The sequence below is a fragment of the Mesorhizobium sp. Arg314 genome (assembly GCF_053714275.1).
In genome coordinates this window covers 53764-103614 of record NZ_JBSKBP010000018.1, presented here as the reverse complement: position 1 = coordinate 103614, position 49851 = coordinate 53764, and the positions used below count along the sequence as shown (strand labels likewise).

Here is a 49851-nt window from a genome sequence, read left to right as displayed (position 1 = left end):
ATCAACCCGCCGCATGCGACGATCCTGGCGGTCGGCGCCGGCGAGCAGCGCGCGGTGGTCAAGAACGGCGAGATCAAAATTGCCAACGTGATGTCGGTGACGCTCTCGACCGATCACCGGGCCGTCGACGGCGCGCTCGGCGCGGAATTGCTCGGTGCCTTCAAACGCATGATCGAGAACCCAATGGGCATGCTGGTGTAAGCCAACCCCTGCAGGGCCTTGATGCGCTTGCTCGTCTCCGATCACCGACTTGTCAGGCCGGCAGCTCGCGCGAATCCCGGCCCGGTGCTTGAAGCCGCCGTCATTTCGTTCCACATCGGGCGCAATGAAGGGCAAGATGCGGGAATGGTTTCGGAATTGGCGGTGGGCCTTGGCCGCATCGCTATTCCTGCATGCCCTGATCGCGGCGTTCCTGTTCTTTGGCTTGCCGAGACCCGAGCAACAGCCGGATCAGCAGGAACAGCCGGTCAACGTCGCGATCGTGCCGCCACCCGATCAGCCCAAGCCAAAGCCCGCTCCAAAGCCGCCGGAGCCGACGCCTGAAAAGAAGGCTGAAAAGCCACCTGAGCAGGCCGTGCAAAAGCCACCGCCTCCGCAGCCGCCGAAACCGCAGGACATCCCGGTTCTGAAGCGTGTTTTCCAGTATGGCGAGAAGGATACCGGCCCGGAGAAATCTCTCGACGGCGGCAACGCTCCAGCCAACGCGCCGTCCCCCGCCCGGGATGAGGCCGCGAAGCAGCCTGTCAACCCGAAGCCCACGCCCAACCAGCCCGCTCCGCCTGCAACGCCCGAGCAGCAGGCGGACACCAACAAGGCTCAAGAAAAGCCGGTAACCGCCGCGCCGGACGAAAAACCCGCGCAAAGCGAGGAGAAGCAGACGACCGAGGGCACTGACAAACAGCAGCCGGAAAAGCAAGAGGCAGCTCCCCAAACCGCCGAAAAGCAAGCGGCCGAAACGCCAAAGCCGTTGGCGGCCGAAGCCGGCGACAAGCCTGCGCCGGCCGAAAAGGCAAAGCCTAAACCTTCCAAGGCGACGAAGTTTAAATCCGCAAGAGCTTTGAGAGCGCCAAGCGGGAACCCGGGAAGGTCAAACCCTGCCGACAGCGAGGTCGCGGGATCGCCGATCTATTCCGGCCTGCCGGGCGTCAGAAAGCTTTACTCGCCGGGTGCAACCGGCAACGCGCTGGCCACAAGCTCAATGGAAAACGTGCCGAGGGGACAGCGCGTAGCCAACCTTTGCGGCAACGTTCTGAGCCAAGAATTGCAAAGCGCCGACTATTCGATCAAATGGGTGCCCACTATTCCGCTGGACAAAGGCAATGTGCTCAGTCCTGCCCAGTCCGCCTTCAGCACGAGGACCCAGTGGTACGATCTAACCTTCCGGTGTGAGGTTGACGCTGATGCGACGAGGGTCCTGTCTTTCAATTTCCGTGTTGGGCCGTTGATTCCGCCTGGCGAATGGGCGCAGCGAGGATTTACCAAGTATCCGCTAAATTAGGCCAGCACTCCGATCTCCGCCAACTGCCGGGCAACTTCATGCCAGTCGGCGCAGATGAAATCGGCTCCGGCAGCCTCCAGCCGCGCGCCATGTTCGGGATAGGTGTGGCCGCCGCCGGTATAGCCGATCGCTATCATGCCGGCCGCAACCGCGCCCTGGACGCCGAACGGCGAATCCTCGACCACGATGCAGTCGACCGGCTTGGCGCCCATCTTCTCGGCGGCGTAAAGGAAGATGTCGGGCGCCGGCTTGCCGTTCTTCACCATCGAGGAGGAGAAGATCGCCTCGCCGAAGAAGCGCGACAGGCCGGTCACCGACAGGCTGTGGTTGATGCGTTCGACCGAGGATGACGAGGCAACGCAGCGGTCGCCGGCAAGCGCGCTCAAGAACGGCACAGAGCCCGGCGTCGGCTTCAACTCTTCGGAAAAGAGCAGCTTGGTCTCGGCCCAGATGTCGCCGTCGGCGGCGGGCGGGAACTGATGGCCGGTCAGCTCCTTGATTTTGAGGATGATGTCCGACTGCTTCATGCCGATGCATTGCGCGATGACGCCGCCATGAACGCCGGGCATGCCGTGCTTCTCATAGACTCGCTCATAGGCTTTGGCGGCCAGCGGCTCGCTGTCGATGAGAACGCCGTCGCAGTCGAAAATCATCAGTCTGGATCGCGCCACGCGCCTCTCCCGGCTTCGATATCAATGTTGCACATCGCTATCGGTAAAAAGTCAGATGTTCAATAGTAAGGCGGCCCGGCGTATCAAAGCTGGCGCAGCGCGTCGCTGACCGGCGAGGACCCAAGCGCGCGCTGCATGGCTTGGCGCGACTGCGCGCGGTCGGGCGTGATCCAGTTGGGTTCGGCGCCGAGGAAGCGGTCGAGAAAGGCGACAGCGTAGGCGGGCATTTCCGTCGCGTTCTCGCGATAGGACCACCAGGTGCGCAGGTCGTCGGCGCATTTGTCGATGCTCGGCGCTGTGCCGAACTCCTGCTCGTGCACGGCCAGGATCGCCGACACGCAGTAGTTGGTATAGAGAAATCCCTCCGGCCAGAAGCGCACGATTTCCGCCGTGCCGGCATTGGCCTCGGTCTCGATCATTGCGGTGAGGCCGGAGATCTCGCGCGCAGGCGCCTGCCGGATCAACTCGCGCAGCACCAGCCCGGCGGCGAAGACGATGAAGTCCGCACGGTCTATCGCCGCGAATCGCTTCTGCGCTTCCATCACCTCGATCCAGTCGAGAAAGGCGCGCGTCAGCTTGGCCTCGTCGATTTCGAAGCGCACGCCGAATGTTTCCGACACCACCTTCGCGCTGCTGCGGAAAGTGGCGCGAAACCAGCGCAACTGCCGCAGTCGGTGGCGGAGGTCCGGCATAAGCGCCAGTTCGTGCCTGAAGGGCAGATCCATGTCTCACATCCCATTTGAAGACAGGCTAGCACAGGCGCCGCCGATGCCGAAATCGGCCAGTCGCCTGTGGAGCGTTATGGCGACTAATATAATACATGTTGACATTCTTGGAAACAAATGTTCTCACTTTCGGGTCATCTCGCCTCCGTTCAATATGCGCCGGAGAATGAGACTCGGGAGGAAACCGAAATGGCGATCTGGCAGTGGGCACTGCTTCTGCTGTTTGTTGTCTGGGCGCTGCAATCGCTCGGCGTCTGGCTGCAGATGCGGCACTATTCGGACGTCTTCAAAGGCGTCACCAATCAGTACGAGGACGGCTTCGTCGGCGCCGGCAATTTCCGCGGCCGGCTGGCCAAGGGCACCATCGCGCTCATCGTCGTGACGCCGGACCTCATCGTGCGCCGCATGATGGTCATGAGCGGCCGTTCGGTGCTGACCAAATTCAAGCGACATGAAGAGTTCGAGGGCATCCCCCTCGATCGACTCCGGTCCAACCCTGCGATCATCGGGGAGGGGGAACCCGGTGTGGCCGAGGCCGTGAAACGGGCGATCGAGCAGATCGACCGCGCGCGGTCGGAGCCGGGGAAGAAGCCGGGCCTGTCCGGCTTGAACGTAGCAAGGGCTTAAACGACACCGGCGGCCGGCTGGGAATGACCGGCAGGGGTCATAAGGAGGAGAAATGTCTGTAATTTCGTTATTGGCGCAGCATGCCGACCTGGCGGTGCATAACCTGCATGTGGCAGGCACCATGGTCTCGGATGCTGCCTGGCACGGCAAGCTCGGCGTCGAGCATGCCACCGATCATCTCGTGGTCCTGGCGCAGGCGCAGACCGACAGCGCGCCGGTCACCGCCGATCAGCTGAAGGAACAGCTGAAGAACGTGCAGCAGGAAGAGCAGCTCGGCTGGCTGACCGCGATCGGCAAATACTTCATCGGCATCTTCCAGAAGGGCGGCGAAGTGTTCGCCGGCTTCGTCACCGGGATCATCCCGACGCTGGTCGTGCTGATGACGGCCTTCTACGCCGTCACCGAACTGGTCGGCGAAGAGCGCGTCCACGGCCTGGCGCGAGGCGCCGGCCGCATCGCGCTGACCCGCTATACCGTGCTGCCGGTCCTGTCGGTGTTCTTCCTCACCAACCCGATGGCCTACACCTTCGGCTCTTTCCTGGAAGAAAAGCACAAGCCTGCCTTCTACGACGCGGCAGTGTCCTACGTGCATCCGCCGCTCGGCCTCTTCCCGCATATCAACCCCGGTGAATATTTCGTCTGGGGCGGCATGCTCGTCGCGTTGCTCGACCTCGAGAAGCGAGGCGTCATCGCCAGCGGCTATCACGTCAAGGTGGCCATCTGGTACGCCCTTGTCGGCCTCGTCGTCATCCTGCTGAAGGGCATCCTGACCGAGCGCATCACGGCCATCATGGCGCGTCGCCAGGGCGTAGAGCTCTAAGGGGGGAGGACACCATGGCCAAGACATACAAGGCAGTAAAGATCTCGAGGGGTTCCACCGGTTGGGGTGGCCCGCTGGTCATCGAGCCGACCGAGCAGCGCAGCAAGGTCGTGTCGGTAACCGGCGGCGGCATTCATCCGGTGGCGCGGCTCATCGCCGACATGACCGGCGCCGAGGCCGTAGACGGCTTCAAGGCGCCGCCGATCGAAAGCGAGATGGCGGTCGTCGTCGTCGATTGCGGCGGCACCGCGCGCTGCGGCGTCTACCCGCGCAAGCGTATCCCGACCGTCAATCTGACGCCGGTCGGCCAGGCGGGTCCGCTCGCCCAGTTCATCACGGAAGACATCTACGTTTCGGGCGTCAAGCCGGCCAACGTCACAATGGCGGACGGATCCGAGGCGGTTACCACCGCGGGGGGAGCAGCATCGATGAGTTCAAGCAACAAAACTGCGGCCGCGGCGCCACAGCCGCTGCCGAGCGAAGGCGGGATGATCGGCCTGATCAGCTCGATCGGCCGCGTCATGGGCCGCGTCGTCGGCATCTTCTTCAACGCCGGCCGCCGTACCATCGATCAGGTCATCCGCAATGTGCTGCCCTTCATGGCCTTCGTGACCATGCTGATCGGCCTGATCCTCTACACCGGCATCGGCGACGTGCTGGCGCAGCCGATGGGTCCGCTGGCCAACAACATCGTCGGCCTGCTGGTCATCTCGGCCATCTGCGGCCTGCCGTTCCTGTCGCCCATCCTGGGGCCGGGCGCGGTTATCGCGCAGGTCATCGGCGTCGCCATCATCGGCCCGCAGATCGCCAACGGCACCATCTCGCCCGCAATGGCTCTGCCGGCGCTGTTTGCCTACAACACCCAGGTGGGCTGCGACTTCGTTCCCGTCGGCCTGGCGCTCGGTGAGGCCAAGCCGAAGACGATCGAAATCGGCGTGCCGGCGGTGCTCATCAGCCGCCAGATCATGGGGCCGGTCTCTGTGCTGATCGCATGGGTCGTCTCCCTGATCGTTTTCTAGAGCAATTCCAGGAAAAGTGCGCAGCGGTTTTCCGTTCGGAATTGCGTGACAAACAATCGGAGCAGGTTAGCGGAACGCTGAGCTGCTCCAAGACATCAACAATATCGAGGTTCGCCACATGTCGGTTCTTCTCAAGACACGGGTCACGGCAATTGGACCCGAAGTGGCGGACCTCGCCGAGGGCGGCGTGGTCATCCTGTTCGCGGATGGCTCGCCTCCCGAACTGGCCGAGGTTTCCGTGCTGCACAGCACGGAGCAGGGACCCAGTGACGACGCGCCGCAAAAGGGCGCCTCGATCACGCTCGGACCGGTGTCGGCGACGATAACGGCGGTTGGTTCCACCGCATGGAGCAAGGTCCGGGAGATGGGCCACGTCGTCATCTCCTTCAATGGAGCGACCGAGGCCGAACGACCGGGCGAAGTCTGCGCATCCGAGGTCGATACCGGAGCGCTCGTGGCGGCGCTTACGCCGGGCACTGTCATCACCATCGCCGCCTGATAGGATCGCGCCGTCGGGAAGATGGCGCCGCAAGCTAGAGCAATTCCAGGAAAAATGTGAAGCGGTTTTCCGTCAGGAATTGCGTCAAAACAAAGAGTCTTTGCCATGGAACGCTCGACCATCGTCAGAGTGCATGAAGGTTTGCACGCCCGTCCCGCCACGCGGTTCGTGAAGCTCGCCAAGGGTTTCGAATCCGATGTCGAGCTGGTCAAGGACGGCAAGGCGGTCAGCGCCAAGAGCTCGGTCAAGCTCATGCTGCTGGCGGTCAAGGAAAACCAGGAAGTCACCGTACGCGCCAACGGCGCCGACGCGATCGAAGCGATCGAGGCGCTGATCGGTTATCTGGAGAACCCGCGCGCTGGCCTCGACGACGAGGGCGAGGCGGTCGAAGCCGCCTCCGCAGCCGCTCCCGAGGCAGCACCACCGGCTGCCGCACCGGCGGATGGATCACCGAAACTGCAGGGCGTCGCCGCCAGCGAAGGGGTGGCCATAGGGCCGGCCTTTGCCCATTTTCCGGCCGAGATCGAAGGACCTGGCCGGCGCCTGCAGGCTGGCGAGATCGATGGCGAGGTCGAACGGTTCCGTGGCGCCGTGTCGATGGTCCAGGCGCGGATGGATCGTACGCTTGCCGAAGACAATCTCTCGGCCGGTGACCGTGGCATCGTCGCGGCTCTGCGCGACATCGCCGCCGACGACAGCCTGACCGGCGAGGTCGAAAGGCTGATCCAGGGCGGCGACGATGCGGTTTCGGCGGTCATTGCCGCCGCGGCCAGCATCGCCGCCGATTTCAGCGCGGTCGACGACCACTATCTCAACGCCCGGGCCGACGACGTCCATGCCGTCGGCCGGCAGATCTGCCTGGTGCTGCTCGGCCAGGACGAGGTCAGCCTGGAGACTATTCCGCAGGGCGCGATCCTGATTGCCGACGACATCGGCGCCTGGGATCTGGCGCGCGCGCCGCTGAAGCGCATCGGCGGCGTGGTCTGCGGCCATGGCGGCGCCACCTCGCACATCGCCATCATCGCGCGCTCGCACGGCATCCCGGCGGTGCTGGGTCTTGGCGACAAGGTCAACGAGTTGCGCACCGCCAGGCAGGTGGCGATCGACGGCAATGCCGGGCATGTGATCGTCGATCCGAACGAGGCGGCGCGTGCCGATTTCGCCCGGCGTGTCGAGGCGGCGGCACAGGAGCGCGCGGGCCTCAAGGTATTCAAGGGCGTGACGCCTACCCGCGCCGACGGCACGGTGATCGAGGTCGCGGCCAATATCGGTTCGCTCGAGGAGATCGAGGCGGCGCAGGAAGCCGGCGCCATGGGCGTCGGGCTGTTCCGCACCGAGCTGCTCTTCATGCGCCACATGCATTTGCCGTCGGAAGACATGCAGGCCGAGACCTACAGCGCTTTGGCCAAGGCGTTTGCGCCGCATTCTGTCATCGTGCGCACGCTCGACATCGGCGGCGACAAACCGATCGCCGGCATCGAATTTCCCGACGAGGAAAATCCCTTCCTCGGCTGGCGCGGCATCCGCATGTGTCTCGACCGGCCCGATATCTTCAAGCGTCAATTGCGGGCGCTGCTGCGCGCCGCCGTCCAAGGCAACATCAAGGTGATGCTGCCGATGGTTTCGGAGATTGCGGAGGTGACGCGCACCCGCGCGCTGGTCGAGGAATGCGGCGCCGAGCTGAAGGCCGAAGGCGTGCCGCATGCGGGCTTCGATCTCGGCGTGATGATCGAGACGCCGGCCGCCGTGCTGATTGCGCCGGCGCTGGCAAAAGAGGTCGCGTTCTTCTCGATCGGCACCAACGATCTCACCCAGTACATCATGGCGGCCGACCGCCTCAATCCGACGGTCGCCAAGCTCAATGACGTCACCAATCCGGCGGTGATGTCGGCGATCGAGCTGACGGCCAGGGCAGGTGTCGCCGCCGGCATCATGGTGGGCATGTGCGGCGAGGCCGCCGGCCGTCCGGATCTGATCCCGGCCTTCATCAAGATGGGCCTTACCGAGCTCAGCATGAGCCCGGCCTCGATCCAGCGCGCCAAGAAGACCATCGCGGCCATGGCGGCCGAAAGATAGCGGATCCTCGCGGCGGTTACGTCAGATGCGCAAGCAGGGTGCCGAGAACCGGTATCAGTTCCTGCGCCGCATTCGCCTGGGCGCAGGCCTGCCGGATGCGATCCTCCCGCACCTCGGCCGCCAGCACCGCGATCTCGAGAATGTCGGGCTCCGGCATGCCGTCGTCCGCCTTCGTCGCCAGTCCGCAGGCAAGAACAACAGGCGCAAGGCATTTGATGTCGAGAGACCGGTCGCCGGCGATCGCCGGGCCCGTTCCGATCTCGCCCGGCTGAACCGGACGGTGGTTGAGGCATTCGACGAGCAGGGCGGCGCAGGCGGCCGCGACCTGATCCGTGGATGCCGCGTCCGCCGTCGCGCCAGCCAGAAGATCGGCGTGGCTCTTGCGCATCGCGGCGTGCACGGCGGAAAAACTCGCCTCGTGAACGCGCGGATTGTCGACGCCGTAGCCGGCGAGAACCGCTCGCGTCAGATAATACATGTCGCGCCTGAACTGACGTTCGCCGCTGATCTGCCGGTCTTCATTACCTCCCGGGAAATAGGCCCGAAGGCTTTTGACGGTCGTGCCGTCGACCTTGAGCGGCCGGGAATGCGGAACGAAGGATTCGGCGATCGTCAGCGCCTCGTCGACAGCGCTCGCGGCATGGCCAAGCAGGCTACGGCCCGGAAAGGGCGGCAAATTGCTTGCGATATCGTGCGAGGTCTCGCCGGCACTGTCGTGCCGGCTCTGGCGGATGGCATCGCGCAGTTCCCGAAGCCGATCCTTCAGGTTGACGCGGACATCTTCGGAAATTTGTCGCAGCATCGCCAATCGCCTCGAAATGCTGAAGCCGACCATGGCTTCGGAGTGCCAGTCGCCCTCTCTAGATTGTTCGTATCGATTGGTAGATCAATAGGCGATATTTAACCAGCACGCAGAATCGGCGACGGCAGTTGTATCGCGGAGGGGAACTTGGGCAGGCGACGGCAGGACGAATCCGTAAACGGCAAGGCGACAGCGGAAGCGGCCGAGCAGATCGTCACTGAGAGCCGGACCGACCGCCTCAGGATTCGCGCCGCCTGGATGTATTTCGTCGAGCAGATGACGCAGAACGAGATCGCCGACGTGCTCGGCGTCGGCCGCGTCACCATCGTGCGCATGCTGGCGGAAGCGAGGGCGCGCAACGAGGTCAAGATCACCATCGAGAGCGAGCTCTCCGAGATCGTGCGGCTGGAGCGGGCGCTGGAAAAGACCTTCGGCCTGCAGCAGGCCCTGGTCGCGCCGCTCACCGACCCTAATGCCGATCCGATCCCGGCAATCGCCGCCAAGACCGGCATGTTCCTGTCCGACGCGATGAAATCGGGCATGCAGGTCGGTGTCGGCTGGGGCGTGACGCTGTTCAACTCCTTGCCGTTCATCAGCGCCAAGTCGCTGACCGATTTCAAGGTGATTTCGCTGCTCGGCGGTGTTGGCATCGCGCGCCGGGTCAACCCGGCCGAGTTCGCCTGGCGCTTCGCCCAGATATTTCAGGGCGACGGCTATCTGATGCCGACGCCGGCCGTCGTCGACAGCGTCGAGACCAAGATCGCGCTGGTCGAGCGCTGCGGCCTGCAGGAGGTTTTTGAAATGGCCGACGCGCTCGATGCCGTTCTGCTGAGCGTCGGGGGCATCGCTTCGGCCACCACCTTCTCGCGCGGCGGCTTCCTCAAGGAAGCGGATCGCGAGGCCCTGCTGGCGCGAGGCGCGGTCGGCGACCTTCTGTTCCATTTCTACGACCGCAATGGCGATCTGGTCGACCATCCCGTCAACAGCCATGTGATGTCGGTGGATGTCGACCGCCTGCGCAAGGCCCCGATCCGCATCCTCACCTCCGGCGGCGCGGAGAAGACCGAGGCGCTGCTCGGCGCCATGAACCTGATCGCGCCGACCATCCTGATCACCGACGAGCAAAGCGCTCGCCGCATGCTCGCGGCGCATACGGCTTGAATTATGCGGCGGAAGGGCTCGACCGCTTCGGAGCCGAACCGCGGAGGAGCTTGCGGGCGGGTTCCTCGATCAGAATGAAGACGACGACCGAAACAATGATCAGCAAGGGCAGATACAAAAGGCGTCCGACCCAATTCCATTCTCCGGTGAATATCACCAGAGTCCACCCCCGAACCGGGATTTGAAGGAGGTAGAGGGCATAGCTGGCATTGCCCAGCAGCAAGAGCGGCCTGTAAGACAGCGCGCGTTGAACGATGCCGTCATTCACGGCGCAAGTCGCAATCAGGGCAACGAAGCCTATTGCCGCGAAACATCCTGTCGTCTCCGTGCTTGTCGCGATAAGCGTGGCTACCGTGAACGCCATGGCCAGAATGGCGGCTAAGTCGTTGCGAAAACGATCGAGCGCGCCGGCCCGAAACAGCAAGGCGCAAATCATGCCGGTCATGAATTCGGGCAGCCTCAGAAGCGGGAGAGGCACCAGCTCCATCCAGCCGAACGCAAGGTAACCCGTCGGTCCGAGGCCCGGCAGGCACATAACGGCGAAGATCAGCACCGTAACTGCCAAGCTCACCCACAGGGCTGCATTCGTAAGTCTTGAAAGGAGGGCAAGCAGCAACGGGAACATAAGGTAGAAAAAGAATTCGATCGAAAGCGTCCAGCCCGGAGGATTCCAGAAGAATCCAAGCTCCGACGTTGGTGCACCCCAGGTTTGAATGAGGCCAAGTGTCGCCAGTGATGCAAGCGGATAATCGAAAGGCAGGGTTAACAGCGGCAGAGCCACGACAAGGGCAAGGAGATAGACCGGATAAATTCTGGCAAATCTCGCTATGGCGAACTGTCGAACGTCGTCCCAATCGGACATCTTGTCGAAGTAGGAATGGGTGAGGATGAAGCCTGATAGCAGGAAGAAAAACGAGACGCCGAGATAACCGTTCTTCACGAAACTGGCCGTCGCTCCGCTGATGTCGGCCGAATGGAACACAAGCACATAGAAAGCGGCAAAAAACCGCAAGCTTGTCAGCTGTGTCAGGTTCGTTCGAGTTGGAAGAGGCTTCGGCTTCATACAGAGTGCCCGGCTGTGAGAGCGAAGCGGTGCTCAGAACTCTCGATGCTGCCCGGGAAAACCTATACTTCGAGACGCATTAACAAACTCGTTAGCACGCCGCGCTGGTGGCAGCGCTCCGAAGGCGCGGCTGCTCCCGTATCGCCCAAGGCCCGACGGGGACTGTCGCAACGTCCGCTTCCGGCAGCGGGAATATACGATGTAATTTTGTCCGATTTGGCCTTGCGCCGGCTCCCTTGAGAATATAGGGCTTTGCGCGGTCCGGAGTGTAGCGCAGCCCGGTAGCGCACTTGACTGGGGGTCAAGGGGTCGTCGGTTCGAATCCGGCCACTCCGACCATTTTCAACCTGAGACTTGCCCCCGGAATTTCGTTGGTCGAGAGCGACAGCCTTGCGGCGGATTGTTTCTGGTCCGCCAGCCGCAATTGCCGCTGATGCCGATATTCCAGCGCGATGGCGCCCCACACCAATCCCATCAGCAGATAAAGATGGCGCCAGTGGTCGATGTCGATGAAGGTGCCGAGCCCGATATTGCCGAGATAGGCGACATACGCGCAAAGCAGATAGGGCTGCCAGGGCCGGTCGCGCAAAAGGATGCGGAAGCCGGCGCCGATCGTCCATAGCGTCAGCGTCAGGAACGACACAAAGCCCAGCCAGCCATAGTCCATCAGCGCCTTGAGCCAGATGTCGTGCGTGTCCTCGCCATAGATCGTGCCGAAGACCAGCGGGCCGATGCCGAACGGATGCTCCATCGCCAGCTGGAAGCCGATCGCATAGCGGGCGAAGCGGCCAAGCCGCGCCGAGTCGTAGCTCTGCTCGAGCTGCGCGCGCTGGGTGAACATGTCCGATACGCCGGGCAGTTGCAGGATGACCAGGATGGCGATGACGAGCAGCGCCACGGCCGCGATCGTCATCACCACCACCCGCAGCCGGAACATGCCGCTGGCGCTCTGCAGGAACAGGCAAGCGGTGAGCAGCACCGCCGACACTGCGAACATGCCCCAGGCGCCGCGCGAGAAGGAGAAGAAGATGCCGGCGGAGATGATGAGCAGCGGCACCGCCAAAAGCGGCATGCGGGATACCGGACCGGTCAAGAGCAAATAGAGCAGATAGGTTCCGGGCAGCACCAGGAACGGCCCGAACACATTCGGGTCCTGGAAGGCGCCGGCGGCGCGGTCGTATTTGGTGAACATTTCCGCGCCCGGAAAGGCATGGAAGTAACCGGCGATGCCGAGCAGCGACGTCGCCACGGCCGACACGACGTAAGCGATGAAGATCAGCCGGTAGAGGCTGGGTTGGACAGACGTCACCGAAGCGAAGAACACCGCGCTGAAGGCGAGAAACAGTGAGACGGCGAGATAGAGCGGCGTGTTGGCGAGATCCGCCATCTGCGTCATCGCGATCATGCCGCCGATATTCATCGCCACCAGAAGCACCAGCAACGGCACGATGGCGCGCGAGATCCTGAGGCCGAACAGCGCCCAGACGGCGATCAGCCCGGCCATGTAGATTTCGTAAGGCGCGGGCTCGCTGATGACGAAGCCGGAGAGCAGGATGCCGACGCCGATCGCCGCCGACGCAATCAGCGAAATCAGCTTGGCGTTGACCGCCGGAGGCGGCAACCTGTTGACCGCCGGCAACCTGTTGAGCGCCGACGCCGGCAATTCATGGGCGATGGCGCTCAATAGGCGTTTTCCGTGTTGAGCAGGCGGATCGGCGTCAGGAACAGGATGCGCAGGTCGAACAGCATCGACCAGTTCTCGATGTAGTAGAGGTCGTATTCGGTGCGCACGCGGATCTTTTCGTTGGTGTCCATCTCGCCGCGCCAGCCATTGATTTGCGCCCAGCCGGTGACGCCGGGCTTGACCTTGTGGCGGGCGAAGTAGCCGTCGACCACTTCGTTGTAGAGCAGATTGTGCGACTGCGCGGCGATGGCATGCGGGCGCGGCCCGACCAGCGACAGCGAGCCGAACAGCGAGTTGAAGAACTGCGGCAGTTCGTCGATCGAGGTCCTGCGGATGAAGCGGCCGACGCGGGTGACGCGCGGATCGTTCCTGGTCACAGTCTGCTTGGCGGTCGGGTCGGACCGCTCGGTAAACATCGAGCGGAACTTGTAGACCTCGATGATCTCGTTGTTGAAGCCGTGCCGCTTTTGCTTGAACAGCACCGGCCCCTTGCTGTCGAGCTTGATGGCGATCGCGGTGGCGAGCATCACCGGCGAGAAGACGATGATGCCGATCAGCGAGAAGACGATGTCGAAGGCGCGCTTGGCAACCGAATCCCAGTCGTTGATCGGCTTGTCGAAGATGTCGAGCATCGGCACCGAGCCGATGTAGGAATAGGCGCGCGGCCGGAACTGCAGCGCGTTCGAATGCGCCGAGAGCCGGATATCGACCGGCAGCACCCAGAGTTTCTTCAAAAGCTGCAAGACGCGCGATTCGGCGGTCAGCGGCAGCGATACGATCAGCATGTCGATGCGCGCGATGCGGGCGAATTCGATCAGCTCCGAGATCGTGCCGAGCTTCGGATAGCCGGCGACGATCGGCGGCGAGCGCTTGTCGTTGCGGTCGTCGAAGATGCCGCAGATGCGGATATCGTTGTAGGGCTGCTTCTCGACCGAGCGGATGAGCTGTTCGGCAGCCTTGCCGCCGCCGACGATAAGCGCACGGCGCTCCATGCGGCCGTCGCGCGCCCAGCGCCGGATGAGACTGGACATCACCAGCCTGAGGCCGAAGATCAGCACAAAGCCGGCCACGAACCAGGTGCCGAACAACAGGCGCGAAAAGTCTTCCGAAGCCTTCATGGCGAAGGCGGTGAGCGCCATCAGCGCGAAGCTGCCGGCCCAGACGAGCAGCACGCGGCCGAAATTGGCCAGCGGGCGCATCAGCGCCGCGATCTGGTAGCAGTCGGTCACGTCGAACAGCACCACGGCCAGGAACGACGTCGCGGCGATCGCCAGCGGATATTGCCAGGCCAGATAGGTGAAGAAGCCGACATAACAGAAATAGACGCCGAGCCCCGACAGGAACAGCAGTGCGAACTCGACTATGCGCAGCACGCCGCTGACCATGATCGGCGACATGGTATCGCGCCGGTATTGCGAGGCGACCTGACGCGCGACATCGTTGATGCCGCCAGGTTTTTCGCTCCCGGCGGGAGCGTCGTAGTTGCGCACCGCATCGATGGAAAAGCGGTGCGCGGGGTCGATCTCATTCATGGGAACTGTCCGCGAGCTTCGCGGAACTGCATAGCAAAAGAGAGCTAAGAAAGCCTTGAAACAACCAGTGGTTTTGGAGTTGTTGTGCGGGCAAAGGCCTAGTTGTTCAGCGCCGCGAAATAGGCCTTCTCGATCTCGTCCGCCATCACATCGGCTCCGAATCGGGCCTTGAGCTCGTCGGTCTGCGGCATCACCTTCCGGTAAGCATCGCGGTCGCCGAACGCCGTGCCCATCTTGCCGGCAAGCTCGCCGGGATCCGGCCGGATCAGGGCAGGGGAGCCCTCGCCGAAGATTTCCGGAATGCCGCCGACCGCGGTCGCGATCATCGGCATGCCGGCGGCGAGAGCCTCCAGCACGATATAGGGCATCGCCTCCGCGCGGGAGGGCACGACGATCTGATCCGCCAGTGCAAAGGCCTGCCGCGCCGGCATAGGCGGCAGGAAACGGACATGGCCCTTGAGGCCGAGCCGTTCGACCTGTGCGTGGTAGCGCGGCAGGTCGTCGCCGTCGCCGACCATCACGGCGCTCAGCGGACGGCCCAACGCGCTGCCGGCCGAAGCCAGCGCATCGATGAAGATATCCGGGCCTTTCAGGTCGCGCATCATGCCGATGTATAAGAAATCGGCGGCGTTTGCCGCCGTCCCCACCGGCTCGAACTCGGTGGCGCGCAGACCGTTATAGACAAGCCGGTTGGGTATGGGCGGTTCGCCGACTTTGCGGCGATAGGTTTTCCGCTCGTAGTCGGAAACGAACAGCAGGCAGTCGGTGAAGCGCGCCATGAAGCGCTCCAGGCCGAAGAACAGTTTTCCGGTCGCCGTCGTTTCGTCATAGTGGAGGGAGCCGCCATGCGGCGAATAAAGGCGGGCAACGCGAAACCTTGATACCCGCAACAGTGAGCCGAACAGCCGAGCATAGGCGCCACCCTTGGCGCCGTGCCCGTGCAGCACGTCCGGCCGCAATTCCTGGATGATTCGGTAGGTGCGCCAGGCCGAGGCGAGGTCGCCCGGCCCGACATGGCGCTGCATCGGCGTGCGATGGATGCCGAGCGCCAGGCTGTCTTTCATCGCGCCGAACAAGCGCTCTTCATAGTCACCGCCGGTGGTCGAGTCGCAAACGATGCCGACCGAATGGCCGGCGGCGACCTGTGCCTCGGTCAGGTCGCGTACATGCCGGAAGATTCCTCCGACAGGTGAGCGAAAGCAGTGGACGATCCTGAGGGTCACCGCCACGACGGTTTTTCAGAACAGGCGTTCGCGGACGTAGACGGTATCGCCGGGCAGCAGCGGGTCGGATGTCACCACCCGCCCGGTCATCACCTTGCCATTGATGTCCCGGGTGATGTCTACGCTCTCCTGATTGGCGCGCGGCGAGAAGCCGCCGGCGATGGCGACGGCTTTCTGGACGGTGAGGCCCGGCACGTAGGAATACTGGCCGGCGGCACCGACTTCGCCCATGACGAAGATCGGCCGATAGCGGTCGATCTCGACGGAAACGTCGGGATCGCGCAAATATCCCTGGCGCAATTTGCCGGCGATTTCTTTTTCCAGCTGCTGTGCGGTGTGGCCGCGCGCCGGCACCGCGCCGACCAGCGGAAAGGAGAGATAGCCGGACTGGTCCACGCTGTAGGTGTTGGTCAATCCGTCCTGCTCGAAGACCGTGACCCGGACGCGGTCGCCGGCGCCGAGTCGGTAGGGCTGATCGAGCACTTCATGGAAGGCGGCCGGTGTCGGTCGGTAGCTGGAGCAGCCGGTGAGCAGCGACAGGGCAAGCAAAGCGCGAAGGAGGGAAGCTGTGCTTTTCATGACCGGCCAGGAACCTTCATCGCTCTTGCCGCAAGCCGCGGCCAACCCCAGGAAAGTGCGTCCGTTATCATCCTGTTAGGGTTAATGGGCGGTAAAGGAGTGCGGTTCGGGACAGCGCAGATCGGCAAAAAGCTCAATTGTTCTATTGCTTTCGCCCGATCTTCTTTGAGTGCCCTCTAATAAGCCCGCATTCTGATCTTAACGGGTGAGTTACCATAGTTGTTTACGGTCCATGCTCGACTCAAAGTTCGGAGCAGGATGCATGTCCGTTCAGTCCGCGGCCGCAGACGTCGACGTCGACCTGAGGCAGCTTTTCGCCAGTCTGGGGCGGAACTGGCTGCGCATTGTTTTTATCACGCTTCTGGTCACCGGGATGGCCTTTGCTTTCGCCTGGCTCGCGACGCCATATTATAAGGCGACGGCCAAGTTGGAGATCGGCTCGCGCGAATCGGAGTTTACCCGGCCGCCGGGCACCAACGACGACGACAAGCCTATTCTCGACGAGCAGGGCGTGGCCACCCAGGTTCAGATCATTTCCTCGCCCGACATTCTCAAGCAGGTGGCGACCAGGCTCAACCTGGACAAGTTGCCGGAGTTCGACGAAACGCTGAAGATGTCGGCGCTCGGGCGCATGCTTGTTCTCGTCGGCTTGAAGAGCGATCCCTTTGACATCCCGCCGGACGAGCGCGTGTTGAATGCAATGCACGACAAGCTCAATGTCTACGCCGTTGAAAAGACCCGCGCGATTGCGATCGAGTTCGCCTCGAAGGACCCCGGGCTTGCCGCTGAGATCGCGAACGGCATTGCCGACGCCTACATCGCCTCGAAGAGTGATGCCAAGCTCGAATCGAACGCCGCCGCCACCGACTTTCTCGCGCCGGAAATCGCCGACCTGCAGAATCGCGTGAGGGACGCCGAGGCGAAGGTCGCGGCCTTCCGCGCCCAGTCGGACCTTCTGATGGGCGGCAACAATTCGGTGCTTCCGACGCAGCAACTCTCTGAACTGTCGAGTGAATTGTCGCGAGTGCGCGCCGGTCGCGCCGCCGCCGAGGCGAGCGCCGAGAGCGTGCGCCGGGCGCTGCAGAACGGCGCTTCGCTGGACAGCGTGCCGGAAGTCCTGTCTTCGGACCTGATCCAGCGCCTGCGCGAGCGCCAGGTGGAGCTCAGGGCCAACATTGCCGATCTTTCCACGACCCTGCTGGACAACCATCCGCGCATTCGGGCGCTGAAGTCGCAGCTTGCCGACCTCGACGGCCAGATTCGCAATGAGGCTCAAAAGATTATTCGGGGGCTGTCGGCCCAGGCCCAGACGGCCAAGGCCCGCGAGGATCAGCTGGTTGCGGACGTCAACACCCTGAAGGCCGCCTCGGCGCGCGCCGGCGGGCAGCAGGTGCAACTGGACGCCTTGCAGCGCGATGCGAACGTTCAGCGCCAACAGCTTGAATCCTATATGGCAAGCTACAACGCGGCGGCATCTCGCAAGGACCGCAAATACCTGCCAGTCGCGGCGAGCCTGATCGCGAAGGCCCAGGTGCCGTCGCAGCCCTATTTCCCGAAGATCGGGCCGATCACCGGGGCCGCCGCCGCCGCTTCGCTGCTGTTGATGGCGATCGGCACGCTGCTTGGCGAACTGTTCTCCGGCCGCGCAATGCGTCCGGCCCCGGGTGCCCGCTTCGAGAATATAGAGCAGGTGGCGATGCCTGCTGCACGTGCCGAACCGGTGGTCGGCGAAGTCGAAGACGATGACAGTCCTTTCGCTCCCTATGAGGCGGCTGTCGCCAGCGAACGATTGCCGGAGAGGCTGCCTCGGATACCGGAGAGCCAGGCGATCGAGCCAGGCTCCGTCGAGGCAAGGCAATCAATGCCTGAGCCGAAACCCGAACCGCTTCCATCCAGGCTCGGCGAGATCGATGTCGACAAGGCGGCCGAGAAGCTGATCGCTTCCGGCGCGGCGCGCGCGATCTTCGTTTCGCCCGAAGGCGACGAGGCGGCCGCGTCCGCCGTGCTGGTGGCGCGCGAAGTTTCGGACGCCGGCCTGCGCGTGCTGTTGCTCGATCTCACCGCATCGGGTGCGGCGTCGCGGCCGATGCTGGACTCAAGCCTCTTCCCCGGCATCACCAACCTTCTGGCCTCTGAGGCGCAGTTCAGCGACGTCATCCATCCCGATCTATATTCGGATGCGCATGTCGTCCCTGTCGGCACCGCCGATCCGATGCGCGCCATGCGCGCCGCCGATCGGTTGCCGATCATCATGCAGTCGCTGACCACGGCCTACGACCTCGTCGTGGTCGAATGCGGTCCGGCCGACGCGCAAGGCATCGGCCGCCTGGTCGGCGACGGCACCGAGGTCTTTCTGTCGATGCTGGAGGCCGACGATCAGGTGACGCAGGCCGCGGTCAAGCTGATCGAGAACGGCTATCCCAATCTCACGCTGGTGACGCCGGTCGGCCATGAGCCGCCGGGAACGCCTGTGCCGGGTCGCCGCTCGGCGGCCTGAAGGTGGCGCGAAGAACGCGGCGGTGCTGAAGGAACTCTGCCGACTGTTTAGGGATGACGATCAGTTATCATCCTCGGCTGGAGCGGGCGCAGCCTGACCCGCCGCCTTGCGGCGCAGCATCTTGGTCAGTTTCCAGGCCGTCGGGTTGTTCTTGATGAAGGCCTTGGCGCGCGCGCCTTGCCGCATCGCCGTCGCCAGTGCGCGGCCCTTCAGAGTCAGCGGCGCAAGCACCTCGAAATGCTGGATCTCGATATCGCACCAGAGCCGTTTGTAAGGCTCGTCGCCGACCGAGAAGTCGTAGACATCGAAGCCGAGATCGGAGGCTTCCTGGATATTGTCGAAGAACAGGAAATCGCCGGGGCTGGTGAAGGCGAGATCATCCTCGGCGATGGCCCCGAACTCGCAGATCAGTCGCTTGCCCGAACGGCTGGAGCCGGTCACCGCGCGCAGCTTTCCCGCCACGTCCAGGCCGTGCAGCAGGAAGGACGGGTTTTCCTCCGTCAGAGCATCGGCAAACAGCGCTCGGAAGAAGTCGCGTACTTGCTTGTCGCCGAACACATTGGCGATGCCCACCTTGGCGAAACGCGCTTCCTTCATATCGAGAAAGGCATCGAGCAGCCTGTCGACCTCCTCGCGGGTGCGCGCCTCGATGCGGCGGAAGGTGCCGACCGCCTCGAACTTGCGCGTTTGCGAGCGGTGCTTCTTACGCTTGCGCTTGCCGCTGGCGCGCGACAGCAGCGCGTCGAACCCGCCGTCGAGGTCGACCGCGAGCGCGAGGTTCGGACTTGGGAAGCCGGGCAGCGCGGCGAGCGGGTTGGCGACGCCGTCGAGGTCGGGCAGCAGCCTTTCCAGCGAGATCAGATCGATGTCCGGCCGCGCCCTGGCGATCGCCTTGAACATCGAGCGGATCGCCGGGCCGTCGATGGCAGGCAGGAAGCGCTGATCAGTCGCCGTGAAATTGCCATTGGCGTGGCGACCGCCGGTGAAACGGGCAAGCTTGAACGGGCCGCGCCGCACGACTTCCAGCACCAGCGAAAGTGCCGGACGGCCATCGCAGGATAGCGTCGCCACAACGATGTCGGCGCCGGTCGCGGTCGCCCAGTTGCTCACCCAGGATGCGCTTTGTGCCGGCGCAAACAGCGCCGAGGCGCAAAATTGAACGTAGTCGGCCAGGCCGGTACCGTCGCTTGCGCTCGCAACCCACCGGCCCCGATCGGCTCGCATGGATCGCGCGGAAGCCTGGTTGGCCGCGACCCGGTTGCCGTCAAATGACGCGGCGGCGTCAACCATACCTCAATCCTTAAGACGTATTGGTTCCGACTTGGGGTTCGCATAGGCGCAATTCGTGCTTGGATAAGCCTAGGCGCAAAAGGTGAAGGAATGATCGACGGGGGCGAGGCAATCCGGAAACTGGCGCTGAACCTTGCCCGCTACTCCGGTCTTGCGCCCTTGGCGCGGCCGTTTGTCGGCGGCATCGGCGCCATCCTGATGCTGCACCGCGTCACCGCGACACCTGAGAAGCCGAACAGCGTCAATCGGCATCTGAACATCGCTCCCGCCTTCCTCGACAGGCTGATCGCCGACATGAAGGGAAGGGGCTATGCCTTTGTCTCCCTTGATGAAGCGATCGAGCGCATCAAGATCGGCGGCAAGGGCGGGCAGTTCGCCACGATCACCGCCGACGACGCCTATCGCGACAACATGACCGAGGCGCTTCCGGTGCTGGAAAAGCACGGCGCGCCGATCACCATCTACGTCGCCCCCGGCTTAATCGACGGCGCCGCCGACCTCTGGTGGGACGTGATCGAGGACATCGTCGACACCAGTTCGCGCCTGACGCTGAACACGGTGGGTGGGTCGACAATCATCGATTGCTCGACATCAGGCCGGAAGATCCAGGCCGTCGCGCGGCTGAACGCCTGGCTGACCGTGGAAGTCCCCGAGGCGGAGCAGGGCGCGGCACTGCGCGAACTGGCTCGTTCGAATGGTTACAGATTCGGCTCGGGCCGCCCATGCACGTTGATGAACTGGGACGAGCTTCGCACCATGGCGGCGCACCCGCTGGTCACCATCGGCGCGCATACCGTCAACCATCGCAACTTGAAGCGGCTCTCCGAAGCCGATGCGCGCCGCGAGATCGGCGACGCCCGCCGCATCCTCGCGCAAAGGCTCGGCGAGGAGCCGCGCCATCTGGCCTATCCTTACGGCTATGCCAGCGCCGTCGGCTGCCGTGAGGTGGGCTTTGCCCGCGACGCGGGCTATGCCTCGGCGGTGACCACACGGCACGGTGTGCTGCGCGCCGAGCATGCCGGCTTCCTGCATGCGCTGCCGCGCATCTCCGTCAATGGCCGCTACCAGAGCGTGGCCCATATCCGCACGATGCTGTCCGGCATCACGACGCCGCTCGCCAATGCCGGCAAGATGGTCGTTACGATCTAAGGCGGGTCAGTGCTTCGGAGGCGGTTCGAGGATCAGCCATTTGATGATACCCATCGCCGGCAGCACCCAGAGCAGGCCGCTGAGCAGGAAGAACAGCAAATGCGCGGTGGGCCCATATTCGGCGAGCCTGGTGACCGCGACGGCGGAGGCGATCAGCGCGTAGATGATGACCAGCGCCACCAGCAGGATGGTTCCGATCAGCTTTTTCAGGCGAATGGGCATATCGCGGTCTCGTTGACCGGCCCCGCTTAGGCCGATTGGAGCTCGCGCGCAACCGTCGCTGCCCGGCGCGACGGCGTGCCGCGCCATCCAGCCTTGCCACGGCGCAAGCCTTGGTCCACCAATCGCGCGTTTCAACCGCCGGGAATGCGAAATGGCCGCCATCACCGCCACGGCTCCTTATGCCGCACGCGACCGCGACCTCACCAACCGCGCCTTGGTGCGCGGCTGGCTGTACGTAGTGGTGCTTGTGCTGTTCGCGCTGGTGCTGGTCGGCGGCGCGACGCGGCTGACCGAGTCCGGTCTGTCGATCACCGAATGGCAGCCGATCCATGGTGTGATCCCGCCGCTGAACGCCGCCGAATGGCAGGAAGAATTCCAGCGCTACCAGCAGATCCCGCAATATACCGAGCTCAACAAGGGCATGAGCATCGAGGCGTTCAAGTCGATCTACTGGTGGGAATGGGCGCATCGCATCCTTGCCCGCAGCGTCGGCGTCGTCTTTGCTTTGCCGCTCCTGTTCTTCTGGGCGACGCGGCGTATCGAACGCGGCCTTGGGCTCAAGCTTGTCGGCATACTGGCGCTCGGTGGGATGCAGGGCGCCATCGGCTGGTGGATGGTGGCATCGGGCTTGGTCGACCGTGTCTCGGTCAGCCAGTACCGGCTGGCTACGCACCTCACGCTTGCCGCACTGATCTTCACCGCGACCATGGTGGTCGCGCGAGGGCTGGCGCCGCATTCGGAGCCGGCCGCGGACCGTTCGACGCAGCGGCTCGCTGGCTTCATCGTGCTCCTGGCGCTGATCCAGATCTACCTTGGAGGATTGGTCGCCGGCCTCGATGCCGGCATGTCCTACAACACCTGGCCGCTGATGGACGGCAAGCTGATCCCGTCCGATCTCTTGCTGCTCGAACCCGCCTGGCGCAACTTCTTCGAGAACCCGAAGACGGTGCAGTTCGTACATCGCATCGGCGCCTACACGGTGGTCCTCGTGGCGCTATGGCAGATGATCGCCACCTGGCGGCGTTTGCCGGGCACCACACATGCGCGCCGCGCCACGTTGTTGTTTCTGCTTGTCGCGGTGCAGGCTTCGATCGGCATCGGCACGCTGCTGATGCAAGTGCCGCTGCATTTGGCGCTCACCCATCAGGGCTTTGCAATGGTCTTGCTCGGCTTCGCCGCCGCACATTGGCGGGGAACCAAGGGCGCCTATCCGCTGCCGACCGAGGTCAAGGTCGCAAGCTGAGACACCTTTAGGATGGCCTCGGCGACCGACTGCTCGCGCTTTATTGCTCAGTGCTTGATGCCGAGCATGAGGTCGAGGTTCTGCACCGCGGCGCCCGACGCCCCCTTGCCGAGATTGTCGTAGACGGCCATCAGCAGCGCCTGGGCCCGCTCGTCATTGGCGAACACATAGACCTTCATCCGGTTGGTGCCGTTATAGACCTCCGGGTCGATCTCCGGCATGCGCTCCATATGCGTATAGGGAGCTACCTCGACCACGCCGCCCTTGATGGACGCAAAGTGATCCGCGATCGCTGCGTGGAGTTCGGCGCCCGTCGGCACGCGGTCGAGGCCACCGAGCTGCAGCGGCACCACCGTGATCATGCCTTGCGCGAAATTGCCGACCGCCGGCTGCATGATCGGGTCGTGCGAGAGCTTCGCATAGGCCCTCAGCTCCGGCACGTGCTTGTGCTGCAGCGTCAGCCCGTAGGGCAGGAACTCGGGCGCGTCCTCGCCTTTGCCGACATAGTCCTCGATCATTGGCCGGCCACCGCCGGAATAGCCGGAAATGCCGTTGACGGTGACCGGGAAGTCGGCGGGCAGCAGGCCGGCCAAAACCAGCGGCCGCAGCGTCGCGATCGGCCCCTGCGGCCAGCAGCCGGGATTGGCGATCCGTTTCGCGCTGGCGATCTTTTTCGCCTGGTCCTTGTCCATTTCGGCGAAGCCATATTCCCAGCCCTCGGCGACGCGGTGCGCGGTCGAGGCGTCGATAACCTTGGTCGTGTCGTTCGTAATCAGCGACACGCTTTCCTTGGCCGCCGCATCCGGCAGGCAAAGAATCGCGACATCGGCCGCGTTGAGGAATTCGGCGCGCGCCGCGGCTTCCTTGCGGCGCTCCGTCGGGATGGAGATGATCTCCAGGTCGCCGCGGTCGGCCAGCAGTGCCCTGATCTGCAGGCCCGTCGTGCCATGTTCGCCGTCAATGAAGATTTTCGGTTTCATCGCTTGCCAAATTCCTTGCGATTCCAGTGTTATATGCCGTGAGCGTAATTTACTGCGGCATGATTGCCGTTGCTCAGTTCGTCGAGCCGTGCCTTTCGCTCCGCCAACAGGCCGAGATAGTGCATGGCGATGATCGATCCGGCGATCGCCGTTATATCGGCATGATCATAGGCCGGCGCAACCTCGACGATGTCGGCGCCGACGATATCGATCTGGCCGAGCTGGCGCAGCGTCGACAGCATCTTTGCCGAGGAGGGGCCGCCAGCCACCGGCGTGCCGGTGCCGGGCGCGAAGGCGGGATCCAGGCAGTCGATGTCGAAGGTCAGATAGGTCTTCTTGCCGCCGGTGCGCTCGACGATCGCATAGGCGATGTCGGAGGCGCGCATTTCCTCGACCTCGTGGCCGTAGAGGATCTTGATGCCGAAGGTGTCGGGCGCGTGGGTGCGGATGCCGATCTGGATCGAGCGGTCCGGATCGATGATGCCTTCATTGGCGGCACGGGCGACGAAGGAGCCGTGGTCGATACGTTTGCCGTCATCCGGCCAGGTGTCCTGATGCGCGTCGAACTGCACCAGCGCCAGCGGCCCGTGGATCGCGGCATGTGCCTTGAGCAGCGGCCAGGTGACGAAATGGTCGCCGCCGAGTGTCATCAGGAACGCGCCTGATTTCAGGATCTTGGCCGCTTCGCGCTCGATCGTGCCGGGTGTCTTCTGGTGATTGCCGCTGTCGAGCAGGCAATCGCCATAGTCGACCACCGAAAGGTGCTCGAACAGGTCGCGCGAGAACGGGTATTGCGGATCGTTGTCGAGGATCGCCGAGGCGCGGCGGATCGCCTGCGGCCCAAAGCGCGCGCCCGGCCGATTGGTGACGGCGGCGTCGAAAGGAATGCCCCACACGACAGCGTCCGCACCCTTCACGTCCTTCGTGTATTTGCGCCGCATGAACGACAGCGCGCCGGCATAGGTCGGCTCGAATGACGCGCCCGTCTTGGAGCGGGCGGTGAAGGCGTGGTCGATCTCATTGTTCGCCATTAGGGATCCTCGGTTTTCATCGGGGCAGCCACAACTACAGAACCGGCACGCAACATGCCAGTCACAGCTTGCGGAAACGGAGCGGCGCTCGGCGAGTGCCATGGCAACACAGGATCTGTATCATTATGGCTGAGACCGCCTTGCTCAACCTTGCGTCCGCGCCCGTGGCGACCCGTGTCGGCACGGCGGCCGGCCAGCGCTTCCTGGTGCTGGATTCCTGGCGCGGCATCTGCGCGCTGCTGGTGGCGCTGTTCCACTTCCCGACCACCTCGACAGTGTCGCAGAGCGCCTTTATCGGCGGCTCCTATCTGTTCGTCGATTTCTTCTTCGTGCTCTCCGGTTTCGTCATCGCCAGCGCCTATGGCAGCCGGCTGAACGAGCAGGACGACCTTGCCCGGTTCGCGCTGGTGCGCTTCGGCCGCATCTATCCGCTGCATGTCCTGATGCTTGCCGCTTTCGCCGCCTTCGAGGCGCTGCGGCTCTTTCTGCCGGCCCTGCACGGAACCGGCGCCGCGCCCTTCACCGGCGGTTTCGACCTGAAAAGCCTCGTCGCTAACCTCCTCCTTCTGCAGGGCATGGGCGTTGAGGATCATCTGAGCTGGAACGCGCCGAGCTGGAGCATTTCGGCCGAGTTCTTCACCTATCTGCTCTTTGCCGCCGTCGTCTTCGCCGCCGGCCAGCGCGCCTGGATATGGTTCGTCGCCGCCGCCGTGACGGCGCCCCTCTTCCTGCTTGCGTTGTCGACGCGTCATATGGACGTGTCCTTCGATTTCGGCTTCATCCGCTGCCTTTACGGCTTCTCGCTCGGCGCTTTGCTTGCCTGGTTTCAGCACGATTCCATTGCAGAGGCGCGACAGGCACTTAGCGGCGGGGCAGGGCGCCTCGCCTGGACGCTGGCCGAGCTTGCGATGATCGCGGTGATCGCGCTGTTCGTCTCGGTGGCGGGAACGAATGACGCCGGCATCGCGGCGCCGGTCGTCTTCGCGCTGGCGCTTTATCTTTTTGCCCATGAGGGCGGCTGGGTCAGCTTGGCTCTGCGCAGCCGGCCGATGCTGCTGCTCGGCTCGCTCTCCTATTCGATCTACATGGTCCACATCTTCGTCCAGGCCCGCATGATCAATGTCGGCGGCCTCGTCGAACGCAAGCTCGGCCTCGGCTTCGTCGGCGACCTGACGCTGCGCGGCGACCATGCGACCGGCTTCGGCACCGGCTCGCCTTGGATCGGTTTCGCGGCTCTGATCGCCATGCTGATCGCCGTCGTCGTCGCGTCCTGGTTCACCTGGCGCTTCGTCGAAATGCCGGCTCTGGCCTGGTTCCGCCGCCTTGCCAAGCTGATCTGACGGACTTGATGCAAAACAACTAGCTGGCTTTGTTCACTGCCCTGTCATGGGCATCGCCTAACCGGGTCACGACCCGGAACGGAGCGATTCCCCGATGCGAACACTCTGGCTGAGCCTTCTTCTGTCTGCCGCGCTTGCCGCAATTTGTGGCCAAAGCTTAGCCGGCGAGACACGTGCCGCCCAAATCCTCGACCGGTTCGAACATGCCAATCAGTGGCGCGATCACGTGATGATCGCGGCGCACCGCGCCGGCAGCATGCAGGCCCGCAAGACGCTTTACGCCGAGAATTCGCTCGCCGCGGTGGAAGGCTCGATCGCGATCGGCGCCGAGATCGTCGAGGTCGACGTCCGGCGCGCGAAAGACGGCGAGTTCGTCATCATGCATGACAGCTGGCTCGACCGCACCACGACCTGCAAAGGCGAGGTCGTGAAATACACGCTGGCGGAGCTGAAGAAGTGCCGGCTGGTGATCGAGGGCACGGGCGCCGTCACCAATGAGGTGGTCTCGACACTGCGCGAAATGCTGCTCGCGACCAGGGACAGGATCCTGATCAACCTCGACAACAAGCTGGAGGTGACCGACCTGCCGGGCATGATCGCGGTGGCGCGCAATCTCGGCATGGCCGACCAGGTGATCGTCAAGGAGAACCTATGGAACCGCCAGCGCATCGATGCCGCCCGGACCGCGCTTGCCCAGGCCGGCGGCGGTTTTGAGTTCATGCCGATCCTTGCAGACGATGCCGTGCATGATGCCGCCTTCGCGGGCGAGGTCGACAAGGCGTTTGCGCCGCGCGCCATCGAACTGATCAACTGGCGCAACGGCGCCGAGACGCTGACGGCGACCGGCGGCCCACTGTTCAGTATCAGCATGCGGGCGGAAGCGGCGCGGGGCGACTGGCATCTCTGGGCTGACACCTACGCCATCGTCAACAAGCCCGGCGGCTTCCTCGCCGGCGGCCGCGGCGACGAGCTTGCCGTCGCCGCCAGCCTGCCGCGCGAAGCCTGGGGTTTCTGGGTCGACCGCGGCGCAACGATCATCCAGACCGATGAGCCGAAAGCGGCGATCGAATGGCTGACGGCCAACGGCTATCGCGTGCCTTATACGAGGGACATCAAGCCGGCTGAGCCGGCACATACGGCGAGTATAAACTAGCAGGCGTCAGCGCTGGAACTGCCAATCTCCCCCCAAGAGCGGGAGATGCCCGGCAGGGCAGAGGGGGCGCTGTCCCGCCGGCCTCTTCAGCGTGGAGGTCAATCGCAGCTGCATTTCGGGGTATTCGCTCACCTTGGCCTTCGAGGTTGGCGTTCCTTCGCGCCCCCCTCTGGCCTGCCGGCCATCTCCCCCGCAAGGGCCCGCAAGGGGGAGATCAGCTAATCGCGCCTCAGGCGGCTTCCGCCACGCCATCCAGTTCGCGCAGCACATCCCCCGACAGCTCCCGCTCCGCCGCCGCAAGATTCTCCCGCAGATGCCCGACAGACGACGTGCCCGGGATCAGCAGGATGTTTGGCGAACGCTGCAACAGCCACGCCAGAGCCACCTGCATCGGCGTCCTGCCAAGCCGTTCCGCCACGACCGACAGCGTCGAGGATTGCAACGGGCTGAACCCGCCGAGCGGGAAGAAAGGCACATAGGCGATGCCGGCGCGCGCCAGTTCGTCGATCAGCGCGTCGTCGTCGCGATGCACCAGATTGTACTGGTTCTGCACGCAGACGATGTCGCAGATCCGGCGGCCTTCCGCGATTTGCGCGCGAGTGACGTTGCTCAAGCCGATATGGCGCACGAGACCCTTGCGCTGCAGTTCGGCAAGCGCGGTCAACGGCGCCTCGATGGAGCCCTCCGCTGGACCATGCACCCCGAACATGATGCGCAGATTGACGACGTCCATCACCTCGAGGCCAAGGTTGCGAAGATTGTCGTGCACGGCCCGCTCAAGCTCCTCGGGCGCAAGGGCCGGCAGCCATGACGCATCGCTGCCGCGACGGGCGCCGATCTTGGTGACGATAGTGAGGTCGTCGGGATAGGGCGCCAGCGCATCGCGGATCAGCTTGTTGGTCACATGCGGGCCGTAATAATCGCTGGTGTCGATATGGTTCACGCCTTGCGCCACCGCCTCGAGCAGCACGGCGATGGCCGCGTCATGATCTTTCGGCGGACCGAACACGCCTTTACCCGCAAGCTGCATGGCGCCGTAGCCCAGGCGGTGGACCGAGCGGTCACCGAGTTTGTAAGTGCCGGATTTGTCTACGCTGGACATCGTGGTTCTCCTTCGCTGTCGAGGAGGGAGATAGGGCATGGGTGTTGTCCTGATAACCGGATATAGTCGGTACAACTTGTGCGGATTAGAGAACAATGGCGGCTGAGCTCAACGATCTCCAGGCATTTATGGCGGTGGCGCGCGCCGGCGGTTTTCGCGAAGGAGCCCGTGCGACGGCCGGCAGCGCATCAGCGCTCAGTGAAGCCATCCGCCGACTGGAAACTCAGCTCGGTGTGCGGCTCTTCAACCGCACCACGCGCAGCGTCGCTCTGACCGAGGCTGGGGCAAGCCTGCTGGCGCGGCTTGGCCCGGCGCTTGGCGAGGTCGAGGCAGCGCTCGATGTGGTGAACGGCTTTCGCGATCGGCCGGCTGGCACCTTGCGCCTCAACGTGCCGATAAGCGCCTCGCGGCTGGTGTTGCCAGGAATCGTTCCGGGATTTCTGGCTGCCTATCCCGCCATTCACCTGGAGGTGAGAGCCGAAGAGAGCTTCGTCGACCTGCTGGCCGCCGGCTGCGATGCCGGCATCCGCTACGACGAGCGGCTGGAACAGGACATGATCGCCGTGCCGATCGGGCCGCGCACGCAGCGCTTCACCACCTCCGCCGCGCCGGCCTACCTTGACCGGCACGGTCGGCCGCAACACCCGCGCGACCTGCTTGGCCATGCATGTCTGCGCGGCCGCTTCCCGAGCGGCGTCATGACGCCCTGGGAATTCGAGCGCGACGGCGAGGTGGTAAGGGTCGATCCTACGGGACCATTGACCGTCGGCATCGGCGGCGGCGTCGATCTCGCCGTCGATGCGGCGATCGCCGGCGTTGGCATTCTTTGGCTCTTCGAGGATTGGGTGCGCCCGTATTTCGAGACCGGCGTTCTGGAACCCGTGCTGGAGCCTTGGTGGCAAAGCTTCTCCGGACCGTTTCTGTATTACCCCGGCCGCCGCCTGGTGCCAGCGCCGCTGCGCGCTTTCATCGACTACATCAGAACGCCGGCCGGACACTGGTAGCAGAAACAAAAAGGCCGCCCGGAGGCGGCCTTTTCGAATACTTGGACTTTGCAGCGCTTAGCGCTTCGAGAACTGGAAGCTGCGGCGGGCCTTCGCCTTGCCGTACTTCTTGCGCTCGACCACGCGGCTGTCGCGGGTCAGGAAGCCGCCCTTCTTGAGCACCGAGCGCAGGCCCGGCTCGTAGTAGGTCAGCGCCTTGGAGATGCCGTGACGCACCGCACCGGCCTGGCCGGAGAGGCCGCCGCCGATGACCGTGGCGACGATGTCGTACTGGCCGGCGCGGTTGGCCGCGACGATCGGCTGGTTGAGGATCATCTGCAGCACCGGACGCGCGAAATAGGCCGCGAATTCCTTGTCGTTGACAGTGATCTTGCCGGAGCCCGGCTTCACCCAGACGCGCGCGATGGCGTTCTTGCGCTTGCCGGTGGCATAGGCGCGGCCCGACTTGTCGAGCTTCTGGACATGCACGGGCGCGGCCGGCTGCGCGGCGACAGTGCCGAGTTCTGCGAGCGAGGAAAGCTCAGCCATTACGAAGCCCTCTTGTTCTTGGAGTTCAGCTTGGCCACGTCGAGCGCGACGGGCTGCTGGGCGGTGTGCGGATGCTCGGCGCCTGCATAGACGCGGAGATTCTTCATCTGGCGGCGGCCAAGCGGGCCGCGCGGGATCATGCGCTCGACGGCCTTCTCGACGACGCGCTCGGGGAAGCGGCCCTCGAGCAGCTGGCGCGCGGTGCGCTCCTTGATGCCGCCGGGATGGCCGGTGTGCCAGTAATAGACCTTGTCGGTGAACTTCTTGCCGGTGAACACCACCTTGTCGGCGTTGATGACGATGACGTTGTCGCCATCATCGACATGCGGGGTGAAGGTGGGCTTGTGCTTGCCGCGCAGATGGTTGGCGATGACAGTGGCCAGACGACCGACGACGAGACCCTCGGCGTCGATCAGCACCCACTTCTTCACCACATCCGCAGGCTTCTGCGAAAAGGTAGCCATGGTTTTGCTCTCAGGTTGACCTTTCCCGTCCTTGAGGGGCAGGAAAAGGCGTTTCTTGTTGCTTGGATTGACGGGAGAGCCGGAGCCACCCGCCAATAACAAAACGGCGGCCGTTTCGGGCCGCTGCTTCGAGAGGGCTTATAGGCGAGGGTGCCGGACGGGTCAAGGCAATCGAAAACGAGCTTGGCGAATAAAATAAAGCAAAAACAATATCTTGATAGGGTGGTATTATTTTACCGCATCATTGCCGCGTTTCCTCGGGATCGAGTAGGTGCCGGTGGCATGCGCGACGGTGTGTCCGTCCGGGCCCGCCACGATGTCTATGTCGAACACCATCAGGCTCTTGCCGAGCTTCAGGATCCGGCAATGGCCGTCGATCGGCCCGGCTCCGGCCTTGCGCATGAAGTTGATGTCGAGGTTGACCGTCACCGAAAGCGCGTCCGGTCCGGCGTGGCTGAGCACGCAGACATAACCGCCGATGTCGGCCAGCGTGAACAGCGAGGGCCCCGAGACCGTGCCGCCGGGGCGCAGATGCCGCTCATCGGCATTGAGCCGCACCGTGCAGCCGCCCGGAAACACGTCGATCGCCTCGTAGGAGGTGACATTGTCGTTGAGCTGCGGATAGACGCTCGCCATCAGCGCATTGACTTCGGCCGCGTTGAGCATCGGCTTCAAATTGCTTTGGGCGGGCATGGGCGGCGTCCTATATGAAATGGCAAGCTCCGGGCGATATGCCTGGACCAAACGGTGCGACGGAGAAAACACGCCTCACGGCTGTTCTTCAACCGGCAGCGTGCTAGTTCTGTTGCTCCATGCGCCGCGAGCGCCTGACCCGAGAGGTTTGGAAAGTGGCTGAAGTCGTTGCCATCAAGCCCGCCGTCGCCGACGGTCCCGTTCTTGTCAGCCAGGACAAAGGTGTTTTGCGCCTGACGCTCGCCAGTCCGCCGGCCAATGCGCTGTCGCTGGCGACGATGGCAGCGCTTCAGGCGGAATTCGATCGCGTGAAGACCGACAAATCCGTGCGCGTGATCATCCTGGCGGCATCAGGAAAAGTGTTCTGCGCCGGCCATGACCTCAAGGAGATGACCGCGCACCGCGCTGAGCAGGATCGCGGCAAGGCCTTTTTCGCCAAGACTTTCGCTGCTTGCGCTGCGTTGATGCAAACGATCGTTCGTCATCCCAAACCGGTTATCGCCGAGGTCGATGGCCTTGCCACCGCCGCCGGCCTGCAATTGGTCGCAAGCTGCGACCTTGCCATCGCCTCGCACGAAGCAACCTTCTGCACGCCGGGCGTCAACATCGGCCTGTTCTGCTCGACGCCCATGGTGGCGCTGTCGCGCAACGTCTCGCGCAAGCAGGCGATGGAAATGCTGCTCACCGGCGAGACGATCGACGCTGCGACGGCCAAGGAGTTCGGCCTCATCAACCGCATCGTGCCACGCGAATATCTGAATCAAGTCGTCAACAAATATGCGCAAACCATTGCTTCCAAATCATCTTTGGTCGTCAGGACCGGCAAGGAAGCGTTTTACGCCCAGGCCGAAATGGGGCTTGCCGACGCTTATGCCTATACCGGGCGCGTAATGGCGGAAAATATGCTGGCGCGCGACGCCGAGGAAGGCATCGGCGCCTTCATCGGCAAGCGCAAGCCGGAATGGAACGACGAGTAGCCGACTTGAATGGAGCCGCGCCATTCCATCGCTGAAGGCTCGACATGGCTGCCCGCAAGCAATTGACGCGGCTGAAAGCGCCCTATCTCAAGCGCATCCTGCTTGAGCCGTCGCGCGTCGCGGACTGGGACCAATATCCCCGGAGCCTACCGATCTTCCACACCCGCGAATTCGAGTTTGAATTCACGAGCGCCATCACCATTATCGTCGGCGAGAACGGCACCGGCAAATCGACGCTGCTCGAAGCCATCGGTGCGCTGGCCGGCTATGATGAGGCCGGCGGCGGCAAGGGCTATATGCCGGTCGATCATTCCATCGCGATCGACAAGAGCGGTGCGGCGCTCGCCGGCACGCTTCGCGGCCATTGGCTGCCGAAGGTGACCGCTGGCTGGTTCTTTCGAGCCGAATCCTTCTATTCCGTCGCACGCTATCTCGACAAGGCGGCACTTGAGGATCCATTTAAGCCGCCGCCACCCGATTTCCTGTCATGGTCGCATGGCGAGGGTTTTATCCGCTTTTTCGAGGAGCGTTGCCGCAGGCAAGGCATCTACATCCTCGACGAGCCTGAAAGCGCGCTGTCACCGACGCGCCAGATCGAGCTTTTGAAACTGCTCCGGCGCATCGAGCAGTCCGGCACCGCGCAGGTGATCATGGCCACGCACTCGCCGCTGCTGATGGCTTGTCCCAATGCCCGGCTCTTCCGCATCAGCCGCTTCGGCCTCGACCTTATCGATTTTCAGGACACCGATCATTTTCGCATGATGCGCGACTTCTGCAGCGATCCGGCTGCCTTTCTCGCCGAAGCGCTGTATGAGGACGAGGCATGAATCACGATACCTACGACAACAGCTACATCGCCGGCATCCTCAACTCGGTGAAGACGGTCGCCATGGTCGGAGCCTCGCCCAACGATGTGCGGCCGAGCTACTTCGTGCTGAAATATCTTTTGGCCAAGGGCTTTTCGGTGATCCCGATCAATCCCGGCCATGCCGGCAAGGAGATCCTTGGCCGCACGGTCTATGCCAGCCTGGCCGACTTGCCGCAACCGGTCGACATGGTCGATATTTTTCGCGCCTCCTCGGCCGTGCCGGGGATCGTCGATCAGGTGCTGAAGCTCGATCCGTTGCCCAAGGTCGTCTGGATGCAGCTTGGCGTGCGCCACGACGAGGCTGCCGCCCGCGCCGAGGCGGCCGGCATCAAGGTGGTGATGAACCGCTGCCCCAAGATCGAATATGGCAAGCTGTCCGGCGAGATCGGCTGGACCGGCGTCAATTCCGGCGTGCTGTCCTCGAAGAAACCCTTGATGCGCCCGGGTTTTCAGAGCTTCGGCGTGCGGCAGAAATAAGCAAGCGCAGCTCGCGCAAAATTATTCCGGGAAGAAATGCATTTTCTCGGGCGTTCGCCCAAGGTCGCACCCCGAAAGGTATTTTGTTCTTTGCATTCCCGGCCGGGCTTCGCCAAGAATGCCCGGCGATTTTCGAAGATTAGGAGAGGGAGATTTCGATGACCCGTACGCCCGGTTTCAACACTTTAGCCGTTCATGCCGGCGCAAAGCCGGATCCGGCGACCGGCGCCCGCGCCACACCGATCTACCAGACCACCTCCTTTGTCTTCGACGATGCCGACCATGCCGCGTCGCTGTTCGGGCTGAAGGCCTTCGGCAACATCTACACCCGCATCATGAATCCGACGCAGGCGGTGCTCGAGGAGCGCCTTGCCGCGCTGGAAGGAGGCACCGCGGCACTTGCCGTCGCTTCCGGCCACGCCGCGCAGGTGCTGGTCTTCCACAATCTGATGCAGCCCGGCGACAACTTCATCGCCGCCAACAAGCTTTATGGCGGCTCGATCAACCAGTTCGGCCATGCGTTCAAGAACTTCGGCTGGGAAGTTCGCTGGGCCGAAGCGAATGATCCGGCGACCTTCGAAAGCCAGATCGACGACAAGACCAAGGCGATCTTCATCGAAAGTCTTGCCAATCCCGGCGGCATCTTCGTCGACATCGAGAAGATCGGCGACATCGCCCGCAAGCACGGCCTGCCGCTGATCGTCGACAATACGCTGGCCTCGCCCTATCTGGTACGGCCGATCGAGCACGGCGCCGATATCGTCGTGCATTCGCTGACCAAGTTCATCGGCGGCCACGGCAATTCGATCGGCGGCGCCATAATCGACGGCGGCACGTTCGACTGGTCGAAGTCGGGCAAATATCCGATGCTGTCGGAGCCGCGTCCCGAATATGGCGGCCTTGTGCTGCACGAGACCTTCGGCAATTTTGCATTCGCCATCGCCGCGCGCGTGCTTGGCCTGCGCGACATCGGCCCGGCGATCTCGCCCTTCAACGCCTTCCTGATCCTGACCGGCCTTGAAACACTGCCGCTGCGCATGCAGCGCCATTGCGACAACGCGGCGAGTGTCGCCGGCTGGCTCTCCAACCATCCCAAGGTTGCCTGGGTGAACTATCCCGGACTGCCAAGCGACAAGAACAATGCGCTGCAGAAGAAATATTCGCCGCAGGGCGCAGGCGCCGTGTTCACCTTCGGCCTCAAGGGCGGCTATGCGGCCGGCGTCAAGTTCGTCGAGGCGCTTGAACTGTTCTCGCATCTCGCCAATGTCGGCGACACCAAGTCGCTGGTCATCCATCCGGCCTCGACCACGCATCGCCAGCTTTCCGACGAGCAGAAGGTCAAGGCCGGTGCCGGGCCCGACACGGTGCGTTTGTCGATCGGCATCGAGGACGTCAACGACATCGTCGCCGACCTCGAGCAGGCGCTCGGCAAGGTCTGATATGTCGGCCTTTCTTGCGGTCAATGTCGACAGCGTCGAACCGGAGGCCGGCGCGCCGGCCCTGGACCGGGTGATCTCGGGCGATCCGAAATTCCGCACCTGGAATGTCGAGGAGCGCGATGGCAGCCTCTATGCCGGCATCTGGGAAGCGACGCCGGGCAAATGGCGCATCGCCTATGAGGAATGGGAATTCTGCCACATCCTGTCCGGCGTCTCGGTGATCGCCGAGGACGGTGGCGAGGCGCGCACCGTGCGCGCCGGCGACAGTTTCGTGCTGAGGCCAGGCTTCAAGGGCACGTGGGAAGTGCTCGAGACGACGCGCAAGGAATATGTGATCCGGCTCTGAGTGCTTCGCAGCATTCAGAGCAGCCGGTCGACATCGCTGTCGGAAAAGCCATGTTGGCCCATCATCTCCCGGTGCCAAGGGCTTCCGAGAAGATCACCGAGGCATTGATCGACGCGCCGGCGCAGCGCGTCGCTGCCCTTGGCGAGAGCGAAAGCGCCAGCGGCGGGCTGCCGTTCAGAGGCCGGCACATCGATCACATCGAGCAACGCGCCCGGCCGTGCATTGACGTAGCCGCGATGCGCCATGGCGACGCTGGCATAGGCGTTGGCGCGGCCTGTCGCGACGGCTTCGGCGGCTTCGGCCTGCGTGGAGAAAATCCTAACCCGCTGCGGCGGCACGCCGTTCCGCAGCGCGGTCTGGTGCTGGATCTGGCCCGATATCACTGCGAGCACGGCGGAGGAGTGCCGGGCGATGGACGCATAGCCGCTCAACTCCAGCGGGTTGGCCCTGGCGACCATCAGCCCGTCAGACAGGGACCAGATCGGCTGTGTAAAGTCCACGAGCTTGCTTCGTTCCTCGGAGATGAACAGACCCGTCGTCATCTCCCAACGGCCCTCAACCAGTCCGGGAAGCAGTTCGGCGAACTCCGTCTCGATCGATGAAAAATGTTCCAGCTCGAGCACCTGGCAAATCTTCTCGGCGAGCATTGCGTCGCAACCGCCGAGCTTGCCGGCCGCGTCGGTGAAGCAAAAGGGCGGCTCCTGCAGATAGGCGAATTTCATGTCTAGCCTTCCGAACGACGATTTCAGCTGCTCGAGATGGATCCGTTCGCCGGTCAAAAGGCCACGGCAACCCGTTCCAGCCCATGGAAATGGTAAGTGTCGCGAAAGCGCGGCTCCTCGGCCAAACGCAGCTTCGGCAACCGGTCGAACAGCGTCTTCAGCGAGACCTGCAGCTCCAGCCTGGCCAACGGCGCGCCGATGCAGAAATGAATGCCGGCGCCGAAGGAGACGTTCTTCTGGTCCGTGCGGGCCGGGTTGAAAGTATCGGGTTCGGCAAAGGCCAGGGGATCGTGATTGGCCATGCCGAGCAGCAGCGCCACCATCTCGCCGGGCCTGACCAAAATGCCCGGCGAAACCTCGATCTCCTCATAGGCGTAGCGCAGGAACATGTGCAGCGGCGCGTCGTAGCGCAGGCATTCCTCGACCGCCGCAGCGTTTCTCTCCGGCGTTTCGAAGAAGCGGCGCGGATCGCCGCCTTGCGCCAGGATCGAGCGCACCGCATTGCCGGTCTGGTGCACGGTCGCTTCATGGCCGGCATTGAGGAGCAGGATGGCCGAGGACACCAGCTCGTCTTCCGAAAGCCTCTGACCGTTGTCCCGGGCTTCGATCAGCAGCGAAAGCAGGTCGTCGCCCGGCTTCTTGCGCCGCTCGCCGACATAGCCGCGCAGGAAGTCGGAAAAATCGCGCGCGGCGCGGTTGGCCGTGTCCTCGGTCTCGCGCGTGCGGCCATGCATATACATGGCGACCATCCTGTGCGACCAATCGAGCAGTTGCGGCCCCATCTCGACCGGAACGCCAAGCATCTCGGCGATAATGGTGATCGGCAAGGGCGAGGCGTAGGCGGGCAGAAGGTCGACGCCGTATGGCTCGAAGCGGTCGATCAGCTCGTCGGCTAGAGCCTCGACGCGTGGCCTGAGCCGCTCGACCTGGCGCGAGACGAAGGCGCGATTGACCAGCGTGCGCAGCCGCGTATGCACCGGCGGCTCCAGTTCCAGCATGGAATTGGCCTCGATCGCATCGAAAGCCACAAGGTGCAAGCGATCATCGCCCACGCCGCGGCTGTCGGGAATGCCGGCCGGGTTCTGGCGGCCGAAGCGTCGGTCGCGCAGCAAGCGGTTGACATCGTCGAAGCCGCCGAAACACCAGAAACCATAGTCTTCCCAGAAGAAGGCGTTGGCAGTGCCATGCAGGAAGGCGTAGGCCTCATAAGGGTTCTGCACGAAGGCCGGCTCGTGCGGGTCGAGACGCAGGCGGCGGCTCAAGGTGTCGAAGTCGAGATAGGCTGGCATCATCGTTGATCATTAGCGCGCCTTGTCAGCCCGATGCCAGACCGTATCTTGGCGCCCGTGAAGCCGAAGCGTTGAGCCAGGCGAGCCGGGAAGGGTGTTTTGATGAATGTGATCGTCGTCGGCGCGGGCATCGCGGGACTGTCTACGGCCTGGTCGCTGGTCAAGGCCGGCCATAATGTCTCGATCGTCGAGCAAGGGCCTATCCCCAACCCGCTCGCCGCCTCCGGCGATCATCATCGCATCATCCGCCGCGCCTACCGCGCCGGCACCGGCTATGGTCAGCTGATCAGCGAGGCCTATGATGCCTGGGACGAGCTCTGGGTCGATCTCGGCGAAAACCACCTCGATCCGCGCGGTTTCCTCTGCGTCTCGCGCGAGCCGGGCGACGAGGCAGAGGAATACCGCGAGGGATTGGAGGAGGGGAATTTCCCCTTCGAATTGCTCGATCCGGCGGCAGCTGTCGCGCGCTGGCCGTTCCTGGAACCGGGCACCTTCCGCTATGCCTATTTCTCTACCGAAGGCGGCGCGTTGCATTGCAAGAAAATCGCCGCCGCCCTGGCAAAATGGCTGCGCGCCCATGGCGCCAACGTCTATGAGAACAGCAAGGTGGTCGAGGTCGACGCCGATGGCGGCCGCATCGTGCTGGAAAGCGGCGAGACGATGCAGGCCGATCGCATCGTGGTGGCCGCCGGTGCCTGGGTGCTGAAACTGTTTCCGGAGCTCGGCGGCGAGCTGAAGACGTTTCGCACCGCGCTCGCCTATGTCGAGCCCCCGGCGGATCTCAAATCCGCCTGGGAAGTGGCGCCCGTCATCCTCGATGTCGGCGGCCTCACCGACGGCTATATGATCCCGATCACGCGCGGCGCCGGCATGAAGTTCGGCTCCGGCCTGCATAAAGTGCCGACCAGCGACGCCGACTGGAACCGCCAGCCGGTGCCGGGCGAGGGCGAGGTGATCCGCAACCTTTTCTCGCCGCCGATCGCCCGCATCTCCGAATACAAGGTGACCGAGGTCGTCACCTGCGCCTACACCTTTACCGCCGACGAGAAATTCCTCGCGCATGAGAAAGGCAAATGCCTGGTCGTCTCGGCCTGTTCAGGCCACGGCTACAAATTCGGCGCAAGTGTCGGGCGACGTGTCGCAAAAGCCATCGGAGACGGCGACATTGTCGGCTTGAAACGCTGGTTGCGCGCCGAAATGATCTAGTTGGATTGCCGGCTAATTTATCGACGTGATTTCAGTGCACCGTCTTCAGGATACCTGCCACCTTGGCGGCGATGGCCGCGTCAAGCGCCGGCCAGTTGGCGAGAAGCTCGCGGGGAAAACGGTAGGTGAGGCTGAGATCGTCGCCGACCTGGATGTCGCGTTCGCAGGGCGCCAGCGATTCTTCCGCGCTTGGCCCGCTCAGGCAGCGGGCGACGAATGGATCCTTGCCGGGACGTTCGGCGACGGCCAGCACCTCGTTCAGATAGCCTGATTTTTCAGCGAAGGCGTAAACCGTCGTGCCGCCAGGACCGGGCGTGCCCGGCTTTTCGATCAGGGCGCTGTAGATCGGCGCAAAGCGGCCGCTCATATCGCGCGACATCATCCGCGGCTCGAACGACAGGAAAACGATCTTCCTGGTCGTCGCGTGGTTGAAGTCGTCGCGCGCGGCCGTGCTGTAGCCGTCCATCTCGGGGTAGCGCAGATAGAGATCGAGCCGCGAGGCGATGCCGTCGCGCCTCGCCTGGTCGAAGCGGATGAAGTTTGCCGGCACGCTGATCAAATTGTTGCCCATGACGATCTTGCGCACCGTCGTGTCATCCGAATAACCGGCCATGGCGATTGACCGGCCGAGCCATTTGCCGCCCACGCTGATGGCCACCGAAAGCAGCGCCAGCGCCGCGAACGTACAGAAGACCCGCTTCATCAAGGTCGAGTCGACGACCTCGATGTCCGGGCTCTCGGCGACGCTTGCCTCTTTCATTCGCTCTTCCCCGATCCGCGCACCTGTCCTGCGGCGGCACAGTCTCGCGCGGCACGGCTCTTGCAGCGCGTTGGCACGACTGTGCGTTTTCATGGTAAACGGCTGGTAAACATGGATCCCGTTGTGCCTGTTCTTTACGCTTTTGCGGTTGGTCTCACGGCTTGCGGGCTGGTCGGATCGGCCATGGAACTGCTGTCCGGCCGCCGCCTGGCCTTTGCCGAACCCTATGTCTCGCCCGTCCATATCCTGCGTTCGCTGGCGGCAACGGCTTGCGCCGGGCCGTTCATGCTCACCAACGAGGCTTTGGCGGCCCGGCGCGAGGGCCGAATCGGCACGATGGCGCTGTTGTCCTGCGGTTGCACGGCCATTGCCTGGGCGCTGGCGCTCGGCGTCGTGGTGATCGCCATTGCTTCCTGGGCGACCGTCAACTTAGGGTCTTTCGAATTCTCTGGTTGAGACGATTCGGAGACGAAAATGCCGGTCTATGCGATCGATGGGAAAGCGCCCCGGTTCGAGGACGCCGACACGAACTGGATTGCGCCGGACGCGACGCTGATCGGCGATATCAGGATCGGCCGCCACGCCGGCTTTTGGTTCGGTGTCGTCATCCGCGGAGACAATGAGCCGATCGCGATCGGCGCGGACACCAATGTGCAGGAACATACGGTCATGCACACCGATCCGGGCTTTCCGCTGACGATCGGCGAAGGCTGCACGATCGGCCACAGGGCGCTGTTGCATGGCTGCACGATCGGCGACAACAGCCTGATCGGCATGGGCGCCATCGTGCTGAACGGCGCCAGGATCGGCGACAACTCGCTGGTGGGCGCCGGCGCCCTGGTGACGGAGAACAAGGTTTTTCCGGACAATTCGCTGATCGTCGGCTCGCCCGCCAAGGTGATAAGGACGCTGGACGCAGCGGCGATCGAGCGCCTGCGCGTCTCGGCCGCCCACTATGTGGCCAACGCCAAACGATTCAAAGCCAAACTGAAGACAGTTTGACAGCGACGAGCTGCTTCGCGCACCATCACGCGCGGCGGCTGTCCATCGCTTCACGCAGCAGGGAAGCGCCGGCGTCGAAGCCGGCCTGCTCCGCGCCTTCCAGCGCCGTTTCATAGTCGTCGATGCGGGTCCTCAGCGACGGGTCCGCGCCTGAGAGGAGCAGCACGCGGATCGCGTCAGTGTCACGCCGGGACACCGCATAGTGCAGCGGCGTCCAATCGTTCACGCCACGCATATCGGGGTCGGCGCCATGCTCGAGCAGGATACGAATGACGTCCAGCCGGTCCGGCCGTTCCGTCGACAACGCGGCAATGATCGAGGGAAATCCGGCAGGATCCTGATAATTCGGGTTCGAGCCGGCATCGAGCAAGGCGGTGATGAACGGGGCCGGGCTCCAGTAGATCGCATATTCCAGCGGATGGCCAAGGCCGAGCTCGAACGGCATCCTCTCGTCGAACCAGCGCACTGAACCGCCGAGCAACCTGCCAAGGCCGTCGAAGTCGCCCGCCTTGAAGGCGTCGTCTATGGCTTTGAACAACAAGTGGCGGGCACCGCGATCCTCAGGGACTTCCAGCATGGCCTTCATCCGCAACGAACGGGCCATACTGCTCCCATCCGCCCCGGTTCGGAAGGCCTGCGGGCCGATCGCGCCTCAGCAGGACGGAGCCGATCCGTTGACCCTCGACAGGCTCGGCCAGAAATAGCGGAGCCGGCCCCGGGGACAGGGGCCGGCTCCTAAAACCCGGTCGTTGGGGACGGGGAGGGTGGGGACTCGACCGGGCTTTCTCCCTAAGCGCGCCGCATCAATGCGGCGCGCTTGACCGCTTCATGCATGCCTCTGCCCTAAACCGCCATGCGCTGAAGGGCGACATGCTCTCGCGTCCTAGCGGACGCTGGCGACGGCGTCGTCGCGGCCGTCGTTGATGGTGACCCAAACGCCCGAATTCTCACTCGATTGACGCTTGAGATAGGTGTAGACCGTATCGTTCCAGGCGAGCACTTTCGGCTCGAGATTGTCGAGGATGAATTCGCCGAGGCTGGTGCGCACGGTCAGCACGGCATGGCCGTCGCCGTTCGGCTGGCGCACCACCGTCATCAACAAATTGCCGGCCGGGACGCCGGCCGCCATCAGCTCGCGGCGCTTCTCCAGCGCGTAGTCCTCGCAGTCGCCAACGCCCTTATCGGGATAGGCCCAGTATTCCTCGACACCGTAGATCTCCATGTCGGTGCGCGGCTTGACACGGGTGTTGACCGAATTGTTGACGTTGACGATCGTCGCCCACAGTTTGCGCGTCAGCTCGACAGGAGTTCCCCTCGGTGTCCGCTCGTTGCATTCGACCGGGATGCGCTGACAGAAATCGTAGTGACCGACTGGCTGGGTGGTGCGGCCACCCGTATGCATGAAAGCCGGTGCTGCGCTTGCCGTTCCCCACGCGGAAAGCTGCATCGCCATTGCCAAGAGCAACAGCTTGCCCCTCGTCATTTTCATTGTGGTAGTCTCCCCGTTTGAGAAGACTGTGCCACGTTGGGATTTATTTGACGCAAAAACCCGAAGTAGACATTGAGTAAAACGCCAATAGAATAAACATAAAAGTTGAACTATCGCGATCCCGGATTATTCAGTTTTTACGCGGCTCGCATGAGGTCCTGATGGCGCGCCTGCGGTCTGCGTCCGGTCCGCCAAAAGCCAGGCAACAAAAAACCGGCCGTTAACGGCCGGTTTGCTTCGCGCCTGCGGTGCGGTCGTGTCAGGACCGCGGCGCGTTGAATTCCTGATCCAGGGTTTCCGGCCGCTGGATGACGGCGAACTCTATGGCGACGCCATCTTCGAAATGGCGCACCACCTGGCCGCGCATCGTTCCGAGCATGACCTGGATGCCGATCGCCGGCTTGACGTCGATCTCGATCGCTGCGCCGGAAAGCGACAGGTCGATGATGCGGCACTGATACTGGCGCCCGTCGGTGAGCTGCAGGACGCTCATCGGATTGCGTGGCGCCACGCGCTCGTGGCGACGATCTTCGGGCAGGTCGAGTTCATGCTTGTTGGCAAGCCAGGTGAGCTGCGCGGCAAGCTTGTCCTTCTTGCGATCGGAGGCGATGACGGTCATGGCGAAACCGTCCTGCGACGTGCGCGTCACGACGCCTTCGACGCGACCGATATGATCGATATAGGCGATGACCTTCTCGCCCGGCATGCCGATGCGATCAGTACGCAGCGCAACATTGCCGGGTGACATATCGATCACCTGGCATGGATGCTCGGTGCGGTCTTCCAGCATGAAACGCCCGTAAATCTTGACCCGGACACGCTGAAAGTTACGCCGCTCAGCTCGTGACGGCGCATATTCTACCGCCGCTGACCTCATGACTGCCTACACCCCGTTGGCATTCCCCGCGACGATGCGAGGAATTTCACCCAAAAACTACAGCGAAGCAGGTTAACAAACGGGAAAAGTCGGCCACGAAAGCCTAAGCCGGGAGGCTGGTAAAAGGGGGAAAAACCAGCCGCGAGCGAGGCAAAAGCCGCGCGCGGCCGAGCTCATTCATGACGCCCGCCATCGAGGACGACGAGATGGCGGATGCGGCGCACGCGGCCGAGCGCCGAAATGGTTTCCGGCGGATCGAATTCGGACGGAACGAGCGAGGGAACCTCGATCGCCGGCCGGTTCTTCAGGAACATCGGCTCCTTGTCGGGATCTATCACCCGGATCGTGTCGATGAGCGCATCGGCGAGCGGGTCGGCGCCCAGCCAGAACGGCTTGTCGGCGGTGCTGATGATGCCGAGGCAGCGCGGGTTCTCGGCGCCTCCGTCCAGCGGCAGCGCCAGGAGCTCGAATTTGTTGGAGCGGCCGCTGCGGCTGAACCCCTCATAAGTCATGAGCAGGACTGATTTCTGATGAAAGACGCCCTGCATGAGCCGCGACACCAGCCGCTGGTCCTTCTCGCGCCAGAGCGACGGAAAGGAGAAGCCTTTGAGCTCGCGGCCGTAATAGGCGCAGAGCCTTGTGCCGGCCAGCCGGAACACCGCTTCGCCACGCGTATCGCGCTCGAGGATGAATGTGTCGGCCAAAAGCGACTTGATGTCAGCCGGCTCCACCTCCGATCGCTTCGGGGCGAGGCGACCATCACGCAGCCGGTTCCAATATTGGAACAGCGCGACCGATCCTTTTTCATTCATTTCCGTTCCGCTCCGCACAATCTGTCTTTTGATGTCCCATCGGCGAACAGACAGGGCGCCCTCCGATGACCTTCATGCGGTGCGGAGCAGGATGCGTGCCAGTATCGTTAACGTTTGTTCACGCCTCGGGGTCGTTAAGGTTAACAACTGGTTTACATTGCGCGCCGCTGAAGCCTGTGGCACATCAAAACCACTCCAAAACGGTCGTTCTCGCAGCGATCGGCAGCACTTCAGTCGCGAGTTTATGGGGATCAGGGGACTCGACCGGCCGTTCAGGGAAATCCTGGACGGCCTTCTTTTTGATTCGTCCCGGTCTGATTCGCTCCCTTTCCGCTCGGCGGCTGTGGCGATTGGCTGTTTGTGATTCGAACGGGCGTGATCTACATGCTCGCCGAAAACCCCGAGTCCGAGACCCGCAAAGGCGCATGAGCGAACCGGTAAGCCCGACTGAAAACGAACCGCTGCCGGATGAGGCTCCCGAGCCGCTTCGTCGCGAGCCGGTGTTCAACCTGCCGCCTGCGGTGCTGGCGGTGATCGGCATTTGCGTGGCGGTCCATCTGGTGCGCGTCTACCTGCTCACCGACGCTCAGGACTTTGCGCTGCTTGTTCGAGCGGCCTTCGTCCCCATTCGCTATTCCGGCCGATACGACATTGATTTCTATGCCTTTTCCAGTCCCTTCACCTACGCGTTCCTGCATGGCGGCGTGGCTCATCTGTTGATCAACATGGTCTGGCTTGCCGCCTTTGGCTCGCCTTTGGCCAATCGATTTGGCACACTTCGCTTCGCATTGTTCTTCGCCATGACGAGCCTCGCCTCGGTCGCACTCTTCTGGGCGCTCCATCCGCTTGGCGAGGTACCGCTGGTCGGCGCGTCCGGCGCCATTTCAGGAATGATGGGCGCGGCGGCGCGCTATGGCTTCCACGTCGACCGCTCGTCTGGCACGGCGGCCTTCTCCGGCGAACCCTTGCCGATCGCGGCCGTTTTGCGCTCGCGCGGCGTCATGACCTTTCTGGGCGTCTGGATGCTCATAAATCTGGCTACCGGTCTGCTCGGCTTCGCGCCGGGTATCGACGGCCAGATCGCTTGGGAAGCCCATATCGGCGGCTTCGTCGCCGGCTTTTTCGGGTTGCGCTTTTTCGACCGTCCATTGCCTGCGGTCTGAGACCCGCTTCCACTTGAAATGCAACCAATCACGGCGCACGATGTTGCTAGTGCACGTTAGCCAAAAGTGCGTAGCGGTTTTGGAAGAACGACATGCATCAAAACACAAACTTAAAGCGCGCTTCGACGCGCTTTGAGCCACCCGGTGTCTTCCTAAGGGCGCCGGGGCGGAAAGCCGGTCAGGGCATGAGCCGGCGTCAAAGGCAGTGGAGGACGCCATGACGGTTAAGGCAATTCTTGAAAGCAAGGGCCATGACGTGTTCACGCTCGGGCCCAATGAAAAACTCAGCGAGGCCATTCGCATGCTGGCCGAGCACAGGATCGGCGCGCTCGTCATCACCAATGGCGATCGCAAGATCGTCGGCATTCTCTCGGAGCGCGACATCGTGCGGGTGGTGGCCAAGGAGGGCGCTGCCGCGCTCGACATCGCCGTGCGCTCGGCGATGACGCCAAAGGTCAAGATCTGCAACGAGAACCACACCGTCAACGAGGTCATGGAGATCATGACGAAGGGCCGCTTCCGCCATTTGCCGGTGGAAAAGGGCGGTATGCTCGACGGCATCGTTTCCATCGGCGACGTGGTCAAGCGCCGCATCGAGGATGTCGAGCGCGAAGCCGAGGAGATCAGGGCCTATATCGCCACCGCTTGAGGTGGCCGCGGAAGGACGGCGCGCGGCTTTGCGCTTGTCTCGCAGGGCGGTTTGCACTAGCGAGTGACTTTCACTTTAGACGTGAAAGTCACGTTTCGCGAGCTAGCAGGCCTCCATGAGCATCATCGACACCCGCACCCCTGACGCAAAACGCCTGCTCCCCGGCGCCACCGGCGACTGGGAAATCATCGTCGGGCTCGAAGTGCATGCGCAAGTGATCTCGGAGGCCAAGCTTTTCTCCGGCGCCTCGACCTCATTCGGCGCGGCGCCCAACGCCAATGTCAGCCTGGTCGACGCGGCGATGCCCGGCATGCTGCCGGTCATCAACGAGGAATGCGTCAAGCAGGCGATCCGCACCGGGCTCGGGCTGAAAGCCGAGATCAACCACAAGTCGGTCTTCGACCGGAAGAATTATTTCTATCCGGACCTGCCGCAGGGCTACCAGATATCGCAGTTCAAGCAGCCGATCGTCGGCGAAGGCAAGGTGACCGTCTCGGTAGGGCCCGACCGCCAGGGCGAATTCGAGGATATCGAGGTCGGCATCGAGCGCCTGCATCTGGAACAGGACGCCGGCAAGTCGATGCATGACCAGCATCCGACCATGTCCTATGTCGACCTCAACCGCTCCGGCGTCGCGCTGATGGAGATCGTCTCCAAGCCCGACATCCGCTCGGCCGACGAGGCCAAGGCTTATGTGACGAAGCTGCGCACCATCATGCGCTATCTCGGCACTTGCGACGGCAACATGGACGAGGGTTCGCTGCGCGCCGACGTCAACGTCTCTGTGCGGCGCCCGGGCGGCGCCTTCGGCACGCGCTGCGAGATCAAGAACGTCAACTCGATCCGCTTCATCGGCCAGGCGATCGAATCCGAAGCGCGCCGGCAGATCGCCATCCTCGAGGACGGCGGCAAGATCGATCAGGAGACGCGGCTGTTCGATCCGAGCAAGGGCGAGACGCGCTCGCTGCGCTCCAAGGAAGAAGCGCATGACTATCGCTACTTCCCGGATCCGGATCTTTTGCCGCTGGAGTTCGACCAGGCCTATGTCGACGCGCTCGGCAAGGACCTGCCGGAACTGCCCGACGACAAGAAGGCGCGGCTGATTTCGTCGCTGGGGCTGTCGACCTACGACGCCTCGGTGCTGGTGTCGGAAAAGCCGATCGCCGACTATTTCGAGAAGGTGGCTTCGGGTCGCGACGGCAAGCTCGCCGCCAACTGGGTTATCAACGACTTGCTCGGCGCCCTGAACAAAGCCGGCAAGGACATTGAAAATGCTCCGCTTTCACCTGAGCAGCTCGGTGCAGTCATCGACCTGATCAAGGAAGGCACCATCTCCGGCAAGATCGCCAAGGACCTGTTCGAGATCGTCTGGAACGAAGGCGGCGATCCGCGCGAGCTCGTCGAGAGCCGCGGCATGAAGCAGGTCACCGACACCGGCGCCATCGAAAAGGCGGTCGACGAGGTCATCGCCGCCAACCCGGACAAGGCCGAGCAGGCGCGCGCCAAGCCGACCATGGCCGGCTGGTTCGTCGGCCAGGTGATGAAGGTCACAGGCGGCAAGGCCAACCCGCAGGCGGTCAACGACCTCGTTAAGGCCAAGCTCGGCATCGAATAGAGCAGTGTTCGTCCGCACCGTCAGCGAGCGTGATCTGGGCGCCGTCCGGGCGCTGCTGGTCGAGACCTGGCACGCGACCTATGACGCCATCTACGGCGTCGAGCGGGTTACTGCGATCACCGACGACTGGCATTCGATCGCCTCGCTGAAGGCACGGCTGACGCGGCCGAATTCCGAGTTCCTGGTAGCTGACGACGGCAAGCGGCTTGGCGGCATGGCTTTCGCCGCCGCCACCACCGACCCGAAGACAGTCCTCCTGAACCAACTCTACGTGCATCCGGCCTGCCAACGACAAGGGATTGGACAGTCGCTGCTCGCCGAAGTCATGGCCAGTTTTCCCGAGATGCGTACGCTGCGCCTCGAGGTCGAGGAGGCGAATGCCGCGGCGATCATCTTCTATGAGGCGAACGGGTTCCGGCCGGTAGGCAGGACAGCGGATTGCGGCGGCAGTTCGGGATTGCCCGCGCTTATCCTGGAAAAGCGGCTCGGCTAGATCGCCGGCGAGCATCCCTATTTCATCGCGCGGTTTTGATTTGATCGCGCCGATCCAGATGATCAAGGCTGCTCTCGCCGGCGCCGTACCCTCCATAAGGCAGGGCGTTGCCCGCAAGGGGGACAACCATGCCGAGCTTGCCGGAACTGATGCCGACCGAGGTGTCGGATGAGACTTTCGGCGGCGTGACCTATCACGTCGCCGGCGAACTGGTGCCGGTGCTGTCGGTTGATGTGACCAACATGCCGGTCTATTTCGAGCACCACATCCTGTTGTGGAAGAACACCACGATCACGATCGGGCTGAAATCGCTGAAGGGCGCGCTGAAGCGCATGATCGCCGGCATGCAGATTTTCGTCACCGAAGCGTCAGGGCCGGGCGTCATCGCGTTCAGCCGTGACGGCCCGGGCCATATCGTGCCGATCCATCTTCGGCGCGGCGAGGAGATCCAGGTGCGCGAGCACCAGTTTCTCGCCGCCACCGCCAGCGTCGACTACACCTTCGAGCGCGTGCGCGGCCTTGGGACGATGCTGTTCGGCCAGAGCGGCTTCTTCATCGACCGCTTCCGTGGCGAGGCCGGCGACGGCATCGTCTGGCTGCATGGCTACGGCAACGTCTTCGAAAAGATGCTGGCGCCCGGCGAGACCATCGACATCGAGCCGGGCGGCTGGCTGTTCAAGGATGCCTCGGTCAGGATGGACACCAGGATCGACCGGCTTTCCAGCGGCTTCTTCGGCGCCAACATGAACTTCGTCGTCAACCGCTTCACCGGTCCTGGCCGCGTCGGCATCCAGTCGATGTATCTGCACATGCCGTCGGAAGAGTAGCGCCGGAGCAATTCCACGAAAAGTCCGACGCGGTCCGCGAACTCTCGGTGTAATGCGAAGGCATCGCTCCAAGTGATCAGGTGGAGGGAATTTCCACATTGTCGATCAACCTCGTCGTGCCGAGCCAGACTGCCGCGAGCAGGCGGCCGTCGCGGTTCCGCTGCCAGGGTCCGAGCGTGACACCGGCGCGGGCTGCGACGTAGTCGATCTTTTGGAAGCCCGCGGAGACAAGGGCCTTTACGGCAACATCGGTGGCGCCGGCTTCATCCGCGCCGGCCGAAAGCGCCGCCGCGGTCTGGCGCAGAACCGCATTCAGCCTGCGCGCGATTTCGAGCTCGGCTTCGCCCAGATAGGCGTTGCGCGACGACATGGCGAGGCCATGGGTGTCGCGCACGGTCGGCGCGCCGATGATCTCGACGGGGAGGTCGAGATCGCGGCAGAGCTGCCTGACGACGCAAAGCTGCTGGTAGTCCTTCTCGCCGAACACGGCGCAATCGGGCGCCGCCTGCAGCAAGAGTTTGGCCACCACGGTCGCGACGCCGTCGAAGAAGCTCGGCCTGAAATCCGTTTCGAGGCCGGAGGAGGGGCCGCCGACCGAGATCTTGGTGGCGAAGCCGGCGGGGTACATTTCCGTTACGCCCGGCGTGAAGGCGAGATGCGCGCCCGCATCCCGCAACCGGTCGAGGTCGCGCGCCAGCTGGCGCGGATATTTGTTGAGATCTTCCGTCGGCGCGAACTGGGTCGGATTGACGAAGATCGAGACGACGCAGCGCTCGGCCCGTTCGAGCGCGATCCTGACCAGCGAGATGTGGCCGTCATGCAGCGCGCCCATGGTCGGCACCATGGCGACCTTGAGACCGGCCTGCCGCCAGTCCCGGACCTGCGTGCGAAGGGCGGTGACGCTGACGACGACGATTGGCTCGTTCATGTCTCGTCCTTGCCGGCTGCCGTCGTGAAGACGTGGTCGGGGCTGGGAAAGGCGCGGCTGCGCACCTCGGCGGCGTAGCGCGCCGCCGCATCCGCTATCACGCTGCGCAAGTCCGCATATTCCTTGACGAATTTCGGCACGCGGTCGACGGTCATGCCGACCATGTCGTCGATCACCAGGATCTGGCCGTCGCAGTCGGCACTGGCGCCGATACCGATGGTCGGTATGGAAATGTGATGGGTCAGCCTGGCAGCCACGGCCTCCATCGTGCCCTCTATGACGACGGAGAAGGCGCCGGCTTTTTCGACCGCTTCGGCATCGCGGAAGAGGGCAGCGATATTGTCCTGCGTCCGGCCCTTGATCTTGTAGCCGCCGTCCTTCTCCACCGACTGCGGCTGCAGGCCGATATGGCCCATCACCGGTATTCCTTCCGTGACGATCGCCGCGATCTGGGCGGCCATGTCGACGCCGCCTTCGAGCTTCACGGCCTGGCATCCTGTTTCCTCGGCGATACGCCTCGCAGACGTCGCGGCCTGGGCCGGTGAGGCCTCATAGCTGCCGGCCGGCATGTCGACCACGACGCAGGCTTTGGCCGAGCCGCGCATCACGGCCTGGCCGTGGGCGATCATCATCTCCAGCGACGCGCCGAGCGTCGTGGCGTGGCCATGCAGGACCATGGCGACGCTGTCGCCGACCAGGAGCAGGTCGACATGCGGGTCGAGCAGGCGAGCTATGGGGTAGGTGTAGGCAGTGAGGCAGACGATCGGCACGCCGCCCTTGCGGCGGCGAATGTCTTCGGCGTTGATCCGGTTGTCGGCGGACGGATCCCGGGTCAATCGTCACCTCCCTCAAGGGCGCGCCCGAAACGGGCTGGCCGAGCTTTAGAAAGACAGGCAGCGCTTGGCAAGCCGCGCTGTGGCTGGCGGCACGGCTGTATCGATTTAGCGCACGAAGCGTTTATACGCGCACCATGGCAAAACCCTTGCCTTCGCGGTGGCGGAACGCCATAAGCAGGAGAAAGGCGCAGCCGCTGCCGCCGCGAGGATCTGGATGAAAACTTTCCTGCTGCAGTTTTTCACCTGGTGGAACAGCCAGACGCTCGGCACCCGCTTCCACACCTGGCGCTTCGGCAAGCGGGTCGGCGAGGACGAAGCCGGCAACGTCTACTATGAGGGCGGCATCGATTCGGAAGGCCGCACCCGCCGCTGGGTCATCTATCGCGACTATTCGGAAGCCT

Annotated in this window: 53 protein-coding genes and 1 tRNA gene (1 of these 54 only partly in view); 29 read left to right on the top strand and 25 right to left on the bottom strand. The window is 63.5% G+C overall.

Annotated features, from left to right (window positions below; genetic code table 11):
• A partial coding sequence (locus tag ACWGS9_RS20330; RefSeq protein ID WP_454506914.1) for a 2-oxo acid dehydrogenase subunit E2 occupies nt 1-201 on the top strand: 201 nt, incomplete at its 5' end.
• Between the two features lie 124 nt (nt 202-325).
• A complete protein-coding gene (locus tag ACWGS9_RS20325; RefSeq protein ID WP_454506913.1) occupies nt 326-1498 on the top strand; it encodes a DUF930 domain-containing protein in 1173 nt (390 codons plus the stop codon).
• On the opposite strand, the gene ACWGS9_RS20320 is transcribed toward ACWGS9_RS20325, so the two are convergent.
• Entirely contained in the window at nt 1495-2169 is a 675-nt protein-coding gene (locus ACWGS9_RS20320) for an HAD family hydrolase (RefSeq protein WP_454506912.1), read from the bottom strand. The genes ACWGS9_RS20325 and ACWGS9_RS20320 overlap by 4 nt on opposite strands.
• 83 nt (nt 2170-2252) lie before the next feature.
• Complete coding sequence (locus ACWGS9_RS20315) at nt 2253-2894, bottom strand: hypothetical protein (protein WP_454506911.1); 642 nt, start codon at nt 2892-2894, stop codon at nt 2253-2255.
• Nucleotides 2895-3083: 189 nt separating this feature from the next.
• On the opposite strand from ACWGS9_RS20315, the gene ACWGS9_RS20310 reads away from it, so the two are divergent.
• The 5 genes from ACWGS9_RS20310 (at nt 3084) to ptsP (ending at nt 7935) form a co-directional block, all read left to right on the top strand.
• On the top strand, nt 3084-3521 hold the full coding sequence (locus ACWGS9_RS20310) for a transcriptional regulator GutM (protein ID WP_454506910.1): 438 nt from the start codon (nt 3084-3086) through the stop codon (nt 3519-3521).
• Between the two features lie 52 nt (nt 3522-3573).
• Complete coding sequence (gene srlA, locus ACWGS9_RS20305) at nt 3574-4341, top strand: PTS glucitol/sorbitol transporter subunit IIC (RefSeq protein ID WP_320217800.1); 768 nt, start codon at nt 3574-3576, stop codon at nt 4339-4341.
• Between the two features lie 14 nt (nt 4342-4355).
• Nucleotides 4356-5360, top strand: a complete 1005-nt coding sequence (gene srlE / locus ACWGS9_RS20300; protein WP_454506909.1) for a PTS glucitol/sorbitol transporter subunit IIB — start codon at nt 4356-4358, stop codon at nt 5358-5360.
• Between the two features lie 118 nt (nt 5361-5478).
• Nucleotides 5479-5859 carry a PTS glucitol/sorbitol transporter subunit IIA gene (locus ACWGS9_RS20295; RefSeq protein WP_454506908.1) on the top strand — a complete coding sequence of 127 codons (381 nt, stop codon included), beginning with the start codon at nt 5479-5481 and terminating at the stop codon, nt 5857-5859.
• A 105-nt stretch (nt 5860-5964) separates the two neighbouring features.
• Nucleotides 5965-7935 (top strand): phosphoenolpyruvate--protein phosphotransferase, encoded by a 1971-nt coding sequence (gene ptsP / locus ACWGS9_RS20290; RefSeq protein ID WP_454506907.1) that lies wholly within the window; start codon nt 5965-5967, stop codon nt 7933-7935.
• A 16-nt stretch (nt 7936-7951) separates the two neighbouring features.
• On the opposite strand, the gene ACWGS9_RS20285 is transcribed toward ptsP, so the two are convergent.
• Nucleotides 7952-8737, bottom strand: coding sequence for a hypothetical protein (locus ACWGS9_RS20285; RefSeq protein ID WP_454506906.1), 786 nt, complete (start codon nt 8735-8737; stop codon nt 7952-7954).
• A gap of 147 nt (nt 8738-8884) precedes the next feature.
• Between ACWGS9_RS20285 and ACWGS9_RS20280 the strand changes: the two genes are divergently transcribed.
• Nucleotides 8885-9898 (top strand): sugar-binding transcriptional regulator, encoded by a 1014-nt coding sequence (locus tag ACWGS9_RS20280; protein ID WP_454506905.1) that lies wholly within the window; start codon nt 8885-8887, stop codon nt 9896-9898.
• Between the two features lies 1 nt (nt 9899).
• Here the strand turns inward: ACWGS9_RS20280 and ACWGS9_RS20275 are convergent, their stop codons facing one another.
• Nucleotides 9900-10961, bottom strand: a complete 1062-nt coding sequence (locus ACWGS9_RS20275) for an acyltransferase family protein (RefSeq protein WP_454506904.1) — start codon at nt 10959-10961, stop codon at nt 9900-9902.
• 262 nt (nt 10962-11223) lie between these two features.
• Between ACWGS9_RS20275 and ACWGS9_RS20270 the strand changes: the two genes are divergently transcribed.
• A tRNA-Pro gene (locus ACWGS9_RS20270) sits at nt 11224-11300 on the top strand.
• Here ACWGS9_RS20270 and ACWGS9_RS20265 read toward each other — a convergent pair.
• The 4 genes from ACWGS9_RS20265 to ACWGS9_RS20250 form a co-directional block, all read right to left on the bottom strand.
• Nucleotides 11263-12645, bottom strand: coding sequence for an O-antigen ligase family protein (locus ACWGS9_RS20265; RefSeq protein WP_454506903.1), 1383 nt, complete (start codon nt 12643-12645; stop codon nt 11263-11265). The two genes, ACWGS9_RS20270 and ACWGS9_RS20265, sit on opposite strands and share 38 nt — an antisense overlap.
• Nucleotides 12642-14177, bottom strand: a complete 1536-nt coding sequence (locus ACWGS9_RS20260; protein WP_454506902.1) for an undecaprenyl-phosphate glucose phosphotransferase — start codon at nt 14175-14177, stop codon at nt 12642-12644. The genes ACWGS9_RS20265 and ACWGS9_RS20260 overlap by 4 nt, the downstream gene beginning before the upstream one ends.
• A gap of 98 nt (nt 14178-14275) precedes the next feature.
• A complete protein-coding gene (locus ACWGS9_RS20255; protein ID WP_454506901.1) occupies nt 14276-15406 on the bottom strand; it encodes a glycosyltransferase in 1131 nt (376 codons plus the stop codon).
• Nucleotides 15407-15415: 9 nt separating this feature from the next.
• Nucleotides 15416-15979: a polysaccharide biosynthesis/export family protein gene (locus ACWGS9_RS20250; RefSeq protein ID WP_454506900.1), complete on the bottom strand. Its 564-nt coding sequence runs from the start codon at nt 15977-15979 to the stop codon at nt 15416-15418.
• Between the two features lie 262 nt (nt 15980-16241).
• Between ACWGS9_RS20250 and ACWGS9_RS20245 the strand changes: the two genes are divergently transcribed.
• A complete protein-coding gene (locus ACWGS9_RS20245; RefSeq protein WP_454506899.1) occupies nt 16242-18476 on the top strand; it encodes a GumC family protein in 2235 nt (744 codons plus the stop codon).
• Between the two features lie 60 nt (nt 18477-18536).
• Here ACWGS9_RS20245 and ACWGS9_RS20240 read toward each other — a convergent pair whose 3' ends face one another.
• Nucleotides 18537-19766 (bottom strand): GNAT family N-acetyltransferase, encoded by a 1230-nt coding sequence (locus ACWGS9_RS20240; RefSeq protein ID WP_454506898.1) that lies wholly within the window; start codon nt 19764-19766, stop codon nt 18537-18539.
• A gap of 90 nt (nt 19767-19856) precedes the next feature.
• On the opposite strand from ACWGS9_RS20240, the gene ACWGS9_RS20235 reads away from it, so the two are divergent.
• On the top strand, nt 19857-20915 hold the full coding sequence (locus tag ACWGS9_RS20235; protein ID WP_454506897.1) for a polysaccharide deacetylase family protein: 1059 nt from the start codon (nt 19857-19859) through the stop codon (nt 20913-20915).
• Nucleotides 20916-20921: 6 nt separating this feature from the next.
• Here the strand turns inward: ACWGS9_RS20235 and ACWGS9_RS20230 are convergent, their stop codons facing one another.
• Complete coding sequence (locus ACWGS9_RS20230) at nt 20922-21137, bottom strand: DUF2842 domain-containing protein (RefSeq protein WP_454506896.1); 216 nt, start codon at nt 21135-21137, stop codon at nt 20922-20924.
• Between the two features lie 151 nt (nt 21138-21288).
• Here ACWGS9_RS20230 and ACWGS9_RS20225 point away from each other — a divergent pair, with 151 nt between their 5' ends.
• Complete coding sequence (locus ACWGS9_RS20225; RefSeq protein WP_454506895.1) at nt 21289-22380, top strand: COX15/CtaA family protein; 1092 nt, start codon at nt 21289-21291, stop codon at nt 22378-22380.
• A 47-nt stretch (nt 22381-22427) separates the two neighbouring features.
• Here the strand turns inward: ACWGS9_RS20225 and argC are convergent, their stop codons facing one another.
• Both argC and speB read right to left on the bottom strand, forming a co-directional pair.
• Entirely contained in the window at nt 22428-23360 is a 933-nt protein-coding gene (argC, locus tag ACWGS9_RS20220) for an N-acetyl-gamma-glutamyl-phosphate reductase (RefSeq protein WP_454506894.1), read from the bottom strand.
• A 29-nt stretch (nt 23361-23389) separates the two neighbouring features.
• Nucleotides 23390-24391, bottom strand: a complete 1002-nt coding sequence (gene speB, locus ACWGS9_RS20215) for an agmatinase (RefSeq protein ID WP_454506893.1) — start codon at nt 24389-24391, stop codon at nt 23390-23392.
• A 125-nt stretch (nt 24392-24516) separates the two neighbouring features.
• Between speB and ACWGS9_RS20210 the strand changes: the two genes are divergently transcribed.
• Together ACWGS9_RS20210 and ACWGS9_RS20205 are read left to right on the top strand one after the other, a co-directional pair.
• Nucleotides 24517-25731 carry an acyltransferase family protein gene (locus tag ACWGS9_RS20210; protein WP_454506892.1) on the top strand — a complete coding sequence of 405 codons (1215 nt, stop codon included), beginning with the start codon at nt 24517-24519 and terminating at the stop codon, nt 25729-25731.
• A 94-nt stretch (nt 25732-25825) separates the two neighbouring features.
• On the top strand, nt 25826-26884 hold the full coding sequence (locus ACWGS9_RS20205; RefSeq protein ID WP_454506891.1) for a glycerophosphodiester phosphodiesterase family protein: 1059 nt from the start codon (nt 25826-25828) through the stop codon (nt 26882-26884).
• A 229-nt stretch (nt 26885-27113) separates the two neighbouring features.
• Here the strand turns inward: ACWGS9_RS20205 and ACWGS9_RS20200 are convergent, their stop codons facing one another.
• On the bottom strand, nt 27114-27986 hold the full coding sequence (locus tag ACWGS9_RS20200) for an aldo/keto reductase family oxidoreductase (protein WP_454506890.1): 873 nt from the start codon (nt 27984-27986) through the stop codon (nt 27114-27116).
• A 95-nt stretch (nt 27987-28081) separates the two neighbouring features.
• Here ACWGS9_RS20200 and ACWGS9_RS20195 point away from each other — a divergent pair, with 95 nt between their 5' ends.
• Complete coding sequence (locus tag ACWGS9_RS20195) at nt 28082-28990, top strand: LysR family transcriptional regulator (protein ID WP_454506889.1); 909 nt, start codon at nt 28082-28084, stop codon at nt 28988-28990.
• Between the two features lie 57 nt (nt 28991-29047).
• Here ACWGS9_RS20195 and rpsI read toward each other — a convergent pair whose 3' ends face one another.
• The 3 genes from rpsI to ACWGS9_RS20180 all read right to left on the bottom strand — a co-directional run bounded on the left by rpsI (nt 29048) and on the right by ACWGS9_RS20180 (nt 30675).
• The gene (rpsI, locus tag ACWGS9_RS20190) at nt 29048-29518 is read right to left on the bottom strand and encodes a 30S ribosomal protein S9 (RefSeq protein ID WP_112099693.1); all 471 of its coding nucleotides are present in this window, start codon (nt 29516-29518) and stop codon (nt 29048-29050) included.
• Entirely contained in the window at nt 29518-29982 is a 465-nt protein-coding gene (gene rplM / locus ACWGS9_RS20185) for a 50S ribosomal protein L13 (RefSeq protein WP_320308199.1), read from the bottom strand. Before rplM ends, rpsI begins: the two co-directional genes overlap by 1 nt.
• A 228-nt stretch (nt 29983-30210) precedes the next feature.
• Nucleotides 30211-30675, bottom strand: coding sequence for a PaaI family thioesterase (locus ACWGS9_RS20180; RefSeq protein WP_454506888.1), 465 nt, complete (start codon nt 30673-30675; stop codon nt 30211-30213).
• A 155-nt stretch (nt 30676-30830) separates the two neighbouring features.
• Here ACWGS9_RS20180 and ACWGS9_RS20175 point away from each other — a divergent pair, with 155 nt between their 5' ends.
• From ACWGS9_RS20175 to ACWGS9_RS20155, 5 genes are all read left to right on the top strand, one after another.
• On the top strand, nt 30831-31652 hold the full coding sequence (locus tag ACWGS9_RS20175; RefSeq protein WP_454506887.1) for an enoyl-CoA hydratase: 822 nt from the start codon (nt 30831-30833) through the stop codon (nt 31650-31652).
• A 44-nt stretch (nt 31653-31696) separates the two neighbouring features.
• Complete coding sequence (locus tag ACWGS9_RS20170) at nt 31697-32479, top strand: AAA family ATPase (RefSeq protein WP_454506886.1); 783 nt, start codon at nt 31697-31699, stop codon at nt 32477-32479.
• Entirely contained in the window at nt 32476-32997 is a 522-nt protein-coding gene (locus ACWGS9_RS20165) for a CoA-binding protein (protein WP_454506885.1), read from the top strand. Before ACWGS9_RS20170 ends, ACWGS9_RS20165 begins: the two co-directional genes overlap by 4 nt.
• 158 nt (nt 32998-33155) lie before the next feature.
• Complete coding sequence (locus tag ACWGS9_RS20160; protein ID WP_454506884.1) at nt 33156-34436, top strand: O-acetylhomoserine aminocarboxypropyltransferase; 1281 nt, start codon at nt 33156-33158, stop codon at nt 34434-34436.
• A gap of 1 nt (nt 34437) precedes the next feature.
• Nucleotides 34438-34782, top strand: coding sequence for a cupin domain-containing protein (locus tag ACWGS9_RS20155; RefSeq protein WP_454506883.1), 345 nt, complete (start codon nt 34438-34440; stop codon nt 34780-34782).
• 14 nt (nt 34783-34796) lie between these two features.
• Here ACWGS9_RS20155 and ACWGS9_RS20150 read toward each other — a convergent pair whose 3' ends face one another.
• A complete protein-coding gene (locus ACWGS9_RS20150) occupies nt 34797-35504 on the bottom strand; it encodes a transporter substrate-binding domain-containing protein (RefSeq protein WP_454506882.1) in 708 nt (235 codons plus the stop codon).
• 53 nt (nt 35505-35557) lie between these two features.
• Complete coding sequence (locus ACWGS9_RS20145) at nt 35558-36796, bottom strand: cytochrome P450 (protein ID WP_454506881.1); 1239 nt, start codon at nt 36794-36796, stop codon at nt 35558-35560.
• Between the two features lie 99 nt (nt 36797-36895).
• Between ACWGS9_RS20145 and ACWGS9_RS20140 the strand changes: the two genes are divergently transcribed.
• Nucleotides 36896-37999 (top strand): NAD(P)/FAD-dependent oxidoreductase, encoded by a 1104-nt coding sequence (locus ACWGS9_RS20140; RefSeq protein ID WP_454506880.1) that lies wholly within the window; start codon nt 36896-36898, stop codon nt 37997-37999.
• A 31-nt stretch (nt 38000-38030) separates the two neighbouring features.
• On the opposite strand, the gene ACWGS9_RS20135 is transcribed toward ACWGS9_RS20140, so the two are convergent.
• Nucleotides 38031-38759, bottom strand: coding sequence for a hypothetical protein (locus ACWGS9_RS20135; RefSeq protein ID WP_454506879.1), 729 nt, complete (start codon nt 38757-38759; stop codon nt 38031-38033).
• Between the two features lie 111 nt (nt 38760-38870).
• On the opposite strand from ACWGS9_RS20135, the gene ACWGS9_RS20130 reads away from it, so the two are divergent.
• A complete protein-coding gene (locus ACWGS9_RS20130) occupies nt 38871-39215 on the top strand; it encodes a DUF6949 family protein (RefSeq protein WP_454506918.1) in 345 nt (114 codons plus the stop codon).
• 18 nt (nt 39216-39233) lie between these two features.
• Nucleotides 39234-39761 carry a gamma carbonic anhydrase family protein gene (locus tag ACWGS9_RS20125; RefSeq protein WP_454506878.1) on the top strand — a complete coding sequence of 176 codons (528 nt, stop codon included), beginning with the start codon at nt 39234-39236 and terminating at the stop codon, nt 39759-39761.
• A 25-nt stretch (nt 39762-39786) separates the two neighbouring features.
• On the opposite strand, the gene ACWGS9_RS20120 is transcribed toward ACWGS9_RS20125, so the two are convergent.
• The 4 genes from ACWGS9_RS20120 to ACWGS9_RS20105 all read right to left on the bottom strand — a co-directional run bounded on the left by ACWGS9_RS20120 (nt 39787) and on the right by ACWGS9_RS20105 (nt 42939).
• Complete coding sequence (locus tag ACWGS9_RS20120) at nt 39787-40365, bottom strand: ankyrin repeat domain-containing protein (protein ID WP_454506877.1); 579 nt, start codon at nt 40363-40365, stop codon at nt 39787-39789.
• A 279-nt stretch (nt 40366-40644) separates the two neighbouring features.
• A complete protein-coding gene (locus tag ACWGS9_RS20115) occupies nt 40645-41250 on the bottom strand; it encodes a transglutaminase-like cysteine peptidase (RefSeq protein WP_454506876.1) in 606 nt (201 codons plus the stop codon).
• Between the two features lie 259 nt (nt 41251-41509).
• Entirely contained in the window at nt 41510-42127 is a 618-nt protein-coding gene (locus tag ACWGS9_RS20110; RefSeq protein ID WP_320213998.1) for a PilZ domain-containing protein, read from the bottom strand.
• Between the two features lie 173 nt (nt 42128-42300).
• Nucleotides 42301-42939: a PAS domain-containing protein gene (locus ACWGS9_RS20105; protein ID WP_454506875.1), complete on the bottom strand. Its 639-nt coding sequence runs from the start codon at nt 42937-42939 to the stop codon at nt 42301-42303.
• Nucleotides 42940-43364: 425 nt separating this feature from the next.
• On the opposite strand from ACWGS9_RS20105, the gene ACWGS9_RS20100 reads away from it, so the two are divergent.
• The 5 genes from ACWGS9_RS20100 (at nt 43365) to ACWGS9_RS20080 (ending at nt 47686) form a co-directional block, all read left to right on the top strand.
• Nucleotides 43365-44102 (top strand): rhomboid family intramembrane serine protease, encoded by a 738-nt coding sequence (locus ACWGS9_RS20100; protein WP_454506917.1) that lies wholly within the window; start codon nt 43365-43367, stop codon nt 44100-44102.
• A gap of 217 nt (nt 44103-44319) precedes the next feature.
• On the top strand, nt 44320-44751 hold the full coding sequence (locus ACWGS9_RS20095; protein ID WP_454506874.1) for a CBS domain-containing protein: 432 nt from the start codon (nt 44320-44322) through the stop codon (nt 44749-44751).
• Between the two features lie 115 nt (nt 44752-44866).
• Nucleotides 44867-46366: an Asp-tRNA(Asn)/Glu-tRNA(Gln) amidotransferase subunit GatB gene (gene gatB / locus ACWGS9_RS20090; protein ID WP_454506873.1), complete on the top strand. Its 1500-nt coding sequence runs from the start codon at nt 44867-44869 to the stop codon at nt 46364-46366.
• 4 nt (nt 46367-46370) lie between these two features.
• Nucleotides 46371-46859, top strand: a complete 489-nt coding sequence (locus ACWGS9_RS20085; RefSeq protein WP_454506872.1) for a GNAT family N-acetyltransferase — start codon at nt 46371-46373, stop codon at nt 46857-46859.
• Between the two features lie 128 nt (nt 46860-46987).
• Nucleotides 46988-47686, top strand: coding sequence for an AIM24 family protein (locus tag ACWGS9_RS20080; RefSeq protein WP_454506871.1), 699 nt, complete (start codon nt 46988-46990; stop codon nt 47684-47686).
• Between the two features lie 76 nt (nt 47687-47762).
• Here the strand turns inward: ACWGS9_RS20080 and panC are convergent, their stop codons facing one another.
• Nucleotides 47763-48614, bottom strand: coding sequence for a pantoate--beta-alanine ligase (panC, locus tag ACWGS9_RS20075; RefSeq protein WP_454506870.1), 852 nt, complete (start codon nt 48612-48614; stop codon nt 47763-47765).
• A complete protein-coding gene (panB, locus tag ACWGS9_RS20070; protein ID WP_454506869.1) occupies nt 48611-49450 on the bottom strand; it encodes a 3-methyl-2-oxobutanoate hydroxymethyltransferase in 840 nt (279 codons plus the stop codon). Before panB ends, panC begins: the two co-directional genes overlap by 4 nt.
• A gap of 214 nt (nt 49451-49664) precedes the next feature.
• On the opposite strand from panB, the gene ACWGS9_RS20065 reads away from it, so the two are divergent.
• Nucleotides 49665-49851 carry the 5' end (the start) of an NADH:ubiquinone oxidoreductase subunit NDUFA12 gene (locus tag ACWGS9_RS20065; protein WP_454506868.1) on the top strand. 212 nt of this gene lie beyond the right edge of the window, so only the first 187 of its 399 coding nucleotides appear in the window; the start codon lies at nt 49665-49667; its stop codon lies off the right edge, out of view.

What these genes read in the sequence shown, in the direction of transcription:
- ACWGS9_RS20325 (WP_454506913.1), top strand. Translation starts at nt 326, where the DNA reads ATGAAGGGCAAGATGCGGGAATGGTTTCGGAATTGGCGGTGGGCCTTG.
- ACWGS9_RS20315 (WP_454506911.1), bottom strand. Translation starts at nt 2,894, where the DNA reads ATGGATCTGCCCTTCAGGCACGAACTGGCGCTTATGCCGGACCTCCGC.
- ACWGS9_RS20310 (WP_454506910.1), top strand. Translation starts at nt 3,084, where the DNA reads ATGGCGATCTGGCAGTGGGCACTGCTTCTGCTGTTTGTTGTCTGGGCG.
- srlA (WP_320217800.1), top strand. Translation starts at nt 3,574, where the DNA reads ATGTCTGTAATTTCGTTATTGGCGCAGCATGCCGACCTGGCGGTGCAT.
- srlE (WP_454506909.1), top strand. Translation starts at nt 4,356, where the DNA reads ATGGCCAAGACATACAAGGCAGTAAAGATCTCGAGGGGTTCCACCGGT.
- ACWGS9_RS20295 (WP_454506908.1), top strand. Translation starts at nt 5,479, where the DNA reads ATGTCGGTTCTTCTCAAGACACGGGTCACGGCAATTGGACCCGAAGTG.
- ptsP (WP_454506907.1), top strand. Translation starts at nt 5,965, where the DNA reads ATGGAACGCTCGACCATCGTCAGAGTGCATGAAGGTTTGCACGCCCGT.
- ACWGS9_RS20285 (WP_454506906.1), bottom strand. Translation starts at nt 8,737, where the DNA reads ATGCTGCGACAAATTTCCGAAGATGTCCGCGTCAACCTGAAGGATCGG.
- ACWGS9_RS20275 (WP_454506904.1), bottom strand. Translation starts at nt 10,961, where the DNA reads ATGAAGCCGAAGCCTCTTCCAACTCGAACGAACCTGACACAGCTGACA.
- ACWGS9_RS20260 (WP_454506902.1), bottom strand. Translation starts at nt 14,177, where the DNA reads ATGAATGAGATCGACCCCGCGCACCGCTTTTCCATCGATGCGGTGCGC.
- ACWGS9_RS20250 (WP_454506900.1), bottom strand. Translation starts at nt 15,979, where the DNA reads ATGAAAAGCACAGCTTCCCTCCTTCGCGCTTTGCTTGCCCTGTCGCTG.
- ACWGS9_RS20245 (WP_454506899.1), top strand. Translation starts at nt 16,242, where the DNA reads ATGTCCGTTCAGTCCGCGGCCGCAGACGTCGACGTCGACCTGAGGCAG.
- ACWGS9_RS20240 (WP_454506898.1), bottom strand. Translation starts at nt 19,766, where the DNA reads ATGGTTGACGCCGCCGCGTCATTTGACGGCAACCGGGTCGCGGCCAAC.
- ACWGS9_RS20235 (WP_454506897.1), top strand. Translation starts at nt 19,857, where the DNA reads ATGATCGACGGGGGCGAGGCAATCCGGAAACTGGCGCTGAACCTTGCC.
- ACWGS9_RS20230 (WP_454506896.1), bottom strand. Translation starts at nt 21,137, where the DNA reads ATGCCCATTCGCCTGAAAAAGCTGATCGGAACCATCCTGCTGGTGGCG.
- ACWGS9_RS20225 (WP_454506895.1), top strand. Translation starts at nt 21,289, where the DNA reads ATGGCCGCCATCACCGCCACGGCTCCTTATGCCGCACGCGACCGCGAC.
- argC (WP_454506894.1), bottom strand. Translation starts at nt 23,360, where the DNA reads ATGAAACCGAAAATCTTCATTGACGGCGAACATGGCACGACGGGCCTG.
- speB (WP_454506893.1), bottom strand. Translation starts at nt 24,391, where the DNA reads ATGGCGAACAATGAGATCGACCACGCCTTCACCGCCCGCTCCAAGACG.
- ACWGS9_RS20210 (WP_454506892.1), top strand. Translation starts at nt 24,517, where the DNA reads ATGGCTGAGACCGCCTTGCTCAACCTTGCGTCCGCGCCCGTGGCGACC.
- ACWGS9_RS20205 (WP_454506891.1), top strand. Translation starts at nt 25,826, where the DNA reads ATGCGAACACTCTGGCTGAGCCTTCTTCTGTCTGCCGCGCTTGCCGCA.
- ACWGS9_RS20200 (WP_454506890.1), bottom strand. Translation starts at nt 27,986, where the DNA reads ATGTCCAGCGTAGACAAATCCGGCACTTACAAACTCGGTGACCGCTCG.
- ACWGS9_RS20195 (WP_454506889.1), top strand. Translation starts at nt 28,082, where the DNA reads ATGGCGGCTGAGCTCAACGATCTCCAGGCATTTATGGCGGTGGCGCGC.
- rpsI (WP_112099693.1), bottom strand. Translation starts at nt 29,518, where the DNA reads ATGGCTGAGCTTTCCTCGCTCGCAGAACTCGGCACTGTCGCCGCGCAG.
- rplM (WP_320308199.1), bottom strand. Translation starts at nt 29,982, where the DNA reads ATGGCTACCTTTTCGCAGAAGCCTGCGGATGTGGTGAAGAAGTGGGTG.
- ACWGS9_RS20180 (WP_454506888.1), bottom strand. Translation starts at nt 30,675, where the DNA reads ATGCCCGCCCAAAGCAATTTGAAGCCGATGCTCAACGCGGCCGAAGTC.
- ACWGS9_RS20170 (WP_454506886.1), top strand. Translation starts at nt 31,697, where the DNA reads ATGGCTGCCCGCAAGCAATTGACGCGGCTGAAAGCGCCCTATCTCAAG.
- ACWGS9_RS20165 (WP_454506885.1), top strand. Translation starts at nt 32,476, where the DNA reads ATGAATCACGATACCTACGACAACAGCTACATCGCCGGCATCCTCAAC.
- ACWGS9_RS20160 (WP_454506884.1), top strand. Translation starts at nt 33,156, where the DNA reads ATGACCCGTACGCCCGGTTTCAACACTTTAGCCGTTCATGCCGGCGCA.
- ACWGS9_RS20155 (WP_454506883.1), top strand. Translation starts at nt 34,438, where the DNA reads ATGTCGGCCTTTCTTGCGGTCAATGTCGACAGCGTCGAACCGGAGGCC.
- ACWGS9_RS20150 (WP_454506882.1), bottom strand. Translation starts at nt 35,504, where the DNA reads ATGAAATTCGCCTATCTGCAGGAGCCGCCCTTTTGCTTCACCGACGCG.
- ACWGS9_RS20145 (WP_454506881.1), bottom strand. Translation starts at nt 36,796, where the DNA reads ATGATGCCAGCCTATCTCGACTTCGACACCTTGAGCCGCCGCCTGCGT.
- ACWGS9_RS20140 (WP_454506880.1), top strand. Translation starts at nt 36,896, where the DNA reads ATGAATGTGATCGTCGTCGGCGCGGGCATCGCGGGACTGTCTACGGCC.
- ACWGS9_RS20135 (WP_454506879.1), bottom strand. Translation starts at nt 38,759, where the DNA reads ATGAAAGAGGCAAGCGTCGCCGAGAGCCCGGACATCGAGGTCGTCGAC.
- ACWGS9_RS20130 (WP_454506918.1), top strand. Translation starts at nt 38,871, where the DNA reads ATGGATCCCGTTGTGCCTGTTCTTTACGCTTTTGCGGTTGGTCTCACG.
- ACWGS9_RS20125 (WP_454506878.1), top strand. Translation starts at nt 39,234, where the DNA reads ATGCCGGTCTATGCGATCGATGGGAAAGCGCCCCGGTTCGAGGACGCC.
- ACWGS9_RS20120 (WP_454506877.1), bottom strand. Translation starts at nt 40,365, where the DNA reads ATGGCCCGTTCGTTGCGGATGAAGGCCATGCTGGAAGTCCCTGAGGAT.
- ACWGS9_RS20115 (WP_454506876.1), bottom strand. Translation starts at nt 41,250, where the DNA reads ATGAAAATGACGAGGGGCAAGCTGTTGCTCTTGGCAATGGCGATGCAG.
- ACWGS9_RS20110 (WP_320213998.1), bottom strand. Translation starts at nt 42,127, where the DNA reads ATGAGGTCAGCGGCGGTAGAATATGCGCCGTCACGAGCTGAGCGGCGT.
- ACWGS9_RS20105 (WP_454506875.1), bottom strand. Translation starts at nt 42,939, where the DNA reads ATGAATGAAAAAGGATCGGTCGCGCTGTTCCAATATTGGAACCGGCTG.
- ACWGS9_RS20100 (WP_454506917.1), top strand. Translation starts at nt 43,365, where the DNA reads ATGAGCGAACCGGTAAGCCCGACTGAAAACGAACCGCTGCCGGATGAG.
- ACWGS9_RS20095 (WP_454506874.1), top strand. Translation starts at nt 44,320, where the DNA reads ATGACGGTTAAGGCAATTCTTGAAAGCAAGGGCCATGACGTGTTCACG.
- gatB (WP_454506873.1), top strand. Translation starts at nt 44,867, where the DNA reads ATGAGCATCATCGACACCCGCACCCCTGACGCAAAACGCCTGCTCCCC.
- ACWGS9_RS20080 (WP_454506871.1), top strand. Translation starts at nt 46,988, where the DNA reads ATGCCGAGCTTGCCGGAACTGATGCCGACCGAGGTGTCGGATGAGACT.
- panC (WP_454506870.1), bottom strand. Translation starts at nt 48,614, where the DNA reads ATGAACGAGCCAATCGTCGTCGTCAGCGTCACCGCCCTTCGCACGCAG.